This window comes from Saccharopolyspora erythraea (assembly GCF_018141105.1).
GTDB classification, from domain to species: Bacteria; Actinomycetota; Actinomycetes; order Mycobacteriales; family Pseudonocardiaceae; genus Saccharopolyspora_D; species Saccharopolyspora_D erythraea_A.
This window is the reverse complement of record NZ_CP054839.1, coordinates 7,030,129-7,086,583: the sequence shown is the minus strand read 5'-3', so window position 1 is coordinate 7,086,583 and position 56,455 is coordinate 7,030,129. Positions and strand designations below refer to the sequence as shown.

General features: G+C 71.3%; 55 protein-coding genes and 1 tRNA gene (2 of these 56 running past the window's edge). 39 read left to right on the top strand and 17 right to left on the bottom strand.

Translation table 11 applies throughout. The annotated features are described in order from the left end of the window. The 8 genes from HUO13_RS31695 to HUO13_RS31660 all read left to right on the top strand — a co-directional run. A protein-coding gene (locus tag HUO13_RS31695) for a PLP-dependent cysteine synthase family protein (protein ID WP_211898591.1) crosses the window boundary here: on the top strand, positions 1–470 show its end. 616 nt of this gene lie to the left of the window's left edge; only the last 470 of its 1,086 coding nucleotides appear in the window; its start codon lies beyond the left edge, outside the window; it ends in the stop codon at positions 468–470. After that, positions 467–1,504, top strand: coding sequence for a dipeptide epimerase (locus HUO13_RS31690; RefSeq protein WP_249124219.1), 1,038 nt, complete (start codon positions 467–469; stop codon positions 1,502–1,504). Before HUO13_RS31695 ends, HUO13_RS31690 begins: the two co-directional genes overlap by 4 nt. Continuing rightward, on the top strand, positions 1,501–2,835 hold the full coding sequence (locus HUO13_RS31685) for an MFS transporter (RefSeq protein ID WP_249124218.1): 1,335 nt from the start codon (positions 1,501–1,503) through the stop codon (positions 2,833–2,835). Before HUO13_RS31690 ends, HUO13_RS31685 begins: the two co-directional genes overlap by 4 nt. Next, a complete protein-coding gene (locus tag HUO13_RS31680; RefSeq protein ID WP_211898589.1) occupies positions 2,769–3,617 on the top strand; it encodes a class I SAM-dependent DNA methyltransferase in 849 nt (282 codons plus the stop codon). The genes HUO13_RS31685 and HUO13_RS31680 overlap by 67 nt, the downstream gene beginning before the upstream one ends. 309 nt (positions 3,618–3,926) lie before the next feature. Continuing rightward, positions 3,927–5,495 carry an ABC transporter substrate-binding protein gene (locus tag HUO13_RS31675; RefSeq protein ID WP_211898588.1) on the top strand — a complete coding sequence of 523 codons (1,569 nt, stop codon included), beginning with the start codon at positions 3,927–3,929 and terminating at the stop codon, positions 5,493–5,495. Then, entirely contained in the window at positions 5,492–6,439 is a 948-nt protein-coding gene (locus tag HUO13_RS31670; protein ID WP_211898587.1) for an ABC transporter permease, read from the top strand. The genes HUO13_RS31675 and HUO13_RS31670 overlap by 4 nt, the downstream gene beginning before the upstream one ends. 17 nt (positions 6,440–6,456) lie before the next feature. Then, complete coding sequence (locus HUO13_RS31665; RefSeq protein ID WP_249124217.1) at positions 6,457–7,335, top strand: ABC transporter permease; 879 nt, start codon at positions 6,457–6,459, stop codon at positions 7,333–7,335. A gap of 122 nt (positions 7,336–7,457) precedes the next feature. Next, entirely contained in the window at positions 7,458–9,164 is a 1,707-nt protein-coding gene (locus tag HUO13_RS31660; protein WP_211898586.1) for an ABC transporter ATP-binding protein, read from the top strand. 108 nt (positions 9,165–9,272) lie between these two features. Here the strand turns inward: HUO13_RS31660 and HUO13_RS31655 are convergent, their stop codons facing one another. The 6 genes from HUO13_RS31655 to HUO13_RS31630 form a co-directional block, all read right to left on the bottom strand. Further along, positions 9,273–9,824: a GNAT family N-acetyltransferase gene (locus HUO13_RS31655; protein WP_211898585.1), complete on the bottom strand. Its 552-nt coding sequence runs from the start codon at positions 9,822–9,824 to the stop codon at positions 9,273–9,275. 167 nt (positions 9,825–9,991) lie between these two features. Continuing rightward, positions 9,992–11,392 (bottom strand): sugar porter family MFS transporter, encoded by a 1,401-nt coding sequence (locus HUO13_RS31650; protein WP_211898584.1) that lies wholly within the window; start codon positions 11,390–11,392, stop codon positions 9,992–9,994. Positions 11,393–11,414: 22 nt separating this feature from the next. Beyond that, positions 11,415–12,263 carry a class II fructose-bisphosphate aldolase gene (locus HUO13_RS31645; protein ID WP_211898583.1) on the bottom strand — a complete coding sequence of 283 codons (849 nt, stop codon included), beginning with the start codon at positions 12,261–12,263 and terminating at the stop codon, positions 11,415–11,417. After that, positions 12,241–13,167 carry a 1-phosphofructokinase family hexose kinase gene (locus HUO13_RS31640; protein WP_211898582.1) on the bottom strand — a complete coding sequence of 309 codons (927 nt, stop codon included), beginning with the start codon at positions 13,165–13,167 and terminating at the stop codon, positions 12,241–12,243. Before HUO13_RS31640 ends, HUO13_RS31645 begins: the two co-directional genes overlap by 23 nt. Positions 13,168–13,183: 16 nt before the next feature. Continuing rightward, positions 13,184–14,074: an SIS domain-containing protein gene (locus HUO13_RS31635; RefSeq protein WP_211898581.1), complete on the bottom strand. Its 891-nt coding sequence runs from the start codon at positions 14,072–14,074 to the stop codon at positions 13,184–13,186. 159 nt (positions 14,075–14,233) lie between these two features. Continuing rightward, the gene (locus HUO13_RS31630) at positions 14,234–15,016 is read right to left on the bottom strand and encodes a DeoR/GlpR family DNA-binding transcription regulator (protein WP_211898580.1); all 783 of its coding nucleotides are present in this window, start codon (positions 15,014–15,016) and stop codon (positions 14,234–14,236) included. Positions 15,017–15,233: 217 nt separating this feature from the next. On the opposite strand from HUO13_RS31630, the gene HUO13_RS31625 reads away from it, so the two are divergent. Together HUO13_RS31625 and HUO13_RS31620 are read left to right on the top strand one after the other, a co-directional pair. After that, positions 15,234–16,613, top strand: a complete 1,380-nt coding sequence (locus HUO13_RS31625; RefSeq protein WP_211898579.1) for a Gfo/Idh/MocA family protein — start codon at positions 15,234–15,236, stop codon at positions 16,611–16,613. 174 nt (positions 16,614–16,787) lie between these two features. Beyond that, positions 16,788–17,063: a hypothetical protein gene (locus HUO13_RS31620; protein ID WP_211898578.1), complete on the top strand. Its 276-nt coding sequence runs from the start codon at positions 16,788–16,790 to the stop codon at positions 17,061–17,063. Positions 17,064–17,090: 27 nt separating this feature from the next. Here the strand turns inward: HUO13_RS31620 and HUO13_RS31615 are convergent, their stop codons facing one another. Continuing rightward, on the bottom strand, positions 17,091–17,663 hold the full coding sequence (locus HUO13_RS31615) for a helix-turn-helix domain-containing protein (protein WP_211898577.1): 573 nt from the start codon (positions 17,661–17,663) through the stop codon (positions 17,091–17,093). 80 nt (positions 17,664–17,743) lie between these two features. Here HUO13_RS31615 and HUO13_RS31610 point away from each other — a divergent pair, with 80 nt between their 5' ends. After that, positions 17,744–18,640 carry an NAD(P)/FAD-dependent oxidoreductase gene (locus HUO13_RS31610; RefSeq protein ID WP_211898576.1) on the top strand — a complete coding sequence of 299 codons (897 nt, stop codon included), beginning with the start codon at positions 17,744–17,746 and terminating at the stop codon, positions 18,638–18,640. Continuing rightward, complete coding sequence (locus HUO13_RS31605; RefSeq protein WP_211898575.1) at positions 18,637–19,476, top strand: class I SAM-dependent methyltransferase; 840 nt, start codon at positions 18,637–18,639, stop codon at positions 19,474–19,476. The genes HUO13_RS31610 and HUO13_RS31605 overlap by 4 nt, the downstream gene beginning before the upstream one ends. Positions 19,477–19,593: 117 nt before the next feature. Here HUO13_RS31605 and HUO13_RS31600 read toward each other — a convergent pair whose 3' ends face one another. Next, positions 19,594–20,331 carry a dienelactone hydrolase family protein gene (locus HUO13_RS31600; RefSeq protein WP_211898574.1) on the bottom strand — a complete coding sequence of 246 codons (738 nt, stop codon included), beginning with the start codon at positions 20,329–20,331 and terminating at the stop codon, positions 19,594–19,596. Between the two features lie 276 nt (positions 20,332–20,607). On the opposite strand from HUO13_RS31600, the gene HUO13_RS31595 reads away from it, so the two are divergent. Continuing rightward, complete coding sequence (locus HUO13_RS31595; protein WP_249124216.1) at positions 20,608–22,767, top strand: glycoside hydrolase family 15 protein; 2,160 nt, start codon at positions 20,608–20,610, stop codon at positions 22,765–22,767. Here HUO13_RS31595 and HUO13_RS31590 read toward each other — a convergent pair. The 3 genes from HUO13_RS31590 to HUO13_RS31580 all read right to left on the bottom strand — a co-directional run bounded on the left by HUO13_RS31590 (position 22,755) and on the right by HUO13_RS31580 (position 24,069). Beyond that, positions 22,755–22,979: a hypothetical protein gene (locus HUO13_RS31590; RefSeq protein WP_211898573.1), complete on the bottom strand. Its 225-nt coding sequence runs from the start codon at positions 22,977–22,979 to the stop codon at positions 22,755–22,757. The genes HUO13_RS31595 and HUO13_RS31590 overlap by 13 nt on opposite strands. A 69-nt stretch (positions 22,980–23,048) precedes the next feature. Then, complete coding sequence (locus HUO13_RS31585) at positions 23,049–23,669, bottom strand: LysE family translocator (RefSeq protein ID WP_211898572.1); 621 nt, start codon at positions 23,667–23,669, stop codon at positions 23,049–23,051. 327 nt (positions 23,670–23,996) lie between these two features. Beyond that, positions 23,997–24,069, bottom strand: a tRNA-Arg gene (locus tag HUO13_RS31580). Positions 24,070–24,310: 241 nt separating this feature from the next. Between HUO13_RS31580 and HUO13_RS31575 the strand changes: the two genes are divergently transcribed. Further along, the gene (locus tag HUO13_RS31575; RefSeq protein WP_211898571.1) at positions 24,311–25,228 is read left to right on the top strand and encodes a cation diffusion facilitator family transporter; all 918 of its coding nucleotides are present in this window, start codon (positions 24,311–24,313) and stop codon (positions 25,226–25,228) included. 151 nt (positions 25,229–25,379) lie between these two features. Here HUO13_RS31575 and HUO13_RS31570 read toward each other — a convergent pair whose 3' ends face one another. Continuing rightward, complete coding sequence (locus HUO13_RS31570; protein ID WP_211898570.1) at positions 25,380–26,180, bottom strand: DUF305 domain-containing protein; 801 nt, start codon at positions 26,178–26,180, stop codon at positions 25,380–25,382. Beyond that, the gene (locus HUO13_RS31565; RefSeq protein ID WP_211898569.1) at positions 26,177–26,947 is read right to left on the bottom strand and encodes a DUF3105 domain-containing protein; all 771 of its coding nucleotides are present in this window, start codon (positions 26,945–26,947) and stop codon (positions 26,177–26,179) included. The genes HUO13_RS31570 and HUO13_RS31565 overlap by 4 nt, the downstream gene beginning before the upstream one ends. Before the next feature lie 317 nt (positions 26,948–27,264). On the opposite strand from HUO13_RS31565, the gene argS reads away from it, so the two are divergent. The 6 genes from argS to rho all read left to right on the top strand — a co-directional run bounded on the left by argS (position 27,265) and on the right by rho (position 36,442). Then, positions 27,265–28,926 carry an arginine--tRNA ligase gene (gene argS / locus HUO13_RS31560; RefSeq protein WP_211898568.1) on the top strand — a complete coding sequence of 554 codons (1,662 nt, stop codon included), beginning with the start codon at positions 27,265–27,267 and terminating at the stop codon, positions 28,924–28,926. An 11-nt stretch (positions 28,927–28,937) separates the two neighbouring features. Beyond that, positions 28,938–30,356, top strand: a complete 1,419-nt coding sequence (gene lysA / locus HUO13_RS31555; protein WP_211898567.1) for a diaminopimelate decarboxylase — start codon at positions 28,938–28,940, stop codon at positions 30,354–30,356. Then, a complete protein-coding gene (locus HUO13_RS31550; protein WP_211898566.1) occupies positions 30,357–31,661 on the top strand; it encodes a homoserine dehydrogenase in 1,305 nt (434 codons plus the stop codon). Further along, entirely contained in the window at positions 31,658–32,737 is a 1,080-nt protein-coding gene (thrC, locus tag HUO13_RS31545; protein ID WP_211898565.1) for a threonine synthase, read from the top strand. Before HUO13_RS31550 ends, thrC begins: the two co-directional genes overlap by 4 nt. Further along, entirely contained in the window at positions 32,734–33,648 is a 915-nt protein-coding gene (thrB, locus tag HUO13_RS31540; protein ID WP_211898564.1) for a homoserine kinase, read from the top strand. Before thrC ends, thrB begins: the two co-directional genes overlap by 4 nt. An 883-nt stretch (positions 33,649–34,531) precedes the next feature. Continuing rightward, the gene (gene rho / locus HUO13_RS31535; protein ID WP_211898563.1) at positions 34,532–36,442 is read left to right on the top strand and encodes a transcription termination factor Rho; all 1,911 of its coding nucleotides are present in this window, start codon (positions 34,532–34,534) and stop codon (positions 36,440–36,442) included. Between the two features lie 145 nt (positions 36,443–36,587). On the opposite strand, the gene HUO13_RS31530 is transcribed toward rho, so the two are convergent. Beyond that, a complete protein-coding gene (locus tag HUO13_RS31530; protein WP_249124215.1) occupies positions 36,588–36,950 on the bottom strand; it encodes a hypothetical protein in 363 nt (120 codons plus the stop codon). Positions 36,951–37,237: 287 nt separating this feature from the next. Here HUO13_RS31530 and rpmE point away from each other — a divergent pair, with 287 nt between their 5' ends. The 3 genes from rpmE to prmC all read left to right on the top strand — a co-directional run bounded on the left by rpmE (position 37,238) and on the right by prmC (position 39,558). Further along, positions 37,238–37,450: a 50S ribosomal protein L31 gene (gene rpmE / locus HUO13_RS31525; protein WP_211898562.1), complete on the top strand. Its 213-nt coding sequence runs from the start codon at positions 37,238–37,240 to the stop codon at positions 37,448–37,450. 97 nt (positions 37,451–37,547) lie between these two features. After that, complete coding sequence (prfA, locus tag HUO13_RS31520) at positions 37,548–38,621, top strand: peptide chain release factor 1 (RefSeq protein ID WP_211898561.1); 1,074 nt, start codon at positions 37,548–37,550, stop codon at positions 38,619–38,621. A gap of 61 nt (positions 38,622–38,682) precedes the next feature. Further along, positions 38,683–39,558 carry a peptide chain release factor N(5)-glutamine methyltransferase gene (gene prmC / locus HUO13_RS31515; protein ID WP_211898560.1) on the top strand — a complete coding sequence of 292 codons (876 nt, stop codon included), beginning with the start codon at positions 38,683–38,685 and terminating at the stop codon, positions 39,556–39,558. 122 nt (positions 39,559–39,680) lie between these two features. On the opposite strand, the gene HUO13_RS31510 is transcribed toward prmC, so the two are convergent. Beyond that, a complete protein-coding gene (locus HUO13_RS31510) occupies positions 39,681–40,550 on the bottom strand; it encodes an alpha/beta fold hydrolase (protein WP_211898559.1) in 870 nt (289 codons plus the stop codon). A 274-nt stretch (positions 40,551–40,824) separates the two neighbouring features. On the opposite strand from HUO13_RS31510, the gene HUO13_RS31505 reads away from it, so the two are divergent. The 13 genes from HUO13_RS31505 (at position 40,825) to HUO13_RS31445 (ending at position 52,443) form a co-directional block, all read left to right on the top strand. Further along, entirely contained in the window at positions 40,825–41,475 is a 651-nt protein-coding gene (locus HUO13_RS31505; protein ID WP_211898558.1) for an L-threonylcarbamoyladenylate synthase, read from the top strand. A gap of 273 nt (positions 41,476–41,748) precedes the next feature. After that, on the top strand, positions 41,749–42,933 hold the full coding sequence (locus tag HUO13_RS31500) for a glycosyltransferase family 4 protein (RefSeq protein WP_211898557.1): 1,185 nt from the start codon (positions 41,749–41,751) through the stop codon (positions 42,931–42,933). Then, complete coding sequence (locus HUO13_RS31495) at positions 42,933–43,394, top strand: hypothetical protein (protein ID WP_211898556.1); 462 nt, start codon at positions 42,933–42,935, stop codon at positions 43,392–43,394. The genes HUO13_RS31500 and HUO13_RS31495 overlap by 1 nt, the downstream gene beginning before the upstream one ends. 245 nt (positions 43,395–43,639) lie before the next feature. Beyond that, the gene (gene atpB, locus HUO13_RS31490) at positions 43,640–44,419 is read left to right on the top strand and encodes a F0F1 ATP synthase subunit A (protein ID WP_211898555.1); all 780 of its coding nucleotides are present in this window, start codon (positions 43,640–43,642) and stop codon (positions 44,417–44,419) included. A 58-nt stretch (positions 44,420–44,477) separates the two neighbouring features. Continuing rightward, positions 44,478–44,741: an ATP F0F1 synthase subunit C gene (locus tag HUO13_RS31485; RefSeq protein ID WP_211898554.1), complete on the top strand. Its 264-nt coding sequence runs from the start codon at positions 44,478–44,480 to the stop codon at positions 44,739–44,741. Positions 44,742–44,772: 31 nt separating this feature from the next. Beyond that, positions 44,773–45,327: a F0F1 ATP synthase subunit B gene (locus tag HUO13_RS31480; RefSeq protein WP_432757786.1), complete on the top strand. Its 555-nt coding sequence runs from the start codon at positions 44,773–44,775 to the stop codon at positions 45,325–45,327. 20 nt (positions 45,328–45,347) lie between these two features. After that, positions 45,348–46,175: a F0F1 ATP synthase subunit delta gene (locus HUO13_RS31475; RefSeq protein WP_211898552.1), complete on the top strand. Its 828-nt coding sequence runs from the start codon at positions 45,348–45,350 to the stop codon at positions 46,173–46,175. A gap of 68 nt (positions 46,176–46,243) precedes the next feature. Beyond that, complete coding sequence (gene atpA, locus HUO13_RS31470; RefSeq protein ID WP_211898551.1) at positions 46,244–47,890, top strand: F0F1 ATP synthase subunit alpha; 1,647 nt, start codon at positions 46,244–46,246, stop codon at positions 47,888–47,890. Positions 47,891–47,901: 11 nt separating this feature from the next. After that, the gene (locus HUO13_RS31465; RefSeq protein WP_211898550.1) at positions 47,902–48,828 is read left to right on the top strand and encodes a F0F1 ATP synthase subunit gamma; all 927 of its coding nucleotides are present in this window, start codon (positions 47,902–47,904) and stop codon (positions 48,826–48,828) included. 1 nt (position 48,829) lies between these two features. After that, on the top strand, positions 48,830–50,263 hold the full coding sequence (atpD, locus tag HUO13_RS31460; RefSeq protein WP_211898549.1) for a F0F1 ATP synthase subunit beta: 1,434 nt from the start codon (positions 48,830–48,832) through the stop codon (positions 50,261–50,263). Positions 50,264–50,466: 203 nt separating this feature from the next. Next, complete coding sequence (locus HUO13_RS31455) at positions 50,467–50,832, top strand: F0F1 ATP synthase subunit epsilon (RefSeq protein WP_211898548.1); 366 nt, start codon at positions 50,467–50,469, stop codon at positions 50,830–50,832. A 10-nt stretch (positions 50,833–50,842) separates the two neighbouring features. Continuing rightward, positions 50,843–51,286: a DUF2550 domain-containing protein gene (locus tag HUO13_RS31450; RefSeq protein ID WP_211898547.1), complete on the top strand. Its 444-nt coding sequence runs from the start codon at positions 50,843–50,845 to the stop codon at positions 51,284–51,286. Positions 51,287–51,402: 116 nt separating this feature from the next. Beyond that, positions 51,403–52,443 (top strand): hypothetical protein, encoded by a 1,041-nt coding sequence (locus HUO13_RS31445; RefSeq protein WP_211898546.1) that lies wholly within the window; start codon positions 51,403–51,405, stop codon positions 52,441–52,443. On the opposite strand, the gene HUO13_RS31440 is transcribed toward HUO13_RS31445, so the two are convergent. After that, positions 52,440–53,363 carry a LysR family transcriptional regulator gene (locus tag HUO13_RS31440; RefSeq protein WP_211898545.1) on the bottom strand — a complete coding sequence of 308 codons (924 nt, stop codon included), beginning with the start codon at positions 53,361–53,363 and terminating at the stop codon, positions 52,440–52,442. The genes HUO13_RS31445 and HUO13_RS31440 overlap by 4 nt on opposite strands. Positions 53,364–53,434: 71 nt before the next feature. On the opposite strand from HUO13_RS31440, the gene HUO13_RS31435 reads away from it, so the two are divergent. Together HUO13_RS31435 and HUO13_RS31430 are read left to right on the top strand one after the other, a co-directional pair. Next, positions 53,435–53,926 carry a GNAT family N-acetyltransferase gene (locus HUO13_RS31435; protein WP_249124214.1) on the top strand — a complete coding sequence of 164 codons (492 nt, stop codon included), beginning with the start codon at positions 53,435–53,437 and terminating at the stop codon, positions 53,924–53,926. 28 nt (positions 53,927–53,954) lie between these two features. Next, positions 53,955–54,425 (top strand): GNAT family N-acetyltransferase, encoded by a 471-nt coding sequence (locus HUO13_RS31430; protein WP_211898543.1) that lies wholly within the window; start codon positions 53,955–53,957, stop codon positions 54,423–54,425. A 152-nt stretch (positions 54,426–54,577) separates the two neighbouring features. Here the strand turns inward: HUO13_RS31430 and HUO13_RS31425 are convergent, their stop codons facing one another. Continuing rightward, positions 54,578–55,150 (bottom strand): cob(I)yrinic acid a,c-diamide adenosyltransferase, encoded by a 573-nt coding sequence (locus HUO13_RS31425; RefSeq protein WP_211898542.1) that lies wholly within the window; start codon positions 55,148–55,150, stop codon positions 54,578–54,580. A gap of 161 nt (positions 55,151–55,311) precedes the next feature. On the opposite strand from HUO13_RS31425, the gene murA reads away from it, so the two are divergent. Continuing rightward, positions 55,312–56,455, top strand: partial view of a UDP-N-acetylglucosamine 1-carboxyvinyltransferase gene (murA, locus tag HUO13_RS31420; RefSeq protein ID WP_211898541.1) — the 5' portion only. It continues 113 nt past the right edge of the window; the window shows 1,144 of its 1,257 coding nt (coding positions 1–1,144); it begins with the start codon at positions 55,312–55,314; its stop codon lies beyond the right edge, outside the window.

The window sequence follows — 56,455 nt, the reverse complement described above, 5'->3', positions numbered from 1 at the left end:
CGATCCGCCTGGTCGGAGTGGACACCGTCGGGTCGACGATCTTCGGCCAGCCCGCGCGGCCCCGGGTGATGCGCGGGCTCGGCAGCAGCATCCACCCGCGCAACGTCGACTACGCGCAGTTCGACGAGGTGCACTGGGTCGGGCCGGCCGAGGCGGTGCAGGCGTGCCGGACGCTGGCCGAGCACTCGTTCGTCAGCGGCGGCTGGAGCACCGGTGCGGTCGCGCTGGTCTCGGCGTGGGTGGCGCGGGTCGAGGCGGGCGCGCGGGTTGTCACGGTCTTCCCGGACGGCCCGCACCGCTACCTGCACACGATCTTCGACGACGACTTCTGCCGGGCGCGCGGGCTCATCGACACTCCTGTCGCCACCCGGCCGGTGGAGATCGCGCACCCGGGGCTGGACGAGGTCGATGGCTGGGCGCGGTGCCGCGCGGTTCTCGACCCGCTGTCCCTCGTGGAGGTGCCGGCGTGAAGTTCCGCTGGACTGCTGGGAACCTGCGGCTCCGCGAGCCGTTCCGCATCTCGCGCTCGGTCATGCACGAGCGGGGCGCGGTCACCCTGGAGATCGAGCACGACGGCGTCGTCGGCTTCGGTGAGGTCGTCACGAGCGTCTTCTACGACCTCGACGTGGCACGCATCGAAGCGCTGCTCGAGTCGAACCGGGACGTCGTCGAAGGGACCTCCGACCCGGAAAGCCTGCTCGGGTCGTTGCCGGACGGTCCGCTCTCGGCGGACGCCCCCGGGGTGCTGGCCGCGATCGACGCCGCGCTGCACGACCTCGTCGCGAAGCTCCGCGGTGTCGCGGTGCACGAACTGGTCGGTGCGCCGCGCCCCGAACGCGTCCCGACAGCCCGCACCATCGGCATCACCTCGCTGGAGAAGTCCGCCGAGACCGCGGAATCGCTGGCAGCGCACGGATTCGAGCTGATCAAGGTCAAGGTCGGTGCCGACGAGCAGCCGGAGCTGGAACGGATCGCCGCGATCCGGCGGGCCGCACCGGACGCGCGCCTGCTGCTGGATCCCAACGGCGCCTGGGAACCGGAACAGGCGGTCCGGATGCTCGAAGCCGCCTGGGAGCACGGCGTCGAAGCGGTAGAGCAGCCGATCGCGGCCGGGACACCGCACCTGCTCGCCGAGGTGGCACGGCGGTCACCGGTCCCGGTAATCGCCGACGAGGACGCCGCCGGGCTCGACGACGTGCGCGCGCTGGGCGACTCGGTGCGGGGCGTCAACGTCAAGCTGGCCAAGTGCGGCGGCATCCGCGCCGCGATGCGGATCGTCGAAGCCGCACGCGACCGCGGCGTCGAGGTGATGTTCGGGTGCCTGGTCGCGAGCTCCCTCGGCATCGCGCCCGCGGTGCACCTCGCGGGCCTGGCCCGCTGGGTCGACCTCGACGGCCACCTGCTGCTCGCCCACGACCCGTGGACGGGGATCGGCGGCGAGGACGGCGTCCTTCGCGTGGTCGGCCAGGCCGGCTTATGCGTGCGGAAGGCGGGGGAGACGTGAAGACCTGGCGCCTGATCCGCAGCTTCCCGGTCGCGGTGCAGGTCCTGCTGGTCAACCAGCTCGGCGTGAACACCGGCTTCTACCTGCTCATCCCGTACCTGTCCGGTTACCTCGGGCACGACCTCGGGATGTCGGCGGCCGTCGTCGGCATCGTCCTGGGCGTGCGGAACCTCAGCCAGCAGGGCCTGTTCCTGCTCGGCGGCTCGGCCGCCGACCGCCTCGGGGCCAGAGGTGTCATCGTCGCCGGTTGCGCGCTGCGCGCGGTCGGTTTCGGACTCTTCGCGTTCGGGCCGTCGGTGCCGGTGCTGGTGCTGGCGTCGGTGCTGAGCGGCCTCGCCGGAGCGCTGTTCAACCCCGCGGTGCGCGCCTACCTCGCGCAGGAGGCAGGCGACCGGCGGGCGGAGGCGTTCTCGCTGTTCAACATCTTCGCCAACACCGGGGCGCTGCTCGGCCCGCTGCTCGGCAGCGCGCTGATCGCGGTCGGTTTCCAGCTTTCGGCGATGGTCGCGGCGCTGATCTTCGCGGGGCTGACGGTGGCGCAGGTCGTGGTGCTGCCGGTGCGCCGGGTCGAACGGGCGGCGACATCGGTGCTGGGCGACTGGCGCGTGGTGCTCACCGACCGGCGCTTCCTCGCCTTCACCGCGGCGCTGACCGGCATGTTCGCCCTGCAGAACCAGCTCTACCTGGTGCTGCCGATGGAGGCGGCGCGACTCACCGGCTCTTCCGCGCCGGTGGCGGTGATCTTCCTGGTCTCGACGGTCGCCACGCTCGCGCTCCAGGTGCGCATCACCCAGCGGTACCAGCGGCGGTGGTCCCGCGGGCGTTCGATCGCCGTGGGCATGGCGGTCATGGGCGCGGCGTTCGCCGTCACCGCGCTGGCTGCGGTGCTGGTCCCGGCCGGCAACGCCGGCGACGGTCCGGGCGCGACGGCGCTGCGGCTGCTGCCGGTCCTGGTCACGGCGTTCGGCCTGGCGGTGGGGCTGATGCTCGCTCAGCCCTTCGTCAACGAGCTGATCCCGTCGTTCGGCCGGGAAACGCTGTCGGGCACCTACTTCGGGGTGTTCTACCTGGCGTCGGGACTGATCGCCGCCGGCGGCAACGCGCTCGTCGGCTGGGCGATGGACGCGGCCGCGTGGCTGCCTTCAGCGCTGTGCGTGCTGATCGGGCTGACCTCGGCGGCAGCGGTGATCTTGTTGGAACGCAAGGGAATTCTCGACCCGGGCGCGCCGGGGCGGTGCGGGGGAAGCAGAACAGGAGCAGACGGGTGTCGCGACGAGTCCAAGACCAGGAGCAGCGAGCCGGAGTCCAGGCCGCGAGCAGCAACTTCCTGACCGACAACCCGGCGCTCTACGAGCAGCAGTTCCCCGACCCGGAGCACGTCGCGGCACGCTTCGTCGACGACGTCGTCCGCCGCTTCGGCGGTCCGGACGCAGGTTCGCTGCTGGACATCGGGTGCGGCACGGGGCGCGACGCCCGGTACTGGAGCCTGGGCGGCCGCGATGTCGCCGGGCTCGACTCGTCGGAGCGGATGGTCGAGTACGCGCGGCGGCAGTGCCCCGGCGGGGAGTTCGTGGTCGCCGACATGCGGTCCTTCGCGCTGGCGCGGCGGTTCGACGTCATCACGTGCTTGGACAGCGCGCTGCTCTACTGCCACACCAACGAGGAGCTCGAGGGTTTCCTCCGGCTCTGCCACGCGCATCTCGTCGAGGGCGGACTGCTGGTCGCCGAGATGCGCAACGGCGCGTTCTTCCTCGGCAACACCGAGCTCCTCGACGGCGTCCGCGAGCGGACCGTGGAGTGGGAGGGCGTCGGATACCGGTCGCGGACCACGCTCTGGATCGACCACGCGGCGCAACTGCTGCGGCGCAGGCGGATCTGGGACTGGCCGGGCTGTCCGGAACCGCTCGACCAGCGCTCGGCGTGGCGCCTGCTGTTCCCGCTGGAGCTGCGCTCGTACCTGGAGCGGGCCGGTTTCGAGGTGCTGGCGGTGTTCGACGAGCCGGGCCCGCGCACGGACGCGCCCTGGCACGCCGAGGCTCCGCTGTCCGAGGCGTTGGCGGGTGACCGGCTGCACTTCGTCGCGCGAGCCCGTGGCGGAGGTGGAGTGGTGTAGTCGCCGCGTAGCGCGAGCCGAACTCCGCGGTCCCGCCGCGGGACCGCGGCCCACTCGCATCGAGGCACTGACCCCGGACTGCTCGGCCTGTGCCTCGGCATTCGCCGTCGCGGGCCTGGCTTTCCGGGGGCGAATGCCGGCTGCGGGGTCCTTGACCCGAACTGTCGAAAAGAATTATCGTTTTCGTTAGTCTGTGCGAACCTGCCGTCCGCGTCCTCCGGTGACGACGTCGTCCCGCTTCCGGCGAACTCCCGCCGTCGACCCGCGTCCACGTCCTGGTTCCACCGTCCTGAATGGAGAGAAATCCCCATGCCTTCCGACCCGTACGCGGCCGACCGGCCGCGCCTGCACCGCCGCGGCTTCCTCGGCCTCACCGCGGCTGCCGCCGCGTCGGCCGCCCTCGCCGGCTGCGCGGGCGCGGGCTCGGCCCCCGGCCCGGGCGCCGCGCGCCCAGGCGGGCGCCTGCGCGCCGCGTTCCCGGGCGGCGGCGCCGACGAGGTGCTCGACCCGCACGCGACCGACCTCTACTCGGAGATCGCGCGGGCGAAGGCGCTGTTCGAAAAGCTCGCCGACTACGGCTCGGACATGTCGCCGCAGCCCAGGCTGGCCGAGCGCTGGGAGTCCAGCGCCGACCTGCTCACCTGGCGGATCACGTTGCGGCAGGCGAACTTCCACGACGGGCGCCCGGTGCGTGCCGCCGACGTCCTGTACAGCTACGAGCGCATCCTTCGCCCGGACAGCACCCGCAGGGCGAAGGCGAGCCTGTCGGTCATCGACCTGGCGGGCAGCAGGGCGGTGGACGACCGCACCGTGGAGTTCAGGTTGAAGCGCCCGTACGCGGAGTTCCCGAACGCGCTTTCCACGCTCGGCGCCTACATCGTTCCGGAGGGGGCGGAGAACTTCGACCGGCCCGTCGGTTCGGGGCCTTTCAGGTTCGCCTCGTTCGAGCCGGGCAGGTCGTTCCTGGCCACCCGCAACCCGGACTACTGGGAGGGTGCGCCGTACCTGGACGAGTTGGAGATCCTGGTCGGCAACGACGAGGCGGCCCGGGTGAACGCGCTGCTGGGCGGTCAGGTCGAGTATGCCCACGATCTGACCGCGACCACCGCGCGCAGCCATGAGAGCACCGGCCAGGTGGCGATCCACCGGCTGCCGAAGAGCAACTTCCACGCCCTGGCGATGAAGGTCGACCGCCCGCCGTTCGACCGGCTGGAGGTCCGGCAGGCGTTCTTCCACCTGATCGACCGCGAGGAGCTGGTGCGCTCGGTCCTGCAGGGTTCGGGCGAGGTCGCCAACGACCTGTTCGGCAAGGGTTACCAGTACTACGCCGACGCGCTGCCCCAGCGCCACCAGGACATCGACCGGGCGAGGGCGCTGTTCCGGCAGGCGGGCGTGGAGAACCTGACGCTGGACCTCGACACCTCCGACGTGTCGCCCGGCCTGCGCGAGGCGGCGCTGGCCATCGCCGACCAGGCGAAGAAGGCAGGCGTGACGCTCAACGTCAAGCTCGGCAACAAGGACACCTACTGGTCCGACATCTCCAAGCAGGGCGTGATCGCCAGCTACCGCTCCGGCGCGATGCCGATCGAGTCCCACATCTCGCAGCGGCTGCTGAGCACGTCGACCACCAACAACACCAAGTGGCAGCGCCCGGAGTTCGATGCCCTCTACCACCAGGCGCAGTCCACAACGGACGAGGCGCGGCGGGCGCAGCTCTACCTGGACATGCAGCGGCAGCTCCACGACGAGGGCGGCTTCGTGTGGTGGGGCGTGTCGGACTGGATCGTCGCGACGGCGACCAACGTCGGCGGGGTGGACGACCGGGCACCGGCCAACACCCTCGACTGGGCGCGGTTCGACAAGGTGTGGCTGGGGTGAGCCTCCCGCGCTACGTCCTGCGCCGCGCGCTGCTCGGCGCGGTGCAGGTGCTGGTGGTCGTGGTGGTCGTCTTCGCGTTGGTGGAGGCGTTGCCGGGCGACGCGGCCGTGACCATCGCCGGGGACAACCCCGACCCGGCGGTCATCGCGACGCTGCGCGCGCAGCTCGGCCTCGACGAACCCGCCTGGCTGCGGCTGTGGGACTGGGTCGTGGGCGCGCTGCACTTCGACTTCGGGCGGTCGCTGATTGGACCGAGCGCCGTCAGCGACGTCATCGCCTCGACGTTCGGTCCGACGCTGCTGCTGGCCGGACTGACGCTGGCGCTGGTGATTCCGCTGTCGGTGGCACTCGGCGTGCTCGCGGCCAACCGCGAGGGGCGGACCGCGGACCGCGTCATCACGACCAGCACGCTGGGCCTGTACTCGGTGCCGGAGTTCGCGATGGGAATCGTGCTGGTCACCGTGTTCGCGGTGCAGCTGCGTTGGTTCCCGCCGACGGCGGTGGGCGCCGACCTGCTCAGCCGTCCCGCGGTGCTGGTCCTGCCGGTGGTGGTGTTGCTGCTGCGGCCGATCTGCTCGCTGAGCAGGCTCGTGCGCGCGGGGATGATCGAGGCGCTGCGCTCCGGATACGTCCGGCAGGCGCGCCGGGCCGGGTTGTCGAGCGTGCGCGTCCAGCTCGCGCACGCGCTGCCCAACGCGATCGCGCCCGCCGTGCAGCAGCTCGCGCGCACGACGGACTGGCTGATCGGCGGGGTGATCGTGATCGAGGCGATCTTCGTCGTGCCGGGACTGGGAACGACGCTGGTGGAAGCGGTCTCGGCCCGCGACCTGCCGGTCATCCAGGGGCTCGCGGTGGTGCTGGCGACGACGACGGTGCTGGTGAACCTCGCCGCCGACGTCGTCGCCCGGATCCTGGCCCCGGCGGCTTCGGAGGCGGCGCGATGAGAGGAGAGCCGAAGGGGATGGATCCCGTGGCGCCGGTGGAGGCGAAGCCCGCGCAGCGGAAGGAAAAGCGCCCCGAGGCGGCGGTCGAGCGGAACGGCGGGCGTGCGGTCGGCAGGTACGTCGTCGGGGGTGTGCTGCTCGGGATTCCTTTGCTGCTCGCATTGTTCGGGCCGCTGTTCGCCTCCGGCGACGTGTCCAAGGACGTCGCCTTCACCCTCGGCGGCGGGCACCTGTTCGGGACGGACTTCGTCGGCCGCGACGTCTGGAACGAGGTGCTGCTCGGCGGCCGGTCGGTCGTGCTCGTGGCGGCGGTCGCGACCGCCGCGACGTACGCGCTGGCGGTGCCGATCGGCCTGCTGGCCGGGATGACCAGGAACCGGCTGCTCGACGAGGTCGTCATGCGGCCGCTGGACGTGGTGCTCGCGATCCCCTCGATGTTGATGCTGCTGTTGCTCGCGTCGATCGCACCCAACGTGCTGTGGGTGCTGATCGGCATCGTGGTGCTGATCAACCTCCCCGACGTCATCCGCATCGCCCGCGCCTCCGCTCTCTCGCTGTCGGCGAGGCCGTCGGTGGAGGCCATGCGGTTGCAGGGGGAGAGCTGGGCGCGCATCGCCATCGGCTACGTCGCCAGGGCCATGGCGCGGACCCTCGCCGCGGACTTCGGCACCCGGTTCACCGGCGCGATCTACCTCGTCGCGTCGGCGAGCTTCCTGGGCGTCGGGGTGTCGCCGCAGGCCAGCGACTGGGCGGCGATGGTCGACCGCAACCGGACGGGGCTGTTCATCCAGCCGTGGGCGGTCGCCCTCCCGGCGATGCTGATCATCGCGCTCTCGGTGGGCGTGAATCTCGTTTTCGACCAGTGGTGGCGCGGCCGTACGGAGGTGCGCGGGTGACGCAGGGGCCGGTATCCGGCGGTGGCGGCGGACGCGGCGGCGGTGATCGCGGCGTACGCGGTGGAAGCGGCGGAGCAAGCGCCGGACGGGGCGGACCGACTGCGGCCGCCGGGGCGCGGGCCGTGGTGGTCGAGGTCGACGACCTGACGGTGTCGCTGGGCGACGAGCGTCTCGTCGACGGCGTGTCCTTCACCCTGCGGGCGGGCGAGGTCGCGGCGCTGGTCGGCGAGTCGGGAAGCGGCAAGACGACGACCGGCCTCGCGCTCCTCGGCGAACACCCGCCCGGCGCGGCCGTCGGCGGCGTCGTGTCGGTGGCGGGCGACGACGGCGGTCCTGGCGGGGACGGCGGTGGAAACGGCGGTCCTGGCGGCGGCATCGGCGATGACGGCGGTCGCAGCGGAGACGGTGAGGTTTCCGGCCGTCGTAGCGGGGACAACGGGGTTTCCGGTGGTCGCAGCGGCGGTCCGGGACGGCGGCCGGTCGTCGGGTACATCCCGCAGCAGCCGTCGTCGGCGTTGAACCCGGTGCGCCGCATCGGTCCGGTGCTGGAGGAGATGGCGCTGCGCCACCTCGGCGCCGGGACGAGGTCCGAGCGTCGCCGCTCGGCGCGCGAGCGGGTGCTCGACGCGTTGCGGCGTGCGCAGTTGCCCACGGAACAGCAGTTCCTCCGCCGCTACCCGCACCAGCTTTCCGGGGGCCAGCAGCAACGCGTGGTGCTGGCGCAGGCTCTCGTCTGCCGGCCCCGGGTGGTCGTCGCGGACGAGCCGACCACCGGGCAGGACGCCCTCGCCCGCGCGCAGGTCGTCGAGGAACTGCGAATCCTGACCGCTCAAGGCATCGCGGTGCTGCTGCTCACCCACGACCTGGACGTCGTCCGCTCGCTGGCCGACCAGGTGCTGGTGATGCGCGACGGCCGCATCGTCGAGTCCGGGCGCACGGGCCAGGTCCTGGGGGCACCGGAACACGAGTACACGCAACGACTCGTCGAATCCCAGCTCAGCACGGAGCCCAGCGCGCACGACGACGGCGCAGGAGAGGCGAGCCGGGCCCTGGTCGAAGTCCGCGGGCTCGACGCCGGGCATCGGCGCACGACCACGTTGGAGAACGTCTCGCTGGAGATCGGGCAGGGCGAGCGCGTCGCACTCGTCGGCCGTTCCGGCAGCGGGAAGACGACGCTCGCGCGTTGCATCGCCGGCCTGCATCAGAGGCGGTCGGGGTACATCCGGCTCGACGGCGTGGACCTGCCGTCACGACTGCGCAAGCGCACGCGCGAACAACTCGCACGCATCCAGTACGTCTTCCAGGACGCGCGTGCGTCGTTCAACGAGTTCGTGCCGGTGCTCGACCAGGTGGCCCGCACGGCGGAGCTGCTTCGAGGAGTGGAGCGGGGGAACGCGCAGGCGGAAGCCCTGGAGATGCTCGCGCGCGTCGGCCTTGCGGAAAGCACTGTCCGGCGCAGGCCCGCGGCGCTGTCCGGAGGCGAGTTGCAGCGCGCGGCGCTGGTGCGGGCCCTGCTGAGCGGTCCGGCCCTGCTGATCTGCGACGAGATCACTTCGGGCCTGGACACCGCGACCCAGGCCGGGATCGTGGAGCTGCTGGCCGAACTGCAGCAGGGCGCGGGCTGCGCCCTGCTGCTGATCACGCACGACTTCGGTGTGGTCGCGAACCTGGCAGGCCGCGTGGCGGTGATCGACCAGGGGCGGATCGTCGAGCAGGGCGCGACGGCGGCGGTGCTCACCTCACCGGAGCACGCCGCGACGCGCGCCCTGGTGGCGGCAACGGCGGGTGCGGGCGAAGACGCTGCGGCCGCGGGGCGGACGCGAGGGTAGAAGCGGCGGGCGAGCCGCGGGTCGGGCGGCTTGGGTGGACGCGCCGTGCGGCCCGTGGAGCGGCGGACCCGGCGGTCGACCGTGTACCGGCGGGCTGGGACCGGAAGGTCAGCGGGGCAGCGGGATTTCGAAGTGGACGCTGGGGCTGTACCGCGGATCCTCGCGCCCGTCGTAGACCTCCTTGGCGACGCTGCGCCAGAACGGCTCGGCGCCCTCCACGGCGGGGTTGGTGTGCAGGTAGATCGCTGAGTAGCCGGCGGTGTCGGCGACGAAGTCGCAGGCCATCGCCACCAGCGCCCGCGCGAGCCCGTGCCGCCGGTGCGCCCGGTCGACGTAGACGCGGAACAGCTGGGCGGTCTCGCCCGCCGGGTAGCGGTCGGCGAGCCACCGGGGATGCGGCGGGCACTTCGGTCCGTGGGAGCGGATCGCGGTGGTGGCGGTGACCTGTCCGTCGAGGACCGCGACGAACAGCGCGTGCCGCGGGTGGCCGAGGTAAGCGCCCTCGATGTCGACCACGTCGGCGTGCCACTCGGAGTGGTAGCCGTGTCCGAACTCCAGGTAGAAGGTGTCGAGCATGACCTTGCGCGCGCCGGTCACGTCCTCGGGACGTGCGGCGCGCAGGACGTAGTCACCGAGGCGGTGTTCCAGGTGGTGCTGCATGAGGTCCTTCCGGAGTCGAGGAGGGGCGGGATGCAGGCACCAACCATACAATGACATTCATTTCCAATAGCGCGGCGGCGCGTGGGGATCACCTTCACGGGTGGGGTGGTGGGTGGGGGCCGCTCACGCTGGCCTTGCGGCTCACTTCGGGAGCGGGGTGCGCAAGTTCAGGAAGTCCGATCGGGTTGGGTGGGTTCTGGCCACCGGGCGCCGTTCTCCCAGTAGGTGCGGATGCTTTCCAGGGTGCGGCCCTTGGTCTCCGGAGCGAAGCGGAGCACGAAGGCGAACGAGATGGCGGCCAGCACCAGGAAGATGACGAAGGTGGTGGCGCCGCCGAGGCCGTCCATGAGGGGGAGGAAGAACTGGGCGACGATCAGGTTCGCGATGAGGTCGGTGGTCAGCATCAGCGAGGCCCCGAGGGTGCGCAGTCGCGCGGGGAAGCTCTCCGACGCGTAGACCCACACCAGGGAGCCGAAGCCGAAGTTGAAGCCCGCCGTGAAGACCAGGATGGCCAGGAATCCCCAGAGCGATCCGCCCGAGCCGAGTGAGCCGGTGGCGAACACCAGGATCATCACGAGGCTGGAGAGCATCATCGACGCGATGCCGCCGAGGAGGATGGGCCTGCGTCCGAAGCGGTCCACGATGAACAGGGAGCCGATCGTGGCCACCAGCGCCGCCGCCTGCACGATCGCGGGGAGGCCGATGATGGTGGCGTTGCCCTCGAAACCCATCTGCTTGAAGATCGTCGGGCTGTAGTAGGTGATCGCGTTGATGCCGGTGATCTGCACCAGGAACCCGAGGGTGAGCACGAACATCGTGGCGCTCGAGTACGGGGCGCGGAACATCTCCCTGAGCCGTCCGCCGGTCTGGGTGCTGATCTCGGCCTCGATCTCGGCGATCTCGCGGTCGGCGTCGGCACCGGGGTCGACCAGCCGCAGCGTCGCGCGGGCCTCCTCGTGGCGCCCCTTGAGCACGTACCAGCGGGCGGTGTCGGGCAGGCGCACGAGCAGGAAGACCACCAGCACCGACGGGACCGCCGACAGCGCCAGCATCAGCCGCCAGTTGCCCGACCCGGCCAGGCTCCAGTCCACCAGGTAGGCCAGCAGGATTCCGGTCACGGTCGCCACCTGGTAGCCGACGACGAGGCTGCCGCGGATCGCGGCAGGCGCCGACTCCGCCAGGAAGACGGGCGCCACGACCAGCGACAGCCCGATGCTGATGCCGAGGAAGAACCGGGACACGTCCAGCCACAGGATGTCCGAGGTCAGGCCCGACCACGCGGCGAACACCGCGTAGCCGGCGACGACGAGGAGCATCGTGGGCTTGCGTCCGATGGCGGTGGCCAGCTTGCCCGCGATCAGCGCGCCGACGATGTTGCCCGCCACCAGCACCGTGGTGACGCTGCCCTGCATGGCGGGGGACAGCCGCATCTCCTCGGTGATGAACAGCAGCGCGCCTGAGACGTTGCCGATGTCGTAGCCGTAGATGATGCCGATGGTCGCGGCCGCGATCGCGATCTTGCGGCCCATCGGGGATGTGGTGCCCAGTGCGGGAGCTGTCCCAGCCATGACACCCTCCTTCGGTTTGCGGTCAGGTGGGGTTCCTGCGTCCGTCGAGGACGTCGAGCAGGCGCGCGGTCTCCTCGGCGACCGCCGAGCGGGCGGCACCGAGGTACTTGCGGGGATCGACGAGGGCGGGCTGGTCGCCGAGGTGGCGGCGCACCTCGGCGGTGAAGGTCCTGTTGAGCTGCGTTGCGATGTTGACCTTGGTGAGTCCGGCCCGGACCGCCGCCGCCAGGCCGTCGTCGGGCACGCCGGACGACCCGTGCAGGACCAGCGGCACGTCCACCGCCGACCGCAGCCGTCCGATCAGCTCGAGGTCCAGCTCGGCGGTCCGGGTGAGCATCGCGTGCGAGCTGCCGACGGCGACGGCCAGCGCGTCGATGCCGGTGGCGGCGACGAACCGCGCGGCCTCCTCCGGGTCGGTCCGCGCCCCGGGGGCGTGCACCCCGTCCTTGCCGCCGACCTCGCCCAGCTCGGCCTCCACCCAGACGCCCGCTTCGTGACAGCGCTTCACGACGTCGGCGGTGGCCGCGACGTTGTCGGCGTAGTCCATCGTGGACGCGTCGTACATCACCGAGGAGAAGCCGAGATCGACCGCCTCGCGCACGAGCTCCGGCGACTCGGCGTGGTCGAGGTGCACCGCCACCGGCACGTCGGCCAGGCGTGCCGCGGCCAGCATCGCCGAGCCGACCGGCGCCAACGCCCCGTGGTAGCGCACCGCGTTGTGGCTGAGCTGGAGGATCACCGGCCTTCGACGGGCCTGCGCGGCATCGACGACGGCGGTGATGTGCTCGGTCTGGATCACGTTGAACGCGGGCGCGCAGCCGCCTTCGGCGTAGGCGGGCGCGACGATGTCACCCGTGGCTGCGAGGGGCATGGATCTCCTCCAGGTGGACGGCCGCGAGCTGGCGCTTGTAGCTGTCCGGGTCGAATTCCCCTGCGACCGGAGCTGCCACGGTCGCGGCGGAGAGTGCGACGGCTTCCCGCAGCCGGTGCGGCCACGGCTCGTGCAGGGCCAGTCCCGCGGCGAGTGCGGCGACGACGGAGTCCCCCGCGCCGGTGGGGTTTCCACGCATGCGTTCGCCCGGCACGGCCCGGTAGGCGGTCTTGCCGGTGACGGCCAGGAGGCCGTCGGGTCCGAGTGACGCGACCACCGCGCGGGCCCCGCGCTCGACCAGGGCCACCGCGCCCGCCAGCGGGTCGCGGAATCCGGTCAGCTCGGCCAGTTCTCCGGCGTTGGGTTTCACGATGTCCGGGCGGGCCGCCAACGCCGCTTCCAGGGCAGGCCCGGAGGTGTCCACGATGGACGGTGCATGGACCCGTTCGAGCAGGGCTGTGTAGGACTGTGGGTCGATGTTGGGCGGCAGGCTGCCGGAGAAGACCACGGCGGAGGCCCTTCTGCCGTGGTCGACGACGTCCGCGGCGAACGTCGCCCACTCGCCGGTGCTGATTTCCGGTCCCGGTTCGTTGAACAGGGTCGCCTCGCCGTCGTCGGTCGCGACGGCGGTGACGGTCCGCCGGGACTCCCCGCGGATCGGGGTGATCGCATGCCCGAGGCCGGACGCGCTCAGGTCGTCGCGGATGAGCTCGCCGTGGACACCGCCGACCGGGGCGGAAACCAGCACGTCGTGGCCCAGGCGGTGCAGGATCCGCGCGACGTTGACGCCCTTGCCGCCCGCCCGCTCCGCGACCGCGCGCACGCGGTGCGTGCCGCCGGGGAGGACGGAACCCACGTGGTAGGTCACGTCCCAGGCGGGGTTGGGCGTCACGGTCAGGATCACCTCCGCACCCCCGCCCTCAGGCGTGCTCTTCGAGCAGCACGGAGCGCGTCAGGGAACGCGGGTGATCGGGGTCGAGCCCCCGCCGCTCGGCCAGCTCGACCGCGACGCGCTGCGCGCGGACCAGGTCGGCCATCGGGTCCACCGCGTGCTCGGCGAAGATGCCGCCGGTCGCCGCGACGTCGTCGGCCAGACCGTGCGGTGCGGTGCCGAACATCCAGGTGACTCGGCCGGGTTCGGCGATGCTGATCGGGCCGTGCCGGTACTCCAGCGCCGGGTAGGACTCCGTCCAGAACCGCGCGGCCTCGCGGAACTTCAGCGCCGCCTCGTGCGCGAGGCCGACCGTCCAGCCGGTGCCGAGGAAGGTGAACTGCTCCGCCTCCAGCAGGTGCCGCGGCAGCGGTTCGGCGAGCACCGCTTCGGCGTCCGCGACGGCCTTGCCGAGGTTCTCGCCGAGGTGGGCGCGCAGCAGGGCGAGCGCCGTCGTCGCGAAGCGGGTCTGCACGACCGATCGTTCATCGGCGCTGGACAGGTCGACGACGGTGTCCGCCCGTCCGGCGACCGGGTCCGGAGTGGCGGTGATGACGGTGGTCGGAATTCTGCCGCGGAGATCGTCAAGGAGCCTGAGCACTTCGGTCGTGGTGCCCGAGCGGGTGATCGCGAGAACGTGGTCGTAGGAGCGGGAGAGCGGCATCTCCGACGGGGTGAACGCGTCGGTGCGCCCACGACCGCCGTTCTCCCGCAGCGCCGCGTAGGACTGCCCCATGAACCACGAGGTGCCGCACCCGACCACGGCCAGTCGCGCGCCGTCGGCGGGCAGGAGGTCCTGCAGCGAGCCCGCGAGTCCGGCGGCCTGGCGCCAGAGCCCGGGCTGGCTGGAGATCTCGGTCCGCGCGAACGACTGCGTCATCTGACGCTCCTTGGGAGGGAGTGGGGGGTGAAAACAGCCGTGACGGTATGTGCGTGAAAGTGATCGGTCAAGGCTCCATTCGAGCAACTGTGCGCGCAGCGTGGCGGGCACGAAAAAGGGACCTCCCTGCATTGGGAGGTCCCTGGAGGAGCCGCGGCGTCAGACCGCCTGGACGGTCGTTCCCTCGGCCTCGAACGCCCGCAACACGTCCTTCGGGGCGTCGTCGTTGGTGATCAGCGCGTCGACGGAACCGCTCGCGCAGATCTGCGCGAAGGCGCGCCTGCCAAGCTTGGAGCTGTCGGCGACCACCACCACCCGCGCGGCGCGCGAGGCCATCAGCCGGTTGATGCTGGCCTCGCCCTCGTGGTGGGCGTAGGCACCCATCGCCGGGTCGATCGCGTCGACACCCAGGAACAGCAGGTCGATCGTGATCTCCTCCAGGATGCGGGTAGCCAGCGGCCCGGTCAGCTCGAAGGACTGCTGGCGCGCGACACCGCCGGTGACCACGATCTTGATGTGCGGGCGGACCACCAGCTCGTTGGCGATGTTGAGCGCGTTGGTCACCACGGTCAGCCCCGGGTCGCCCTGTTCGCCCAGGTCCGCGCGGGTGGCCAGGCAGCGCGCCACCTCGGTCGTCGTCGTGCCGCCGTTGAGGCCGATCACCATGCCCGGCTGCACCATCCGCGCCGCGGCGTTGCTGATGCGCTGCTTCTCCGGTGCGTGGCGCGCGGCCTTGTGCCGCAGCGGGAGGTCGTAGGCGACGCTGGTGGCCACCGCCCCGCCGCGGGTCCTGGCCAGCAGCTGCTGCTCGGCGAGGTGGTCGAGGTCGCGGCGGATGGTGGCGGCCGAGACGTCCAGCTCCGCGGCCATGTCCTCGACGTCGATGCGCTCGCGCTGGCCGACGATGTCGAGCAGCTTGCTGAGACGTTCGTGCCGGTTCACGCGGTTCCTTTCGGGCAAGCGGCGTAGGCGAGCAGCCGGGTTCGCAAAGTACTACAGCGTGTCATCCGCGCTTGCGGTCGCCGTTGGGGCCATGGCGGCCGGATTGCACCGAACGGCCCAGCCGCAACCGGTCGCGCGAGCGGTACCGTGCACGAACCGCGAAGTGCAATCCTGTTCGAAATTCACTGTTTATGAACAAGAATGACCAGGAGGGTTCATGGCAGGCGACGAATCGCGCAGCAACCCCTTCTCGCGGCGGACCCTGCTGCGGACCAGCGCGGCGGCCGGTGCCGGCCTGGGAGTGGCCGGGTTGAGCACCGGATACGGCGCCGCTCAGCCCGTCCGCCCCGCCAAGGGCGAGTCCATGATGGGCGTTGCGTTCGAGGCGCACGAGACCGTCCGCGTCGGGATCATCGGCGTCGGCAACCGGGGCTCGTCGATGCTGCCGCTGTTCCTCGCGGTGCCCGGCGTCGCGATCACCGCGGTCTGCGACGTCGACGCCGACGCGGTGAACCGGGCCGCCAAGGCCGTCACCGACGCGGGACGTCCGGAACCGGCGAAGTACTCCGCGGGCGAGGACGACTTCGAGAACCTGCTCAGGCGCGACGACGTCGACTTCGCCTACGTCGCGACCCCCTGGGAATGGCACACCCCGATGGCGCTGAGCGCGATGCGAAACGGCAAGCACGTCGGCGTCGAGTGCCCGGCAGGCACCACCGTCGACGAGCTGTGGGAGCTGGTCGACACCTCGGAGAAGACCCGCAGGCACTGCATCCAGCTCGAGAACTGCAGCTACGGCCAGAGCGAGATGCGCGTGCTGCGCATGGTGCACGAAGGGCTCTTCGGCCAGGTCCTCTTCGGCGCCGGCGCCTACCTGCACGACCTGCGCGAGCTGCTGTTCTCCAAGACCTACTACGCGGGCCAGTGGCGGCGCGCCTGGCACACCGGGCTCGACGGCGACCTGTACCCGACGCACGGGCTGGGCCCGGTGGCGGCGTACATGGACATCAACCGCGGCGACCGCCTGGTGCGCATCACCTCGATGAGCACGCCCGCGGCAGGGCTCGCCCAGTACCGCGAGCAGCACATGCCGCCCGGCGACCCGACGTGGAACGAGCGCTACGCCAAGGGCGACGCCACGATCAGCCTGATCCAGACCGAGGCGGGCCGCGTCGTGCAGCTCGTGCACGACGTGTCCAACCCGCGCCCCTACAGCAGGCTCAACCAGCTCCAGGGCACCAACGGCGTGTTCGAGGACTACCCCGCGCGGATCTATCTGGAGCCCAAGCACTCCAACGACGAATGGGGCGATTTCGCCGAGTTCGCCGACTACGACCACTGGCTCTGGAAGGAGGTCGGCCCGGGGCCCGGCGGTCACGGCGGGATGGACTACATCATGCTCTACCGGCTCGCCCAGACCATGCGGCTGGGCCTGCCGCCGGACATCGACGTCTACGACTCGGCGACCTGGAGCGCGCCCTTCGCGCTCAGCGTGGAGTCGGTGCGCCGCAACAGCGCACCGGTCGACTTCCCCGACTTCACCCGGGGCAGGTGGCAGACGCCGCACCCGGGCGTCGACTCGCCCAAGCCGGCCTGACGGCGGACCTCTCCGCCCGCGCCGGCGGAGAGGTCCGGCTTTCACCCCGATGCGTGGAGCTTTCCGCCCCGCACGGGGAAAGCCGCGGTTCGCGGCGGCGGGGACCGGCCACCCTCTGTTGACTGGTCGACGTCCGCCGACCGGCGGGCGTTGGTCCGACGGAAGGGTATCGAGGTGTCTCGTTTCGCTCGTGCGGCATCGGCAGCGGCGGTTTTCCTGGCAGCGCTGGCGTTCCAGGTGGCGGGCGCGTCGCCTGCCGGCGCCGACGCGCAGGACTGCGCGGAGTACGTGACCGGTGTCGCGAAGAACCTGACGCCGGAGCAGACCGCGGAGGTCGAGAAGGGCTGCAAGCAGGGCGAGCTCGACTTCCGCTCCTGTGTGGCCACGCTCGAGGCGGTCGTTCCCGAGCACGCCGCCCCCGCCTGCTACCGGGCTGTGGTGTTCCAGTAGGTGTGACGGAACGGCCCCGGTGGAGCTCTACCCTGACCGGTTCTTCGGCTTCGCGCGGACGTGCATGCGTTCGCCCTGCGGGCCGAACAGGCTCAGGATCTCCACCGGGGCTTCACCGGTGCTGCCGAACCAGTGCGGCAGGCGGGTGTCGAACTCCGCGACCTCCCCGACCTTGAGCACGACGTCGTGCTCGGCGAGCACGAGCCGCAGCTTCCCGCTGAGCACGTAGAGCCATTCGTAGCCCTCGTGCGTGCGAGGGTCGGGTTCGCTGCGGCCTGCTCCCATGATCATCTTGAACGCCTGCAGGCCGCCGGGCTGCTGGGTCAGCGGGACCACCGTCATGTCCCCGCGCTTGATCGGCTTCAGCCGCACCCGGGGGTCGCCGACCGGCGGTGCGCCGACCAGCTCGTCCAGCGGCACCTGGTGGGCCTGCGCGATCGGCAGCAGCAGCTCCAGGCTCGGTCTGCGCTGCCCGGACTCCAGCCGCGACAGCGTGCTGACCGCGATCCCGGTGGTCTTCGACAGCGCCGCCAGGGTGCACCCGCGTTGCTGGCGGATGTGGCGGAGCCTCGGTCCAACGGCGGCGAGCACTTCTTCCATCCCTCCATTTGCGGAAATGGCAACAAGGTTTGTCAAGCCGCCCGCGCCGGGCGCATGGTCGGTGCCAGGAGGTGCCAACCATGGAGGATGTGGTGGTCATCGGGGGTGGCGCGGGCGGTCTGAACGCCGCGCTCACCCTGTGCAGGGTTCGCCGCCGGGTGCTGGTGGTCGACTCGGGCGAGCCGCGCAACGCACCGGCGGGGCAGGTGCACGGGTTCGTCTCCCGCGACGGCACGCCGCCCGCGGAACTGCTCGCGGCCGGGCGAGCGGAGGTCGAACGCCACGGCGGCCGGTTCGCCGACGGCGTGGTGCGCACGATTCGCCGGCAGGGCGGCGTGTTCGCGGTCGAACTGGCCGACCGCGTCGTCTCGGCGCGGCGCGTCGTCGTCGCGACCGGACTTCGCGACGAGCTGCCCGGAGTGCCCGGTCTGCGCGAGCGCTGGGGGCGGGACGTGCTGCACTGCCCGTTCTGCCACGGCTACGAGGTCCGCGACCAGCCGCTCGGGGTCCTGGGCGGGCTGCGGGGGTCGGTGCACCAGGCGCTGTTGCTGCGGCAGTTGTCCGACGACGTCGTGCTCTTCGCCGAGGAGGTCGACGACCGCGACCGCGCCAGGCTGACCGCGCGCGGCGTCCGGATCGTCCGGGCGGCGATCGCCGGTCTGGTCGTCGAGGACGACGGGCTCCGGGGCGTCCGGCTGGCCGACGGGACCGTGGTCGCGCGGTCCGCGCTGTTCGTCCCGGCCCCACCGGTCCCCAACGACGCGCTGCTCACCGGCATCGGGTGCGAGCGCGACGGCAACGGCTTGGTGCCCGTCGACGGGAACGGGCTGACAAGCGTGCCCGGCGTGTGGGCGGTCGGGAACGTGGTGGATCCCCGGGCGCAGGTCGTGGTCGCGGCCGGCGCCGGGGCGAAGGCGGCGATCGCGCTGAACGCCGACCTGATGGAGGAAGAGCTGATGGAGGAGAGGGCGGCATGAACGACATCGACTGGGCCGCGATGGCCGACATGATGGTCGACGAGGGCGAGGTGCACAGCCCCTACGTGCGGCAGGCGTTCGCGGAGCTGGAGCACCTGACCCCGCGGCGCGTGCTCGACATCGGCAGCGGGCCCGGGGTGGCCGCCTGCCGGCTGGCCGGTCTGTTCCCGCAGGCCGAGGTGACCGCGGTGGACGGCACGCCCGAACTGCTGGCCCGAGCAGAGGCCCGGGCCGAGCAACTGGGCGTCCGGTTGCGCACCCGGGTGGCCGAGTTCCCGGAGGGCTTGGACGACCTTCCCGCCGCGGACCTGGTTTGGTCGGCGCAGGCCGTGCACCACGTCGGTGACCAGCAGGGAGCGCTCGACCGCATCGCCCGGCTGGTGGCTCCCGGCGGTGTGCTCGCCATCGTCGAGGGCGGACTGCCGCCCCGCTACCTGCCCCGCGACTTCGGCTTCGGGAAGCCGGGACTCCAGGCCCGCCTGGACGCGGCGTTGGAGGACCGGTACAGCACCATGCGCGCCGAGCTGCCCGGATCGGTGCCGGTGGTCGAGGACTGGCCCCGCATGCTGCGCGACGCCGGGCTCACCGACGCCCGCAGCAGGACGTTCCTGGTCGACCACCCGGCGCCGCTGGCCGACGCGCCCCGGCGGCTGGTGCGGCGGCTGCTCGAGCGCCAGCGCCACGCGCTCGCCGAGGTCCTGGACCCCGACGACCTGAAGGCGCTGGACCGGCTGCTCGACCCGGCCGATCCGGAGGGCGTCGACAAGCGCGCCGATCTGTTCCTGCTCACGGCCAAGACGGTGCACTACGCGCGTCGAGCCCTGCCTTTGAGCTGACCTTGCGTCGCGGTGCTGGTGGCGGACGCCCCTTCAGGGATCAAAAGAACGGCGTCCGAGCCCGGTCCCGCGCTCGATCCGCCGCGCCGGCGCCGCCACGGCGTCGGCGCGGCCGCGTCAGCGGTTCACGCCTCTGCGCACCGGCTCGGGGGGTTTGACGTGGGTGCCGGTCGGCCCCTCGGGGCGCGGGACCCCGAGGTAGCGGCGGAACCACCCGGCGGCGAGGTCGGTGACCTTCTCGAGCGCGCCCGGCTCCTCGAACAGGTGGCCCGCGTGCTGCACGATCTCGATCTGCACGTCGGTGAGCGGCAGCGAGGTCAGCAGCTTGGCCGCGTGCCGGTTGAGCTCCAGCACCTCGCGGTCGTCGCCGCCGACGATCAGCAGCGTCGGGGCCTGTACCGAGGAGAGGGCCTCGCCGCTGAGGTCGGGCCGCCCGCCCCGCGACACGACCGCCGCGACCCGACCCGGCCGTCTGCTCGCACCCTTGAGCGCGGCCGCGGCACCGGTGCTGGCGCCGAACAGCCCGACGGGCATGCCCCTGGTCGCCTGCCACTGCTCCAGCCAGTCGACGGCGGTGACCACGCGGTCGGTCAGCAGGTCGATGTCGAAGCGCAGGGCCTGCGTGCGGTCGTCGGTGTCGGCCTCCTCCGCGGTGAGCAGATCGAGCAGCATGGTCGCGTAGCCGGTGTTCTGCAGCGCCTCGGCGACCGCGCGGTTGCGCGGGCTGTGGCGGGAGCTGCCGGAGCCGTGCGCGAAGAGCACGACCGCCTCGGCCGCGGGCGGCACCACGAGGTCGCCGTTGAGCGTGCCGGTGGGCACCCGCATCTCCACCGGTTCCGCCGTCAGATGAGCCATGAGAAACCCCCTCCGCTCGCTCAGGCCACGCCTACCCCTGCCCGGCCCCGGGGCAAACCAATCGTGATCAGGCGGCACTTCCGAGCGTTGTTCACATTTAGCGGCCTGGCCTGGCCCCGGCTTGCAAAAACTTTTCAATCATGCAAAGCCTTGTATCCGCCATGGGGTCCTGGTTCACTGCTCCGCGATTCGGGACAACGCAATCCCAGTCGCTGGGAGATCGCAACTTCTTGCATCGTGGATTGCGGTCCACTGTGGATTCGATCGGAGGTCGTCTTGTCCAGACGATGGCGAACACCGCTGCTTGGGATCTGCGTGGTGGCGGCGGTCGCGGGCACCGCGCTGCCCACGTCGGCCGCGCGGGCGGGTGACGCACCAGGCGCGCCCGGCACCGACCCCGGCTACGCCGGCGCCGACAAGCTCGGCTTCGGGACCTCGCGCAGCGCGCAGAGCCCGGTGTGGTTCACCCTCGGCCGCGGCGGTGCGGCGGATCTCTACTACCCGAACCTGTCGACGCCCGCGTCCCGTCAGCTCCAGGTCGTGGTGATCGACGGGGCCGGGTTCGTCCAGCGCCTGTCGGACGTCCCCACGCGCACCGAGCCGGCCGACCCGAAGACCCCGTCGTACCGCCAGGTCTCGACCGGGCAGGGCTGGGAGGCCACCGCCACCTACGTCACCGACCCGGCGCGCCCGTCGGTCGTGGTGGATCTCCAGGTGCGGTCGCTGGACGGCAAGCCCTTGCAGACCTACGTCCTGCACGAGCCGACCCTGAACAAGGACGGCTCCGACGACCGCGGCCGGACCGAGGGCGCGACGCTGGTCGCGTCCGACCGCTCGGCGGCCAGCGCGCTGCGCGCGGCCCCGGCCTTCACCGAGACCTCCTCCGGCTACCTCGGCGCCAGCGACGGCTGGACCGACCTGTCGCGCCACAAGCGGCTCACCGCGCACCACCCCGAAGCCGGCCCGGGGCACGTCGGCCAGGTCGGGCGGCTGCCGGTCGACGGCGTGGGCACCTCCCACGCGGTGCTCACCCTCGGCTACGGCAAGCACGCCCGCGAGGCCGTCGCGACGGCGGAGGAGACGGAGCAGACCGGGTTCGAGGCCGCCGCCCGCGCCTACGGCGAGGGCTGGCACCGCTATGCCGACTCGCTCACGCCCCCGGATGCGCTGACCGACGAGCACCAGAAGGCCGTGTACTGGAGCTCCACGGCGATGCTCGCCGCCAGCGAGGACAAGCAGAACCCCGGCGCGTTCATCGCGTCGCCGAGCATGCCGTGGGCGTTCCGCGACGACCCGGAGATGGCCCCGGAGTCCGGGCCCTACCACCTGGTTTGGCCGCGCGACCTCTACCAGCACGCGACCGCGCTGCTGTCGGCGGGCGACCGGGCGGCGGCCGAGCGGGCGCTGGACTACCTGTGGTCGGTGCAGCAGCCCGACGGGCACCTGCCGCAGAACACCGAGACCACCGGAGAGCCGTTCTGGACCAAGGTCCAGCTCGACCAGACGGCGTTCCCGGTCGTGCTCGCCTGGCAGCTCGGGCGCACCGACGAGGCGACGATGGACGGCGTCCGCAAGGCGGCGAAGTTCCTCGTCGAGTTCGAGCACGAGGGGCACCCGGCCCCGTACACCGAACAGGAGCGGTGGGAGAACCACAGCGGCTACTCGCCGGGCACGATCGCCTCGACGATCGCGGGTCTGGTGTGCGCCGCGGACCTGCTGGAGCGCACCGGCGACCACGAGAGCGCCCAGCGGTACCTGGCCGTCGCCGACGAATGGGCGGCCAAGGTCGACGGGTGGACCGCGACCAGCAACGGCCCGCACTCGCCGCAGCCCTACTACCTGCGGCTGACCAAGGACGGAAACCCGAACCAGGGCACGACCTACAACCCGGGCGACAACTACCCGGAGGACGTCGACCAGCGCACCCAGGTCGACCCGAGCTTCCTGGAACTGGTCCGGCTGGGCGTCAAGCGGCCCGACGACCCGGTGGTGGTGAACTCGCTGCGCGTCATCGACGAGGTGCTGGGGGAGCAGACGCCCGCGGGGCAGCACTGGCACCGGTTCACCAACGACGGCTACGGGGAGCGCGAGGACGGCGCGGACTGGAACATCGGCCACGGCCGCACCTACGGCAGGCTCTGGCCGCTGTTCGCCGGTGAACGCGGCGAGTACGAGCTGATGGCGGGTCAGCCCGGCATGGCGGCCGAACGCCTGCGGTCGATGGCGGCGACGGCGAACGAGGGGCTGCTGCTGCCGGAGCAGGTCTGGGACAACCGGGCACCCGCCGCCGACGGCGACCCGAGGCCCGGCACTCCCAACCGTTCAGCCACCCCGCTGGCGTGGACCCACGCCCAGTACGTCCGGCTCGTCACGTCGATGGCAGCGGGCGCGCCCGTGGAAACCCCCTCGGTCGTCGCGGACCGCTACACCCGCTGACCGATGCTTCCTCCCGGGGCCCCGCCCCGGGAGGAAGCGACCTCCTCGAACTCCGGAGCCGGTGCCTCGGGCACCAGCCGCGCCCGATAGGCGGCCAGCGCGTTGGTGAGCCGATCACGTGCGACCTTCGCCTGGGCGTCGTCGGCCCCGATGCCCAGGTGCGCGCACACCCAGCCGCCGACGTTCGTCCGAAGCTCTCCCTCGTCCTCCACGGACCCATCGTCCCCCGAGCCGTGCGGCACGGAACAAGAGACCCCATTCAAAGCTGCCGCTCGGGCTCGTCAGTGCTGGGACGTGGCGACCTTGACGCCGAACCCGATCAGCACGACTCCGGTGACGCGGTCCATGGCCCGGCGCACGGCGGGCCGCTCGAAGAACGCGCGGGCCCTGGCCAGCAGCATCACGTACCCGCCGAGCCAGCCGAAGGTCAGCGCCGCGTGCATGAGCACCAGCAGCGCCATCCCGCTGCGCGGGGAGAGCCCGGACGGCGCGAGCGTCGGCAGCAGACCGGTGTAGAAGACGGCGATCTTCGGGTTGAACAGGTTGCTGACCAGGCCGGTCCGCCACGGGTTGCCCGCAGGGGGCGCACCGGCCGGAGCCGGGGCCCCCGAGCGGTCGCGCCGGCTGTGGAGCAGCGCCTGGACACCGAGGAAGACCAGGTAGACGGCCCCGGCCAGCTTGACCACCGTGTAGGCCGTCGCGGAGGCGGCCAGCACCGCGGCCAGCCCGGCCACGGTGAGCACGCCCCACACGAGCAACCCGAGGGTGATGCCCCCGGCGGTCCGCAGGCCGTCCTGCCAGCTTGACGCGACGGCTCGCTTCGTCACCACTGCCATGTCCGGGCCGGGCACGATCGTCAGCACGGCGAGCACGCCGACCGCCGCGAGGAGCTGCAGGAGCATGGGCTCAGTCTCGCATTCCCCAGGTCACCACCCGCACCGGCAAGGGGCCGGTGCATCGTCAGCTCGGCTACCTCGTCGTCGGCCAGTTGCTCATCGAGGTGATCCGCCGCTGACCGCCCTCGGCAAGCAATTTCCGACGTCGTTTTGCCAATGCCGCGCAGTAGCGACTACTACGGTCAAAAATCCTCTAAGCCGCTACTCACGAATGCGCCAGCTCGGGTACGACTGGCGCCCACTGAACGACGTCCCGAATCGGACGGATCTCTTGATGCGTTCCCCGAATGCGCCCACGAACGATCGTGGGGCAGGGGAGTGAAACTTAGTGGGCGCCCTCGGCAGGACTCGAACCTGCGACACCTGCCTCCGGAGGGCAGTGCTCTATCCGCTGAGCTACGAGGGCTTGTCGTTGTTGACGTCCGAAAGCTTAGCGCATCGCCTGATCGTGGACGCGCAGGGGGCAGGTCGGGTGTTCGCTGATCGCTCACCTGGCGTTTTTCGGGTGCTGCCGCGTGGGGAACCCCTGTGTCACGGCGGCGGGGTACGTGCTCCGGTGTGATGATCGAGTGAGGTGAGCCTCCCTTCTGTTGCACTCATGCACATGTGACTATATATCTGTGGCGGGACGTTAAGGAGGGCTTGAGATGGGCCATGGCCACGGGCACGGCGGTGCCGCCGACGCGGTGAGCGCGTCCGGGCGCTACGTGCGGCGCCTCGGGGCGTCGTTCGCGGTTCTGCTGGGCTTCTTCGTGCTCGAAGCCGTGGTCGGCTTCATGACCTCGTCGCTGGCGCTGCTGTCCGACGCCGGGCACATGCTCACCGACGTCCTCGGGGTCGGGATGGCCCTGGCGGCCATCACCGCGGCCCGCCTCCCCGCGCGCGGCGGGCGGACGTTCGGGCTGTACCGGGTGGAGGTGCTCGCGGCTCTGGCCAACGCCGTGCTGCTGTTCGGCGTGGCCGCCTACATCCTCTACGAGGCCATCGGGCGCTTCCGGGAGCCGCCGGAGGTCGCGGGTGTGCCGATGATGCTGACGGCCGCGGCGGGCCTGCTCGCCAACCTCGTGGTCTTCGCCCTGCTGCGAAAGGGCGCGAACGAGAGCCTCAACGTCCGAGGCGCCTACCTGGAAGTCCTGGCCGACACGCTCGGCTCGATCGGCGTGCTGGTCGGCGGTGCGCTGACCACCGCCTTCGGCTGGTACCTGGCCGACCCCATCGTCGCCGTCGGCGTGGGCCTGTTCGTCCTGCCTCGCACCTGGAAGCTGGCCCGGCAGGCGCTGCGCATCCTCGTCCAGCAGGCACCGGAAGGCGTCGACGTGCAGAAGATGCGCACCGAGCTCGCCGAGCTCCCGTCGGTCACCGAGGTCCACGACCTGCACGTCTGGACCCTCACCTCCGGCATGGAGGTCGCCTCGGCCCACCTGACGACGGACAACGGCGCCGACCACGGCGGCGTGCTCATCGCAGCCCAACGGCTCCTGGCGGAGCGGTACTCCATCGACCACGCCACCCTCCAGGTCGAACCCGTCGAGTGCGCGAAGCGCTGCCGAGCCCTCACCTGGTGAGCGACCGCCACGAGCGGAGTCCCCGGCTCACCTCCCACACGGGCGGTGCCCGGTTCTCGTCCCGGAGACCTGACGGGGACCTGGGGCGGCGAGCGCCCCAGAAACCCCGATGGAAGGCGACCCGCAAGGCCCCAGAGCCCCCACCCCGCCGTCAGCCAGGGGGCAGAGGTGCGGCGCCGCGTGCGCTCAGCATGTCCCGCATGAGCATGCTCTCGTTGCCCTGCGAGCCCAGCATGTTCTGCGCCAGCCCCCGGACGGTGGGGACGGCTGCGCGCTGGGCGCCGTATTCGGCCATGGCCGCGCCGCCTTCGTGGTGGCGCAGCATGAGGCGGAGGAACTCGACGTCGAACTCCGGGCCGCGCAGGGCCTGCAGCCGTGCCAGCTCCGCACTGGTCGCCATGCCGGGCATGAGGCCGCCCGACGTCGAAGGCGCGCCGTGCCCACTGCCCCCATGCCCGCTGCCGCCGTGTCCGCCTCCGTGGCCGCCGTTCTCCTCCATCCACTGCATCGGTGCGCCGGTGGACTGGGCGGGCTGACCCCACAGGCTGAGCCAGCCCTGCATGCGGCCGATCTGGTCGCGCTGGTTCGTCTCGATGTCGAAGGCGAGCTGGCGCACCGCCGTGTCGGAGGCGCGCTCCCTGGCCAGGGTGGCCATGGTGACGGCCTGCTGGTGGTGGACCGACATGTCCTGGGCGAAGCCGACGTCGACCGCCGACGGGTTGTTCTCCACCCGCTGGTCCGAAGGGGCCTTGAGCAGCATGCCGCCCGCCGCGCCCAGCAGGAGCAGAGCCACCGTGCCCGCCACCGCGATGAAGACGCGCGCCGCCAGCGGCGAGCCCGCTCGCCGCGCGCCACCACCCCCGAGCCGGCTCTCCGCCCCTGCGTCGGGACGCTCGTCGGAGCCGCCCGCTGACGCGGGCCGGTCCTCCGGGCCGGTCGCTCCTCCGGTCACTGACCGGCCCCCATCTCACCGGGCGCCTGCTGCGAGCCGGTGCCGTCCATGGGGACCGAGCCCGGCGGCGCCGGGGTGGGGTCGAACGGCGGCGGGTTGAGGGTGTCGAACGCGCCGGGGTAGGCCTGGCAGGAGCCGCCGATCTCGGGGTAGACGCCGAAGCCGTTCTGCCGCAGGGCGGTGATGAACTGGTCGATCCGCTGGTCGTCGGCCTTGTCGACCTTGAGCCGGTGGCCCCACGACTGCACCGAGATGGGGCTGTCGATGCCGGGGTAGGGCGACATCATCGTGTACGGCTTGCCCTCGACCCGCTTGCTGAGCTCCTCGACGCCTGCCGCGTCGACCTTCGCCGGGTCGTAGGCGATCCAGACCGCTCCGTGCTCCAGCGAGTGGACCATGTTCTCGGTGCGCACCGGCTGCGGGTACACCACGCCGGTGCAGTCGGCCCAGATGCCGTCGTGGGGGCCGCCGAACGGCGGGGTCTGGTCGTAGGCCACCCGCTGCGCCTGGGTGACGTGCTGCTGGGCGGGGTAGTTGGCGAGCTGCACCCCGGGGATCGCCTTGGATGGATCGGGGTTCTGCTGTGAGGGCGTGAACACCGCCAGGGCCTGCTTGTCCACGGCTCGCATGCCGACGTAGCCGAACACCACTCCGGCGATGATGAGCACCACTGTCACGCCGGCGATGAGCACCCATGGGATCGAGCGCTGCTGCACCACCGACCCGCGTGCGCTGCGAACCGCCTTGTTCTTCTTCCCGTTCGCCATAGCTTCTTCCGGAACCTCGTCTCGCGGAGCAGTGCCAGGCCGTGCAGGCCCGCCTCGGCCGCCCGCCAGTTTAGAGATTTTGTCGCGTTCGGACCCCCTTTCGTCCTATTCGCGACACAAGCTCACGTTCCCCCGGGCCGCAGGCCGACCGCACTCCGGGCCGTGCCACGGCCGGATGCCCGAGCGCAACCGAGCGGTAACCGGGATGTGACGCTCAGCACTCGCGCGGTCCTCCGGCCCACCGCAGGCCCGAACCCCGTCCCCGCACCTCCAACCCGTTGGCTGAACAGCGACGACGCTTCCTTAGACTTCCTGGGGTGACTCCCGCCGCGCTCGCTGAACTGGTCCGCAACACCGCCGTCGATGTGCTCTCCAGCCGTGACCTGGACACATCCGTGATCCCGGCCGCGGTGACGGTCGAGCGACCCCGCAACCCGGAGCACGGCGACTACGCGACCAACATCGCGATGCAGGTGGCCAAGAAGGCCGGCGTGGCCCCCCGCGACCTGGCCGGCTGGCTGGCCGGGGCGCTGACCGGCCAGGACGGCATCGAGTCCGTCGAGGTCGCAGGCCCCGGCTTCCTGAACCTGCGGCTGGCCGCCGACGCGCAGGCCCAGATCGTGCGCGAGGTGCTCGGCGCCACCGACGCCTACGGCCGCGGTGCGAAGTTCCAGGGCCTGAAGGTCAACCTGGAGTTCGTATCGGCCAACCCGACCGGCCCGATCCACCTGGGCGGCACCCGCTGGGCCGCCGTCGGCGACGCGCTGGGCCGCACGCTCTCGGCGCAGGGCGCCGAGGTGACCCGCGAGTACTACTTCAACGACGCAGGCGCGCAGATCGACCGGTTCGTCCGCTCGCTGATCGCCGCCGCGCGCGGCGAGGACGCACCCGAGGACGGCTACGGCGGCGCCTACATCGGTGAGATCGCCTCCCAGGTCCTCGAGGCCGAGCCTGGTGCGCTGGAGCTGCCGGAGGCCGAGCGGCACGAGACGTTTCGCCGGGTCGGCGTCGACCTGATGTTCGACGAGATCAAGCGGAGCCTGCACGACTTCGGCGTCGACTTCGACGTCTACTTCCACGAGGACTCGCTGCACGCCTCCGGCGCGGTCGAGAAGTCCGTGGAGCAGCTCAAGCAGTCCGGCCACCTCTACTTCGCCGACGGCGCCTGGTGGCTGAAGTCGACCGAGTTCGGCGACGACAAGGACCGGGTGCTGATCAAGAGCGACGGCACCACCGCCTACATCGCCGGTGACGTGGCCTACCTGCGCGACAAGCGCAACCGCGGCTTCGACCTGTGCATCTACATGCTGGGTGCCGACCACCACGGCTACATCCCCCGCCTGAAGGCCGCCGCCGCGGCCTTCGACGACGACCCCGACGCCGTCGAGGTCCTCATCGGCCAGATGGTCAACCTGGTCAAGGACGGCAAACCGGTGCGGATGAGCAAGCGCGCGGGCACCGTCGTCAGGCTGGAGGACCTCGTCGACGCCGTCGGCGTCGACGCCGCGCGCTACTCGCTGATCCGGTCGTCGGTGGACTCCGCAGTGGACATCGACCTCGACCTGATCACCAAGCGTTCCAACGAGAACCCCGTCTTCTACGTGCAGTACGCGCATGCGCGGCTATCGTCGCTGCAGCGCAACGCCGCCTCCCTGGGCATCGACCGGGGACCGGTGGCCGACGCCGACCTCTCGCTTCTCACCCACGAACGCGAGGGCGACCTGATCCGCACCCTGGGCGAGTACCCGCGAGTGGTGCGGTCGGCGGCCGAACTGCGGGAGCCGCACCGGATCGCCCGGTACCTGGAGGACCTGGCCAGCGCGTACCACAAGTTCTACGACGCCTGCCGAGTCCTGCAGCCGGGTGACGACCAGGCCACCCCGCTGACGATCGCCCGGCTCCAGTTGTGCGAGGCGGCCCGGCAGGTGCTCGCCAACGGCCTCGGCCTGCTCGGGGTCAGCGCACCGGAACAGATGTAAGGAGCCGTACCATGCGCGCCCATCCGGCCGGGCCACGGCACGCGGATGTCGTGCCCCCCGGCAACACCGCGGGCCCGGTGCCCGCCACCACCGACGACCTCGACCGGCTGCACCCGCACGTGTGGCCGCGCAACGCCGCCCGCGCGGCCGACGGCAGCACCGGCTTCGCCGGTGTCGACGTCCGCGACCTCGCCGAGGAGTACGGGACACCGCTGTTCGTGCTCGACGAGGACGACTTCCGCTCCCGCTGCGCGGACTACGCGGGAGCCTTCGGGGACCCGGCGTCGGTCCACTACGCGTCAAAGGCCTTCCTGTGCACCGAGGTCGCCAGGTGGGTGGCCGAGGAGGGCCTGAGCCTGGACGTGTGCAGCGGCGGCGAGCTGAACGTCGCGCTGCGCGCGGAGTTCCCGCCGGAGCGGATCACGTTGCACGGCAACAACAAGTCGGTCGCGGAGCTGACCGCGGCGGTCGAGGCCGGGGTCGGTGCGGTGGTCCTCGACTCCTACCACGAGATCGCGCGGCTGGAGCACATCGCCCGCGAGCGCGGGGTCCGCCAGGACGTGATGATCCGGGTGACCGTGGGCGTCGAGGCGCACACCCACGAGTTCATCGCGACCGCGCACGAGGACCAGAAGTTCGGTTTCTCGCTGACCTCCGGGCAGGCGGCCGAGGCCGTCGGCCGGGTGCTCAAGGCCGAGTCGCTGCGACTGGTCGGCCTGCACAGCCACATCGGTTCGCAGATCTTCGACGACGACGGCTTCGAGCTGGCCGCGCACCGGGTGATCCGGCTGCTGGCGAAGCTGCAGGAGGAGCACGGCGCCGAAGCGCTCTCCACTGTGTCCACTGTGGATCTCGGTGGCGGTCTCGGCATCGCCTACACCGCCGAGGACGACCCGCTGCCCCCGGCCGAGCTCGCCGCCCGGCTGACCGAGATCGTGCGCAAGGAGTGCGAGAACGCAGGGCTGGAGGCGCCCAGGATCGCCGTCGAGCCCGGTCGCGCGATCGCCGGTCCGGGCACCGTGACGGTCTACGAGGTCGGAACGATCAAGGACGTGGCGCTCGACGGCGGCCTCCAGCGCCGCTACGTCAGCGTCGACGGCGGCATGAGCGACAACATCCGCACCTCGCTCTACGACGCCGTCTACGACTGCCGGCTGGTGTCCCGCCGGGCCGAGGCGCGGGCCGTGCTGTCCCGCATCGTGGGCAAACACTGTGAGTCCGGTGACGTAGTGGTGCGAGACTGCTGGCTCCCGGAGGACATTGCTCCGGGCGACCTGGTCGCGGTGGCCGCGACCGGCGCGTACTGCTACGTGATGGCCAGCAACTACAACCGCCTGCCCAAGCCCGCCGTCGTCGCGGTCCGGGACGGCCAGGCGCGGTTGCTGCTGCGCAGGGAGACCGAGGACGACCTGCTCCGGCTGGAGGTGTGAGTGATCGAGGACCGTGAACCGATCAGAGTCGCGCTGTTGGGGTGCGGCACGGTCGGTACCGAGGTGCTGCGTCTGCTTCAGGACCAGCCGGAGGAGTTCGCGGCGCGAACCGGGGCGCCGGTGCAGGTCACCGGGGTGGCGGTGCGCCGCCCGCACAAGCACCCCGGGGTGCCCGAGCACCTGATCACCACCGACGCCACGGCGCTGGTGGAGGGCGACGTCGACGTCGTGGTCGAGCTGATCGGCGGGATCGAGCCCGCCCGGTCGCTGCTGCTGACCGCGCTGAGGTCGGGCAAGTCGGTGGTCACGGCGAACAAGGCGCTGCTGGCCGAGTACGGCTCCGAGCTGTACGCGGCGGCCGACGCCTCCGGCGCCGACATCTACTTCGAGGCCGCGGTGGCGGGTGCGATCCCGCTGCTGCGCCCGCTGCGGGAGTCGCTGGCCGGCGACCGGATCAACCGCGTGATGGGCATCGTCAACGGCACCACCAACTACATCCTGTCGGCGATGGACTCCACCGGCGCCGGCTACTCCGAGACGCTGGACGAGGCGGGCAGGCTCGGCTACGCCGAGGCCGACCCGACCGCCGACGTCGACGGCTTCGACGCCGCGGCCAAGGCCGCCATCCTGGCCTCGCTGGCGTTCCACACCCGGGTCACCGCCACCGACGTGCACCGCGAGGGCATCTCCGCGGTCAGCCCCGGTGACATCGCGGCGGCCAGGTCGCTGGACCGCACCGTGAAGCTGCTGGCGATCTGCGAGCGGGTCGTCGACGAGGACGGCACCGAGTCGGTGTCGGCACGAGTGCACCCGGCGATGATCCCGCGCAGCCACCCGCTGGCGGGCGTCGGCGGCGCCTTCAACGCGGTGTTCGTGGAGGCCGAGGCCGCCGGGCAGCTCATGTTCTACGGGCAGGGCGCCGGCGGCGCCCCGACCGCGAGCGCCGTGCTCGGCGACCTGGTGGCCGTGGCCCGCAACCTGGTCGTGGCGGGCAAGGGGCCGCGCGAGTCGGCGCACGCCCAGCTGCCGGTTCGCCCGATGGGCGGCACCCCGACCCGCTACCACATCAGCCTCGACGTGGCCGACAAACCGGGTGTGCTCTCGCAGGTGGCGGCCACCTTCAACGAGCACGATGTGAGCATTTCCGTGGTCCGCCAGCAGGGCAGGGGGGACGAGGCCAGCCTCGTGGTCGTCACCCACACCGCGGCGGACGCGGCCTTGAAGTCCACAGTGGACAAGATCGCGCAGCTAGAGGTGGTGCGCGAGGTGGTCAGCGTGATGCGCGTGGAAGGTGAACCGTCGTGACTTCGAACATCCAGGGCGCGCGTGCCGGGTGGCCCGGTCTCATCGAGGCCTACCGGGACCGCGTCCCGGTCCCCGACGGTGCGCGCGTGGTGACCCTCCAGGAGGGCAACACCCCGCTGGTGCCCGCCCACCACCTCTCGGAGCTGACCGGCTGCGAGGTCCACCTCAAGGTCGAGGGCGCCAACCCGACCGGTTCGTTCAAGGACCGGGGGATGACGGTGGCCATCACGCACGCCCTCGCCGAGGGCAGCAAGGCCGTCATCTGCGCCTCCACCGGCAACACCTCGGCGTCGGCGGCCGCCTACGCCTCGCGCGCCGGGCTCACCTCGGCGGTGCTGGTGCCGCAGGGCAAGATCGCGATGGGCAAGCTCGCCCAGGCGGTCGTGCACGGCGCGAAGATCCTCCAGGTGCAGGGCAACTTCGACGACTGCCTCGAGCTGGCCCGCAAGACCGCCGCCGAGCACCCGGTGACCCTGGTCAACTCGGTCAACCCGGTCCGGCTGGAGGGTCAGAAGACCGCCGCCTTCGAGATCTGCGACGTGCTGGGCACCGCCCCCGACGTGCACTGCCTGCCGGTCGGCAACGCCGGCAACATCACCGCCTACTGGAAGGGCTACGACGAGTACGCCCGCGACGGGGTCATCTCCGCCACGCCCGCCATGTTCGGCTTCCAGGCCGCCGGTGCGGCGCCGCTGGTGCACGGCCAGCCGGTGTCCAGCCCCGAGACGATCGCGACCGCGATCCGGGTCGGCAGCCCCGCCTCCTGGCACGGCGCGGTGGCCGCGAAGGATGCCTCGGGCGGCCTGTTCGCGGCCGTGACCGACGAGCAGATCCTGGCCGCCTACCGGCTGCTGGCCTCCCGCGAGGGCGTCTTCGTCGAGCCCGCGTCGGCCTCCAGCGTCGCCGGGCTGCTGGCCACCGTCGAGGACGGCCGGATGCCCCCGGGCTCGCGCGTGGTGTGCACGGTGACCGGGCACGGTCTAAAGGACCCGGACACGGCGCTGTCGGGCATGGTCGAGGTCGAGCCGCTGCCGGTGGACCCCGGCGCCGTCGCGACGGCGCTGGAGCTGGCGTGACGGCCCCGGCCGCCACGTCGGTCGAGGTCACGGTCCCGGCGTCGACGGCGAACCTCGGTTCGGGTTTCGACGCCCTCGGGATGGCGCTGTCCCTGTACGACGTGGTGCGGGTCGACGTGGTCGACGGCCCGCCGGGGAGCGTCCGGGTCGAGGTCGAGGGGCAGGGCGCCGGGGTCGTCCCGGCGGACGGGAACCACCTCGTCGCCCGGATGGTGCACCGCACCCTGCGCCTGCTCGAGGTGCCCGCCCCGGCGCTGCGGCTGCGCTGCCGCAACGCCATCCCGCACTCCCGCGGTCTCGGCTCGTCGGCGGCGGCGATCGTCGCCGGCGTCGCCGCGGGACACGCGCTGGCCGGGATCAGCGCCCGGGACCCCGAAAACGCGCCCGCTGCCCTCCAGCTGGCGGCCGAGCGCGAGGGCCACGCCGACAACGCCGCGGCCAGCCTCTTCGGCGGGTTCGTCGTCGCGTGGTGCGAGGAGGGCCGGTTCCGCGCGACCCGGCTCGAACCGCACCCCGATGTCGTGCCGGTGGCACTGGTGCCCGCCACGGAGTCCGCGACGCGCACCACCCGCGGCCTGCTGCCGGAGCGGGTGCCGCACGCCGACGCTGCGTTCGCGGCGGGACGCGCCGCGCTCGCCGTGCACGCGCTGACCAGCGACCCGTCGCTGCTGCTGGCGGCCACCGAGGACCGCCTGCACCAGGACTACCGCGAGCCGGCGTGGCCCGAGACCGTCGCGCTCGTGCGCCGGCTGCGCGCCGCGGGGGTCCCGGCGGCCGTCTCGGGAGCCGGGCCGACCGTGCTGGCGTTGCCCGGAGCCGGTGAACTTCCCGCCGGTCTCGACATCGCAGGCTTCGAGGTGCTGCGTCTGCCGGTCGACCGCGAAGGCGTTCGCGTCACCGCCAAACCTTGAGCGAAATGCCCTGATGGGCGGCCCTGCGCGCGGCGCGGGCCGCGGAGGTGGTACAAAGGTGGTGTCGGTGGGTGCATGGCGCCGACCGGCGGAGTGATCGACATCGGGCGTGCCACACGCCCGGGGGGTTGTTGCACCTGGATGTCAGGGCGTCTACCCTCAAGGTCAATCAGTCACCGCGCGCAGGGCGCCGGTGCCGTATCCGGGACGTCGACCCCGGAACGCATCTCCCGCTGTGAATTGACTCCACCCGACCCGGGGTGAAGATCAGGATTGGCGGGTACCCGGACGCGGTGACCGAGGCAGGAGTTGTCAACTCAATGGGGTTCGCTTCGGACGAATCGATCTGCGAATCGTTGCCGATGTCGGGGTTGGGGCTCTAGGTTTCACACCGTGGCCCTCTGCGGCAACCGAGTCGGCGGATCGATCCCCCGTAGCTCCTCCACCGGGAACCAGGTGCGTCCGCGACGTGCGGACGGGGCCTGCCGAAATGCCCGGTGAAGGGCTTCAGCGAGTCGGTTCCTCCTGGTACGAGGCGGCAGCAGGGCGTGCATCGGCGAGTGTGGATCGGAGTGGACGCGTCGCACGTGGACCGTTGTTCGGGCAGCTCAGCACGAGTCGGCGGAGCCACCGGCGAGTCCCGTGAGCTGATATCACCGAAGCTGGAATCGTCAACGCTGGTATCGGACTGGCGATCTCGCGAGCCGGGTGCCTCCCACCGCCCGGTGCTGCTGGTTCCGCACGAGCCACGGCTCGACAGCCGGTCGCCTTCGTGGATTTCCGATCGGCTGCCGGTAGCACAAAACGGCCGTCCGCGACTGGAGAGCGGGCGGGCAATCCGCTGGGTCGCGTAGGAGGCGCGGTCCGGTCAGGAAGGACATTCGTGAGCAACACCGAACTGTTGAGCAGCGAAGCGGCCAACGGCGTCGCTCAAGCTGGCCGGCAGGAATCCGAGCAGTCGGGCACCGGTTCCGAGACCAACGGGACCCCGCGCCGACGCGGCGGACTTTCCGGCATGGTTCTCGCTGAGCTGCGCCAACTCGCGGGGGAACTGGGCATCGACACGGCCGGCCTGCGCAAGGGCGACCTGATCGCGGCCATCAAGGAGCGGCAGGGCGGCGCGGCCCCGCAGCGGTCGCGCGGCACCAAGAAGCCCAGCCAGGCCGCCGAGGACAGCGCCCAGGCCAAGGCCCACCAGCCCGCACTGGACGAGAGCGACGCCGACAGCAAGCAGCGCGACACCGAGCAGGCGGCCGAGCCGGCCACCAACGGTGCCGCGCCGTCCCGGGGACGTGGGCGCCGTCAGCAGGCCGCCGACGCCTCGGGCGACGACGAGAGCCGGCGTTCCAACAACCGCCGCAGGCGCTCCTCCGGGCGGGCCGGCGGTGCGCAGGAGGACGAGCGCGGTGGCCAGGGCGGCCAGGAGCGCTCCGAGCGCGGTGAGCGCCAGGACCGGGGCGAGCGTCAGGACCGCGGCGACCGTCAGGACCGCGGTGACCGTCAGGACCGCAACAACGCCAGGCAGCAGCAGGACAACCGGCAGGACGACGGCGACGACGACGGCGGCCGCAGGCGCGGGCGCCGGTTCCGCGACCGCCGCCGCAACCGCGGGCGCGCGGAGGGCGGCGGCAGCGAGCCGGAGGTCCGCGAGGACGACGTGTTGCTCCCGGTCGCGGGCATCCTCGACGTGCTGGAGAACTACGCCTTCGTGCGAACCTCCGGCTACCTGGCGGGGCCGAACGACGTCTACGTCTCGCTGTCGCTGGTCCGCAAGTACGGGCTGCGGCGCGGCGACGCCATCAAGGGCGTCATCCGCCAGCCCCGCGAGGGCGAGCAGCAGCGGCAGAAGTTCAACCCGCTGGTGCGCGTCGACGCCATCAACGGCCTGGAGCCCGACGCGGCCAAGGGCCGGTCGGAGTTCCACAAGCTGACCCCGCTCTACCCGAACGAGCGGCTGCGCCTGGAGACCGAGCCGCACAACCTGACCGGCCGGATCATCGACCTGGTGATGCCCGTCGGCAAGGGGCAGCGGGCGCTGATCGTCTCGCCGCCGAAGGCGGGCAAGACGATGGTGCTGCAGGCGATCGCCAACGCGATCACCACCAACAACCCCGAGTGCCACCTGATGGTCGTCCTCGCCGACGAGCGTCCGGAAGAGGTCACCGACATGCAGCGGTCGGTGAAGGGCGAGGTCATCGCCTCCACCTTCGACCGTCCGCCGTCGGACCACACGACCGTGGCCGAGCTGTCCATCGAGCGGGCCAAGCGCCTGGTGGAGATGGGCCACGACGTGGTCGTGCTGCTCGACTCCATCACCCGGCTGGGCCGCGCCTACAACCTGGCGGCCCCGGCCTCGGGCCGGATCCTCTCCGGTGGTGTCGACTCGACCGCGCTGTACCCGCCGAAGCGGTTCCTGGGCGCGGCGCGCAACATCGAGAACGGCGGCTCGCTGACGATCTTCGCCACGGCGCTGGTGGAGACCGGCTCGACCATGGACACCGTGATCTTCGAGGAGTTCAAGGGCACCGGCAACGCCGAGCTCAAGCTGGACCGCAAGCTGGCCGACAAGCGGCTGTTCCCTGCGGTCGACGTGGACGCCTCCAGCACCCGCAAGGACGAGATCCTGCTCTCGCCCGACGAGCTGGCGGTCACCCACAAGCTGCGCCGGGTGCTGGCCGCGCTCGACGCCCAGCAGGCCCTGGAACTGCTCCAGGACCGGCTGCGCAAGTCGCGGACCAACATCGAGTTCCTGATGCAGGTCGCCAAGACCACGCCGGGCAAGGACGAGGACTGACGTCCGCGTCGTCCGCGCATCGCCGAGGGCCCGCACCGACCAGGTGCGGGCCCTTTCGGTTCATGACGCGGAGCACACTTCCCCGGGAGGAGGTCGCCGGATCGAGTCGCGTCGCGGGCTCCCGCGGGCGACGCCGCGGCGTCGGTCAGGGGCAGGCGACCGGCCGGGCGGCGCTGCGGACGAGCACCACGACCAGCACGATCGCGGCGGGCGGTCCGACGACCAGCGCGGCGACCAGGGGCACCCGCACGGCGTCGGCGGCCAGGCCGCCGAGCAGCACGGCCAGCGGGTAGCCGAACCGGAGCCAGCGGCGCTGCCATGCCGCGCTCCAGCCGACCTGACCGCTGCTCAGCAGGGTCAGCGCGCCGGCGAACCCGCACAGCACGGGCACCGAGGCCGTCACGTCCTGGAACAGGCCGGGGGACGGGGTGACCAGCACCTCGAACAGGGCGGCGATGCCGACCGCGCTGCCGAGAAACAGCAGCGGCAGGAGGACCCACGTCTTCACCGTGAGTTTGCCTAGGGCGGAGCAGAGCATCACGCGTAGAGAATGCGTCGGCGGCGCCGGGTGCGCACCACCTGTCCCTGGTTCACTCGACGGGCGGTCACTCCTACGCGCCGGGCGGTGTGTCCGGTGGGCCGAACGGCATCCGGGTGCGCCGGGAATATCCGGGGAGGGCCCCTGCGTTGCAGGTCAGCAGCCTTCGTCTGGCAGAATGCAAGGTTGGTTCCGGCACCGGTTCACCGCGCGGCGCGGCCGCGTGGACCCGGCGGCCACGATGAGAGGACAAGGCGTTGAAGTCTGGTATTCACCCCGAGTACGTGACCACCCAGGTCAACTGCGGTTGTGGTAACTCCTTCACCACGCGCAGCACCCGCAAGAGCGGTCAGATCACCGTCGAGATCTGCTCCAACTGCCACCCGTTCTACACGGGCAAGCAGAAGATCCTCGACACCGGTGGCCGCGTCGCCCGCTTCGAGGCCCGCTACGGCCGCCGCAAGAAGTAGCCGAGCCGACGGCGCCCGTCACCGCGTTGCGCGGGGCGGGCGCCGTGTCGTGTTCGCAGTGCCGTCCGGTCGTTCGCACCAGTGAAGAGGGTCGCCAGTGGAGACGTCCAAGCTCGATGGTCTGCTCGCCGAGTACGCGGAGTTGGAGCGGCGGCTGGCCGATCCCGAGGTGCACGCCGACCAGGCCGGTGCCCGCAAGCTGGGGCGCCGCTACGCCGAGCTGACCCCGATCGTGCGCTGCTCCAAGGAGCTCGACCAGGCCCGCTCGGATCTGACCACCGCCCGTGAGCTGGCCGACGAGGACCCCGCCTTCGCCGAGGAGGCCGAGTCGCTGGCCGAGTCGGTGCCCGCGCTGGAGGCCAAGCTCACAGAGCTGCTGCTGCCGCGCGACCCGCACGACGCTTCCGACGTGCTGCTCGAGGTCAAGTCCGGCGAGGGCGGCGAGGAGTCCGCGCTGTTCGCCGGTGACCTGCTGCGGATGTACCTGCGCTTCGCCGAGCGCCAGGGCTGGCGCACCGAGGTCCTGGACGCCACCGAGTCCGACCTCGGTGGCTACAAGGACGCGACGGTTGCGGTCAAGGCCAAGGCCGGCGACACCGGTCCCGACGGCGTCTGGTCGAAGCTGAAGTTCGAGGGCGGCGTGCACCGCGTCCAGCGGGTACCGGTCACCGAGTCGCAGGGCCGCGTGCACACCTCTGCGGCCGGTGTCCTGGTGTATCCGGAGCCGGAGGAGGTCGAGGTCGAGGTCGACGAGAAGGACCTGCGCGTCGACGTCTACCGCTCGTCCGGGCCCGGCGGGCAGAGCGTGAACACCACCGACTCCGCGGTGCGCATCACCCACCTGCCCACCGGCATCGTGGTGTCCTGCCAGAACGAGAAGTCGCAGCTGCAGAACAAGATCCGCGCCATCCAGGTGCTGCGCGCCCGCCTGCAGGCGCTGGCCGAGGAGGAGGCCGAGCGCGAGGCGTCCGAGACGCGCCGCAGCCAGGTGCGCACGGTGGACCGCTCCGAGCGCATCCGCACCTACAACTTCCCCGAGAACCGGATCTCCGACCACCGGGTGAACTACAAGTCCTACAACCTCGACCAGGTCCTGGACGGCGACCTGGACGGCGTGCTCGGCGCGCTCGTGGCGGCCGACCGCCAGGAGCGGCTGGCCACCGCCGAGTGATCGGGCTCGCAGTGCGCTCGCTTCAGCGGATTCCGGCCGCGTGCGCCTTAAGCTTGCTGACGTGACCCGACAGCCCCTGCGACTGGCCATCCTCGAAGCGGAGCGCGTGCTCGCCGCCGCTGGTGTGGCGAGCCCGCGAACCGACGCCGAACTGCTGGCCGCGCACCTGCTCGGCGTCGAGCGGACGAAGCTGATGATGGTGCCGCTGGTGGACCCGCCGGTGGTGCGGGCGCTGGAGGAGCTGGTGCGCCAGCGCGCAAAGCGCGTCCCGCTCCAGCACCTGACGGGTACGGCGCACCTGGGCGGCGTCACGCTCAACGTGGGTCCCGGGGTGTTCGTCCCGCGCCCCGAGACCGAGCTGCTGCTCGCCTGGGGGCTCGCCCTGCTGGAGGGTGTGGAGTCCCCGACGGTGGTCGACCTGTGCAGCGGCTCCGGCGCGCTCGCGCTCGCGGTGGCCAACGCGCGTCCGGATGCCGCGGTCTACGCGGTCGAGGTCGAGCCTGCCGCGCTCTCCTGGGTGCGGCGCAACGCCGACCAGCAGGTCGCGGCAGGTGACACGCCGATCCGGCTCTACGCCGGGGACGTGACCGACCCGACGCTGCTGATGGACCTCGACGGCACGGTCGACCTGGTCCTGTGCAACCCGCCGTACGTACCGGAGGGCACCCCGGTGCCGCCGGAGGTCCGCGACCACGACCCGCACGAGGCCGTCTTCGGCGGCCGCGACGGCTTGGACGTCGTCCGCCACGTCGTCGGCTGCGCGGCCCGCCTGCTGCGGGCGGGCGGCGGGGTCGCCATCGAGCACGACGACACTCACGGCGGTTCGGTGCCCGCGCTGCTGTCGGCGCGGCGCGTGCTCACCGACGTCGAGGACCACACCGACCTCGCGGGCCGGCCCCGGTTCGCCACCGCGCGGCGGGCGCAGCCGCAGTCCTAGTGCCTGCTTGGATAGGCGGCTGCGCCGCTTCGATGATCAAAGGCAGGCGCTTGGCGAGGTCCGCCGCGTCGGGTCGCCCCGGCGCGGCGGTCCACCGTCATCTGTCCACTTAGGATGCGCGATCACGGGTGGGCGTTGACGAACTCCCGCAGCAGTGCGTTGAACTCGTTGGGCTTCTCGCGGCTCGGCCAGTGGCCGGCGTCGGCGATCCAGCGGAACATCGCGCCCGGGATGGCCCTGGCGGCCTCCTGCGACGCGGACATCGGCACGATCCCGTCCTTCTCGCCGTGGATGACCATGGTGGGGCAGCGGATGCGGTCCAGGTGCGGCAGGTGGTTGATCCGCATCGAGCGCCGGTCGATCGCACCGTGCTGCCAGTCGGAGAACACCGTGCCCCGGTTGCGCACCTCCGCGCGCACCTCGTCGAGGATCGACTCCAAGTCCGCCGCCGGCTGGCTCCCCGTGAACGTGCCGCGGGTCATGACCCGCCTGGTCAGCGCGCTGCTCATGCCCATCGCTCTGGCCCACAGCATCCCCGGGAAGCGCAGCTTGACCAGCAGGTAGGTGAACAGGTGCCGGTCCAGCCGCGCCTGCATGCCCGTCGGGGCGGCCAGCACCAGCCCGCGTACCCGCTGCGGGTGGCGCAGCGCGAAGCCGGTCGCGATGCTGCCGCCCATCGACATGCCCACCACCGTCGCGTCGGGGACCCGCCACGCGTCGAGCAGCCAGCGCAGCGCCTCCTCGCAGGTGCGCTGGTCGGCACGCCCGTGCCACGGGCGGCTGCCGCCCTGGCCGGGCAGGTCCGGGACGAACACGGTGTGGTCGACGGCGAGCACGGGCACGGTGCGCCGCCAGCTCAGCATGCCGTTGTCCACGCCCCCGCCGTGCAGCAGGACGATCGCGGGGCCGGAGCCGCCCGCCCGGTGGAATCGGATCTTCCCCGCGGGGAACTCGATGTGATCGGTCTCGACACCCTGGGGCAGGGCGGTCATGATTCGCTCCTCGGCTGGCTTGGTCTCGTGCGGGCGGCGGCGGTGCCGGTGCCGCGGACCGGCGTGCCCGGAGTGTCAGACGTTCCGGACGGCGTCGGCGTTGTCGCCCCGGAAGCGGCGGGTGCCGGGACCACCGTTGCGGGCAGGTCCTGGCCCGGTCGGCACGGCACACCTTTGCGATCTTGTCCGGCGCTCTCGTCGTTACCGGCGTTCGCGATCGATTCTGCCCCGCACCACTCGCGGGCGCCGCGGATGCGCGTGCCAGGATCGTGGGGTGAGCACCGTCTATGACTGCAGTCGCCCGGACAGCCGGGAATCCGGGCTTGCCGCTGCCGCGAACGCGGTTCGCGCGGGCGGCCTGGTCGTGTTGCCCACCGACACCGTCTACGGGATCGGCGCGGACGCCTTCGACTCCAACGCCGTGGCCTCGCTGCTGGCGGCGAAGGGCCGCGGGCCCGACATGCCGGTCCCGGTGCTGGTCGGCTCGTGGTCCACTGTGGATGGGCTGGTGATGTCCGTGCCGCAGCAGGCCCGCGCGCTGATCGAGGCGTTCTGGCCGGGCGGGCTGTCGATCGTGCTGCCGCAGGCGCCGTCGCTGTCCTGGGACCTCGGCAACACCCGCGGCACCGTCAACCTGCGGATGCCGCTGCACCCCGTCGCGCTCGACCTGCTTCGCGAGGTCGGACCGATGGCGGTGTCCAGCGCCAACCGGACCGGCCACCCGCCGGCGTCGACCGCGACCGAGGCGCGCGAGCAGCTCGGAGACTCCGTCTCGGTCTACCTGGACGGCGGTCCTTCCGGCGAGCCGGTCGCCTCGACGATCGTCGACCTCACGCAGGCGCAGCCGAGTGTGCTTCGCGAGGGTGCGGTGGGTCTGGAGGACCTGGCCGACGTGCTGGGCGTCGACGTCGAGTCGCTGCGCTGACGCGGCGGCCCGGCCGCCCGGGGGAGCGCGGTTCAACCTGAACGGGTGACACCCGAAGGGGTGCGGTGTGGGTGCCGCGCCGGTCCGCGGGGGAGGCGGAAACGATCTTCGCTGCTGCGGACCGGTGGGAACGCTTCCGCGGTTGGCCGATAGCGTTAGTGCCAGTATGCGCAACGTGAGCAGTGATGAGGAGCGTCAGGCTTGAACAGGTCGTTCTGGGGGCAGAACGTCGAACTTCCACGGGCCACTGATCCGCGAGGGTGATCCGCCGGTATGGACAACGCACCCGCATGGGCACCCGCCGGCCTCCCGGCCCGTGAGTACCTGCTCGTCCTGCTCACCGCCGCGGCGGTGACGTTCCTGCTGACCGGCCTGGTCCGGCTGCTGGCGATGAGGGTCGGCGCGGTCGCCTACCCGCGGAAGCGCGACGTGCACGTCAAGCCGATCCCGCGGATGGGCGGCGTGGCGATGTACGGCGGCGTGCTCGCGGCGATGTTCCTGGCCGACAACCTGCCCGCGCTGTCGAGGGGCTTCGACTACTCCAAGGACGCGGTCGCGGTGATCGTCGCGGGCGGGCTGATCGTGCTGGTCGGCGCGCTCGACGACCGCTTCGAGCTGGACTCGCTGACCAAACTGGCCGGGCAGGTCACGGCCGCGGGCATCCTCGTGCTGTCGGGCGTCCAGTGGTACATGATCGGCGTGCCGTGGGGCGGCGGCGAGGACCAGCTCGGCCAGATCGTGGTGCTGGGCAGCAACCAGGGCCAGCTGCTCACCGTGCTGCTCATCGTGGCGATGGTCAACGCGATGAACTTCGTCGACGGGCTCGACGGCCTGGCCTCCGGCATCGGGCTCATCGCCGCCAGCGCCACCAGCGTCTTCTGCCTGGGGCTGCTGGCCAAGCACGGCGGCGACGTCACCGCCTACCCGCCCGCGCTGATCGCGGCCACCATCGCCGGCGCCTGCCTGGGCTTCCTGCCCTACAACTTCCAGCCCGCCAAGATCTTCATGGGCGACTCGGGCTCGATGCTCATCGGCCTGATGCTGGCTACCGCCAGCACCACCGCCTCGGGCAAGCTCGACATCAACACCGCCGAGCTCAAGGACACCATCGCGCTGCTGTCGCCGCTGCTGGTGGTCGCGGCGGTGCTGTTCGTGCCGCTGCTGGACCTCAGCCTGGCCGTCGTCCGGCGCACCAGGGCGGGCAAGAGCCCGTTCCACGCCGACAAGATGCACCTGCACCACCGCCTGCTCGAGATCGGGCACTCGCAGCGGCGCGCGGTGCTGCTCATCTACCTGTGGGCGAGCGTCATCGCCTTCGGCGCGGTGTCGTTGACGCTGTTCAACGCGGTGGTCGTGGCATGGGTCGTCGGCCTGGGGGTTCTGGTGGCGGCTATCATCTCGGTGGTCCCGCGCATGCGGGCCCGAGCCGCCGAGCGAGAGAGCCAGCGAGAGAGCTGATGGACCCAGCACAGCAGACCGACACCGCCGAGAAGGCGTCCACCGACCCGCACGGGGACTCGGTGCGCAGGCTCGCCGCGGCCATGCTGCGCACCGCCCTGGTGCCCGGCGCGGTCACCGCGGTCCTCGGCGCGATCGTGGCGACCGTGCTGTTCGGAGTCTCCGGCCTGGTCAGCGCGCTGATCGGTGGCGTGGTGGCCTTCGGCTCGTCGGTGCTCACCATCTGGCTCATGCGCACCACCGGTGGCATGAACCCGATGTTCGTGATGGTGGCGGCGCTGGGCGGCTACATCGGCAAGATGATCGTGTTGCTGGTGGTGATGACGTTGCTCGGGTGGGTCGACGGGATCCACCGCGAGGCGCTGGCGTTCACGATGCTGGCCACGATCATGGTGTGGGCCGGCGCCGAGGTCGTCGCGTTCAAGAGGACCAAGATTCCCACGATCGTGCCCAGCGACTGAGGTCGTGGCGAGGCTTCCGCTCCGCTGGGAGGGCGGTGCGCGGGAGCCGAAGTTACCGCTTGGTATTGTCCGGTGGGCGACCGTCTTTCCTCGTGAAAGCGGCCGATCGGGTGCCAAGGGGCGCCCGTTCGCGCACGGGGTGGGGTCCCCGACGTACCGGAACACCTATCAGGTACGTTAAGTGCAAATCGTGACGATTCCCCCGGCGGTGTGAACGTCGACCGGGAGAACCGGAAGGAGCCCAGTTGGGCGCGCTGGTGCTGGCCGAGGGCGGAACGTTCGTACCGCCAGGGGCCGATAGTTTCGTTCTGCCGCCGATCTTCGGCGGAGTCACCAAACCGATGGTGCTGGTCGTGCTGTCGGCAGTGATCGTCGGCGCGTACTTCGTGATCGCGACCCGCAACCTCAAGCTGGTGCCGGGCAAGGGCCAGTTCGTGGCCGAGTCGATCTACGACTTCAGCCGCAACAGCATCGCCAGGCAGCAGATCGGCGCGAAGGACTTCCGTCCGTTCGTCCCGCTGATCTTCGCGTTGTTCACCTTCATCCTGGTCAACAACATCTACGGGATCATCCCGCTGATCCAGTTCCCCACGATGTCGCGCATCGGCTTCCCGATCGCCCTGTTCCTCGTGGCGTACCTGGTGATCCACACCGTCGGCTTCAAGCGGCACGGCTTCCTCGGCTACCTCAAGCACGTCATGTTCCCGCCCGGGGTGCCCAAGCCGATCTACATCCTGCTCTCGCCGATCGAGTTCTTCCAGAAGTTCATCGCCCAGCCGGTCGCGCTGGCGATTCGAGTGTTCGCCGCGATGTTCGCCGGGCACCTCATCCTGCTGGTGTTCACCATCGGCGGTCAGTTCCTGCTCATGGAGGCGAGCGCGGCGCTGAAGCCGGTGTCCGTCGTCGCCTTCGCCTTCGCCATTGCCTTGACGTTTGTCGAGGCCTTGATCCAGGTGCTCCAGGCTTACATCTTCGCGCTGCTCGTCGCCAACTTCATCGGCGCGGCGATGGCGCAGGAGCACTGAGTCCGACCAAGACCTCCGATCCGCGCCCTCAAGCGGACCGAGTTGAAAGGTAGTGAAAGTGAGCAACATCGTTCTCGCCCAGGCCGCCGAAGCCGCCGTGAACATCAACCCGGGTCTGGCCGCGATCGGCTACGGCCTCGGCGCCATCGGCCCGGGCATCGGTGTCGGCCTGATCTGGGCCGCCGTCATCAACGGCACCGCCCGCCAGCCGGAGGCCCAGGGCCAGCTGCAGGGCATCGCCTGGATCTCCTTCGTCCTGGTCGAGGTGCTGGCGCTGATCGGTCTGGTCGTCTACTTCATCGCTTCGGCCGGCGGTGCCTGATTAACGGCTCTACGCGTTGGGAGACGTTGTGGTGAAGACGCAGATGCTGCTGGCCGCGGAGGGTGGTGGGCACAACCCCATCATCCCGGAGCCGGTGGAGATCGTGGTCGGCCTTGTCGCCTTCCTGCTCCTGCTGTTCGTGCTCTGGAAGTACGCGGTCCCGCGCTTCGAGAAGGTCTACGAGGAGCGCAGCAAGCGGATCGAGGGCGGCATCGAGAAGGCCGAGGCCGCGCAGGCCGAGGCCCAGCGGACGCTGGAGCAGTACAAGTCCCAGCTCGCCGAGGCCAGGGCGGAGGCGGCCCGGATCCGCGACGACGCGCGCGCCGAGGGGCAGCAGATCGTCGAGGAGATGCGGGCCCAGGCGCAGGCGGAGTCCGAGCGGATCGTGTCCGCAGGCCAGTCCGCGCTGGCCGCGCAGCGGGCCCAGATCGTCGCCGAGCTGCGGGCCGACCTCGGCCGGCAGGCGGTCGACCTGGCCAGCCGCGTGGTCGGGGAGTCCCTGGAGGACGAGGCCCGTCGTCGCGGGACCGTCGACCGGTTCCTCGACGAGCTGGAGGCCACTGCGGCTCCGGCGTCCAAGGCCTGATGAGTGAAAGGCGCTGAGAGTTGAGCACCCTCGTGAACGCCGCGAGCCGCGACGCACTGGCAGCCACCGAGCTGCAGCTGCTGCAGGCCACCGACGGGGCCGCGGCCGCGGAGATCACCGGGCTCGCCGACGAGCTGTTCGGCGTGGCCGAGCTGCTGCGCCGGGAGGCCACTCTGCGGCGGGCGCTCGCCGACGCCTCGACGGACCCGCGGACCAGGGAGGACCTGGCCCGCGGGCTTCTGGCGGACAGGCTCGGCGGCCGCGCGCTGCCGGTCGTGGTTGAGGCGGTCCGGTCGCGCTGGTCGAGCGCGAAGGACCTGATCAGCGGCCTGGAACGGTTGGCCCGCACCGCCCTGCTGGTGCAGGCTGAACGTGCCGGGCGGCTCGATGCGGTGGAGGACGAGCTGTTCCGCCTCGGTCGCATCATCGGTGGCCAGGTCGACCTGGAGCGCTTGCTGTCGGACCCGACCACGAGCGCCGAGGGCAAGGAGGCCGTCGTCGACCAGCTCATCGCGGGCAAGGTCGAGGAGGTCACCCAGAGCCTGGTCCGCCAGCTCGTCACGCACCCCCAGGGCCGCGTGAGCGACGGGCTGGAGGAGCTCGCGGAGCTGTCGGCCAAGCGCCGGGAGCGTTCCGTCGCGCACGTCCGGTCCGCGACCCCGCTCAGCGAGGAGCAGCAGCAGCGGCTGGCCAGCACGCTGCAGCGGATCTACTCCCGCCCGATCGCGATCCACCTCGAGGTGGACCCCGATCTCGGTGGCGGGCTGATGGTCCGCGTCGGTGACGAGATCATCGACGGCAGCGTCGTGGGACGCCTGCAGTCCCTGCGCCGCGACCTCGCCGACTAGGGCCGTCCCAGACGGCACGCCCGAACCCGAACTCCCTTCCAAGAACGAACCGAGAGCAGGAACGAGACATGGCGGAGCTGACGATCTCGTCGGACGAGATCCGCAGTGCGATCGAGAAGTACGTCTCCAGCTACTCCCCGGAGGTCAGCCGCGAGGAGGTCGGAGTCGTCACCGATACCGGTGACGGCATCGCCCATGTCGAGGGCCTGCCTTCGGTCATGACCGAGGAGCTGCTGGAGTTCCCCGGCGGCATCTACGGCGTCGCGATGAACCTGGAGGCCCAGGAAGTCGGCGCGGTCATCCTTGGTGAGTCGGACAAGATCGAGGAGGGCCAGGAGGTCCGCCGGACCGGCAAGGTGCTGTCGGTCCCGGTGGGCGACTCCTTCCTCGGCCGCGTGGTGAACCCGCTGGGTGAGCCCATCGACGGCCTGGGTGAGGTCGCCGCCGAGGAGCAGCGCGCGCTGGAGCTGCAGGCCGCGACGGTCGTGCAGCGCCAGGGCGTCTCCGAGCCGATGCAGACCGGCATCAAGGCCATCGACTCCATGACGCCGATCGGCCGCGGTCAGCGGCAGCTGATCATCGGCGACCGCAAGACCGGCAAGACCACGGTCGCGGTCGACACGATCATCAACCAGAAGGGCAACTGGGAGAGCGGCGACCCGCAGAAGCAGGTCCGCTGCATCTACGTCGCGATCGGCCAGAAGGGCTCCACGATCGCCGGCGTGAAGCGCTCCCTGGAAGAGGCCGGTGCGCTGGACTACACCACCATCGTCGCCGCCCCCGCGTCGGACTCGCCCGGTCTGAAGTGGCTGGCCCCCTACGCCGGTTCGGCCATCGGCCAGCACTGGATGTACCAGGGCAAGCACGTCCTGATCGTCTTCGACGACCTCACCAAGCAGGCCGAGGCCTACCGCGCGATCTCGCTGCTGCTGCGGCGCCCGCCGGGCCGCGAGGCCTACCCGGGTGACGTCTTCTACCTGCACTCCCGTCTGCTCGAGCGCTGCGCGAAGCTCTCCGACGAGATGGGCGCCGGCTCGATGACCGGTCTGCCGATCATCGAGACCAAGGCCAACGACGTGTCGGCCTACATCCCGACCAACGTCATCTCCATCACCGACGGCCAGTGCTTCCTGCAGTCGGACCTGTTCAACTCGGGTCAGCGCCCGGCCATCGACGTCGGTATCTCGGTCTCCCGAGTCGGTGGTTCCGCGCAGATCAAGGCGATGAAGTCGGTCACCGGTTCGCTCAAGATCGACCTGGCGCAGTTCCGCGAGCTGGAGGCGTTCTCCGCCTTCGCTTCCGACCTCGACGCCACGTCGAAGGCCCAGCTCGACCGCGGCGCCCGGCTGATGGAGGTCCTCAAGCAGGGCCAGGGCGAGCCGCTGCCGGTCGAGGAGGAGGTCGTGTCCCTGTTCCTGGGCACCAAGGGCCACCTCGACTCGGTGCCGGTGGAGGACGTGCGGCGCTTCGAGGCGGACTTCCTGGCGCACCTGCGGCGCAGCCACGACACCGTCCTCAAGGACATCGTGGAGTCCAAGAAGCTCTCCGACGACGGCGCCAAGACCATCGCCGACGCGGCGGAGGAGTTCAAGAAGCAGTTCACCACCACCTCGGGTGAGTCGGCCGCGCCGAGCGAGCCCGACGCCGAAGCCCTCGCCGCCGACGAGGTCGGGCAGGAGACCGTGAAGGTCAACCGCCCGGCCCCGAAGAAGTGACCGGATAGCTCATGGCTCAACTTCGGGAACTCCGGAACCGGATTCGGTCGGTCAAGTCGACCCGGAAGATCACCAAGGCGCAGGAGCTCATCGCTACCTCGCGCATCATGAAGGCGCAGGCCAGGGTGGAGGCGTCTCGTCCGTACGCCGACGAGATCACCAACGTCCTGACCGCGCTGGCCGACGCCAGCACGCTGGACCACCCGCTGCTCAACGAGCGCGACAACCCCAAGCGGGCGGGCGTGCTGGTGGTCACCAGTGACCGCGGCTTCTGCGGTGGCTACAACTCCAACGTGCTGCGCGCGGCCGAAGAGCTCCAGACGCTGCTCCGCGAGCAGGGCAAGACCCCGGTGCTCTACGTGGTCGGGCGCAAGGGCGAGGCGTACTACCGCTTCCGCCAGCGGGAGATCGCCAAGAGCTGGACCGGGTTCACCGACCGGCCCGACTACAGCGACGCTGCCGACATCGGCGAGACCCTGGTCAAGGCCTTCCTGGCGGGCGCCGACGACTACCTGGACGATGGCGGCCCGGACGGTACGCTGGGTGTGGATGAGCTGCACCTGGTGCACACGGAGTTCGTCTCCATGATCAACCAGAAGCCGTCGGTCAAGCGGGTCGCCCCGCTGGAGGTGGAGTACTCGGAGGAGCCGCAGAAGACCCTGCGCCCGGTCTACGACTTCGAGCCGGACGCGGACACCCTCTTCAAGGCTCTGCTGCCGAAGTACATCAACACCCGCCTGTTCGCCGGACTGCTGGACGCGGCGGCGTCGGAGCACGCGGCCCGCCGTACGGCCATGAAGTCGGCGACCGACAACGCGGACGAGATCATCCGCACGCTCAGCCGTGAGGCCAACCAGGCCCGCCAGGCCCAGATCACCCAGGAAATCAGCGAGATCGTCGGCGGTGTCGAGGCGCTCTCGTCAGCAGGAAGTGAGTGACATGACCGCAACTGCCACTAGCACTGCTACTGGCACCGGCCGCGTCGTCCGGGTCCTCGGCCCGGTCGTGGACGTCGAGTTCCCGCGGGACCAGGTGCCTGACCTCTACAACGCCCTCACCGTGGAGATCACCGCCGAGGGCATGGCCAAGACGCTGACGCTCGAGGTCGCCCAGCACCTGGGTGACGCCGTGGTCCGGACGATCTCCATGCAGCCCACCCAGGGCCTGGTGCGCGGCGTCGCGGTCACCGACTCCGGCGCGGGCATCTCGGTGCCGGTCGGTGACGTCGTCAAGGGCCACGTGTTCAACGCCCTCGGCCACTGCCTCGACGAGCCCGGCTACGGCTCGGACGCCGAGCGCTGGACCATCCACCGCAAGGCGCCGTCGTTCGACCAGCTCGAGGGCAAGACCGAGATGCTGGAGACCGGCATCAAGGTGATCGACCTGCTCACCCCGTACGTGCAGGGTGGCAAGATCGGTCTGTTCGGTGGTGCCGGTGTCGGCAAGACGGTGCTCATCCAGGAGATGATCCGCCGGGTCGCCAAGAACTTCGGTGGTACCTCGGTGTTCGCCGGTGTCGGTGAGCGCACCCGTGAGGGCAACGACCTCTGGGTCGAGATGGCGGAGTCCGGCGTTCTCGCCGACACCGCGCTGGTCTTCGGCCAGATGGACGAGCCGCCGGGAACCCGTATGCGGGTCGCGCTGTCGGCGCTGACGATGGCCGAGTACTTCCGCGACGTCCAGCAGCAGGACGTGCTGCTGTTCATCGACAACATCTTCCGGTTCACCCAGGCCGGCCAGGAGGTCTCGACCCTGCTGGGCCGGATGCCCTCCGCGGTGGGCTACCAGCCGACGCTGGCCGACGAGATGGGTGAGCTGCAGGAGCGGATCACCTCGACCCGGGGTCGTTCGATCACCTCGATGCAGGCGATCTACGTGCCCGCCGACGACTACACCGACCCGGCGCCGGCCACGACCTTCGCCCACCTGGACGCGACGACGGAGCTTTCCCGTCCGATCTCCCAGAAGGGCATCTACCCGGCGGTCGACCCGCTGGCTTCCAGCTCCACCATCCTCGACCCGTCGATCGTCGGCGAGGAGCACTACCGGGTGGCGCAGGAGGTCAAGCGGATCCTGCAGAAGTACAAGGAACTGCAGGACATCATCGCCATCCTCGGTATGGACGAACTGTCCGAAGAGGACAAGGTGACGGTGCAGCGGGCGCGTCGCATCGAGCGCTACCTGTCGCAGAACTTCTTCGTGGCCAAGCAGTTCACCGGCCAGGACGGCTCGTTCGTCCCGCTGAAGGAGACCATCGAGGCCTTCGACAAGCTCTGCAAGGGCGACTTCGACCACTTCCCGGAGCAGGCGTTCATGTCCATCGGTGGCCTGGACGACCTGGAGCAGGCGTACAAGAAGCTCACCGAGAAGTGAGCGGTTGGTGGTGCCCGCGGCCGGCAGGCCGCGGGCACCACCGCATCGCCGGGTCGGGGTCCGAGGCGGGCCCCGGCCCTTTTTCGGCACGGCGGGCGCACGCCCCGGTGCCGCGGCGCGGGTCCGGTGGGGGCCCGGCCAGTCACTACCGCCCGGCAGGCATTGGCTAGACTGCGGGCACACACCCGACAAAGGAGACGCGCGTGGCCAACATGTCCGTCCAATTGGTCGCCGTCGAGCGCCGCCTGTGGTCTGGTGAGGCGACCGCCGTGGTGGCACAGACCACCGAGGGCGAGATCGGCATCCTTGCCGGGCACGAGCCGGTGCTGGGCCAGCTCGTCGAGGGTGGCGTCGTCAAGATCACGACCCCCGAGAAGGAGACCGTCACCGCGGCCGTGCACGGCGGCTTCCTGTCGGTCACCGCCGACGGTGTGAGCGTGCTCGCCGAGTCCGCGGAGCTGGCGGACGAGATCGACGTCGCGCAGGCGCGCGAGGACGTCAAGCGTGGTGATGAGCAGGCCAGGGCGCGGGCGCTGAGCAGACTGCGGGCGGCCGGACACTCGTCCTGACGGGCCGCGCATGGGGTCCCCGGTCGTGTGGTTGGCAGTCGTGGTCGGGCTGTTGCTCGCCGCGGCTCTGTGCGTCACGGCGCTGGCTTGGCGCCGTCTGAAGCAGCTGCGCGCCGGGGGCATCGATGTCGCCCTGCGCACCCGCGAGGACGACCGGGGCAGGGGCTGGCACCTCGGTGTCGGCCACTACCGCGGTGAGGAGTTCGTCTGGTACCGGGTGCTGAGCCTGAGGTCGGGGCCGAACCTGGTTCTGAACCGCAGCGTGGTGGAGATCGCGTGCCGCCGGGATCCGTCGGTGGCCGAGGTCTACGCGATGCCGGCGGGCGCGACCGTGCTGGACCTGACCGGCCCGGGGAGGCACCTGGAGGTCGCCATGGGGGCGGATGCGCTGACGGGCTTCCTGTCCTGGCTGGAGTCGGCTCCGCCGGGGCGTTCGGTGCCCTGGGCGTCGTGAGAGGTTTCTGGGGAGATTCGCAGGGTCCCGATCGGGGCCCTGTTTTTGTTTTCGGGGTCCTGCCGAGTCCGGTTTTTCACGTGCGTCGGCATTGGCCCCGTCGTTACCGTCGCGGCATGGGAGACGATCTCGCGCGAGAGCTGGTGTCGGGTGTTCGCGGCCGCCGGTTGTGCTGGGAGCTGCTCCAGGGCCAGCTTTCGCGCACGTCGGCGTGGACAGCGTTGCGGATGGGGTGGTCGCGGCCGGGCGACGAGGACCTGCTTTCCGAGCTGACGGCGTTCGTGGGCGACTTCGACGCCCATGGCATCGCCGACCGGCTGTTGGGCGTGCTCGAAGAGTCGGTCGCCTCGGCCAGGTACTGGCAGGAGCCGGACGAGATCGACCAGGGGCTCGCGTTGCCGGGGATGGACGGCGCCCTGCTTCCGGTGGCGCGGCAGGTGACCGCGGCGGCCCCGGACTGGTGGTCGGACGACGTCGCCATCGACGACCAGTGGATCGTGGACCTGCGCGGGTCGGAGCCAGGTGCGGCGCTGGACGGCGGTGTCGCCGGGAAGCTCGCGCAGTGGCGGGAGCACGCGGTCCAGTGGGAGCGGCGGTGGGAGGGCTACACCAGTGACCTGAGGGTGAACCTCAGCGGTTACTGGTGGTCGACTCCCAACCAGGCGGTGGTGGAGCTGCCCTCGACGACGCGGAAGCAGCCCGGCGGTGGTCCCGTCGGACTGAGCCTGGTCGAGGACGGGATGGGGTGGACCTCGCTGCACTGCGCTCCGGTCGCGGTGCGCGGCGAGGCCCGGGTGTTCGAGGTCACCTGCCCGCGGGACTGGGCCGAGCTGGTTTCGCGCTACCCGATGGACGTGACCGCGTCCAGGCGCCACGACTGGTGGCGGACGACGGGGGTCGACGGCCGGTGGCTGCTGCCGGACTACGCCGCTGCCGGTCGCGACTTCGACGCCGTGCACCTGACCACGTGGGGATACCTGACCACCGCGGGAGAGGCGGTGGAGGCCGGGGACGCGGGCACGGTCCTCGCGGGCTGGAACCCGGACGAGACCTACTGGCTGACAGACCGCCTCCAGGTGTCCGGCCCCACCGAGCACTGGACCCGGGACGAGGCCCACGAGTCACCGTGGGTACGAGCGGCCGGAGTGACGGGCTAGCGGTCACCCTCGAAGCGCTCGGCCAGCTCCGCGCACAGGTTCTCCAGCAGCCGCAGGCAGACCTCGGTCAGGGGAGCGTGCCCCGCGCTGGCCGGGACGACGGCGTGGATGCGGCGGAACAGGCCCGGCTCGGACAGCGGCCGGTGCACGGTCCCGGGCGTCTCGCTGATCGCGAGCCTGGGGATGAAGGCCACCGCCACCCCGGCGGACACGACAGCCTGGGCGACGGCGTAGGACTCCGACTCGAACGGGACGTTCGGCAGGAAGCCCTGCGCGCGCGTGGCCTCTTCGAGCTGCCGCCGGTTGGGCAGCGTGCGTGGTGCGGCCGCCCACGGCTCGTCGGCGAAGTCCGCCAGCCGCAGCACCGGCCGGTCGGCGAGCCGGTGGTCGGCGGGCAGGACGGCGCGGACCGGATCGTCGACCAGCGCGACCAGGCGCACGCCCGGCGGTGCCTCCAGCGCGGTCCCGTACTCGCCGACCAGCGCCAGGTCCAGCTCGTGCTTGCCGACCAGCGCCAGGCCCTCCACCGGGCCCAGGTCGACGACCGACAGCTCGGCGCCGGGGTGCCGGTGCCTGAGCGCGGCGAGGACGTCGGGCAGCAGCGCGAGGCCGGCCGTGGGGAAGGCGCCGAGCCGGAGGCGGTCGCGGTGCTGGTCGAGGTAGTCAGCGGTCTCGGCGTCGGCCCGGCGCACGGCGTCGGCGATGCGCTCGGCGTGCTCGGCCAGCCGGGCTCCCAGCGGTGTCAGGCGGGCACCGTGCGGGAGGCGTTCGACCAGCTGCGCGCCTACCTCGGCTTCGAGGCGGGCGAGCTGCTGCGAGACGGCGGGCGGTGTCCGGCCCGTCTGCTCCGCGGCGCGCGTCACGCTGCCCTGCTCGCGGATCGCCAGCAGGACGAGGAGGCGGGACGGATCGACGGCCATGAAGCATCACTTTAGGAGCCCGAAGCTTCGGTAAATGGATGTGAACGGCCGTCCGGGTGAGACTGGTCGGTGTGATTGACGCTTCCGACCAGCAGACCCAGCCGTTCACGATCGACGCCGAGCCGATCGACAGCCCCGACTCCCAGCAGGTGCTCGCCCGCTACGTGGCCGAGCTCGGCGAGCGCTTCCCCGCGGGCTTCGACACCGGCCGGGCCGCACCTCCCGCACCCGGCGATTTCACTCCGCCGACCGGGGTGTTCCTGGTGGTCAGGCTCGACGGGCGTGCCGTGGGCTGCGGGGCTCTGCGCACCGAGGCCGGCGAGGTGGGTGAGATCCGGCGCATGTGGATCTCGGGTGAGCTGCGCGGCAGGGGTGCGGGGCGGGCGCTGCTGGCGGAGCTCGAGCGCCGTGCGCGCGCGCTCGGGTGCCGCCGGGTCAGGCTCGACACCGCCGCCGAGCTGCACGAGGCCAGGAAGCTCTACGAGTCGTCGGGCTACGTCGAGATCCCCGCCTACAACGACAACTCCTACGCCCGGCACTGGTTCGAAAAGACGTTGGAATGACGTGGTCAGCGGCGCCTAGGCTGGCCGGGTGCGGATCGAGCTCGCCGGCTACCGGCACCCCGACGCCAAGCGCCTGATCGAGGACCTGCAGCGGGTCTACCTCGACCGGTACGGCGAGGAGGACCGCACGCCGGTGGACCCCGCCGAGTTCGAGCCGCCGCGCGGGGTGTTCCTGCTCGGGTACCTCGAGGGGCGCGCGGTGGCCTCGGGAGGCTTCCGGGTGCTCGACAGCGGTCAGCCCGGGTTCCGCGATGGCGACGTGGAGCTGAAGCGGATGTACACCGCGCCCGAGGTGCGGGGACGCGGGCTGTCCCGCCTGATGCTGGCGGAGCTGGAGGCCAGGGCCGCGGCGGCGGGCCACCGGCGGATCGTGCTGGAGACCGGTAACCGCCAGCCGGAGGCGATCGCGCTCTACGAGTCGGCGGGGTACCAGGAGGTCGAGAAGTTCGGCGTCTACCGGCACGAGCCGGACAGCGTGTACCTGGGCAAGACGATCTGACGGTCCTGGCAGCACAAGCAGCCGCTGCCCGGCGGCCGGAGGCGCTCAGCCTCCACACGCCTCCGAACCGCCGACACGCCGAACTGCCCCTCCAGGCGGCTGAGGTTTCGCCAGGCGACCCACTGCGCGAGCCACATCTGCAACACGTCGTCCTAGGCGTTGCCGCCCGGCTTCCACAGCACGTCGCCCTCCGGGTTGGCCACCCGCGCGAGGATGAACAGCAGGTCCGAGAGGCGGTTGAGGTACTTGGCGGGCAGCACGCTCGTCCGGTCGGGATCGGCCTCGACCAGGGCCCACGAAGCCCGCTCCGCGCGCCTGGCCACGCAGCGGGCCTGGTGCAGCAGGGCGGCGCCGGGCGTGCCGCCGGGCAGGATGAACGAGTCGAGCTTGCCCAGCCGCTCGTTGTAGCTGTCACACCAGCCTTCGAGCCGCTCTACGTAGCTCTCGGTGATGCGCAGCGGCGGGTACGCCGGTGCCTCGACGACCGGCGTGGAGAGGTCGGCGCCGACGTCGAACAGGTCGTTCTGCACCGCCCGCAGCACCTCGGCGACGTCGGGGGAGAAGGCCGCGGTGGCCAGCGCCACGCCCAGCACCGAGTTCGTCTCGTCCACGTCGGCGTAGGCGATCAGGCGCGGGTCGGTCTTGCTGACCAGGGAGTTGTCCGACAACCGCGTCCGTCCGCCGTCACCGGCCCGGGTGTAGATCTTCGTGAGGTGGACTGCCATACCCACAGACTATGCGGCAACGGGTGGGCGGCGGGGCCCTGCGAGAGCCGACGGCCCTTCCGCGCGGGCGGCGAGCGCCGCGCGAGAGCGGTTTCCGCGGGCCGGCCCCACGGGCGCCCCGCTCCGTGGCGCGGCGGAGCGTGGCCGTAACCTGGCTGCTCGTGAGTGAGCACTTCCGTGTGCACGGCGGAGCGCGCCTCGTCGGCGAGGTCGACGTGGTCGGGGCCAAGAACAGCGTGCTGAAGCTGATGGCGGCGGCCCTGCTGGCCGAGGGCACCACGACGATCACCAACTGCCCCGAGATCCTCGACGTCCCGCTGATGGGCGACGTGCTGCGCAGCCTCGGCTGCGAGGTCGTGATCGACGGCGGTACGGCGACCATCACGACCCCCGCCGAGATCAGCCACGAGGCGATCTCGCCCTCGATGGGCAAGCTCCGCGCGTCGGTGTGCGTGCTCGGCCCGCTGGTGGCCCGCTGCCGCCGCGCGGTGGTGACGCTGCCCGGCGGCGACGCGATCGGCTCCCGCCCGCTGGACATGCACCAGAACGGCCTGCGCCAGCTCGGCGCGACCAGCCACATCGAGCACGGCGCGGTGGTCGCCGAGGCCGAGAACCTGCACGGCGCGCAGATCTGGCTGGACTTCCCCAGCGTGGGCGCGACCGAGAACATCCTGATGGCCTCGGTGCTGGCCGAGGGCACCACGGTGATCGACAACGCCGCCCGCGAGCCGGAGATCGTCGACCTCTGCGTGATGTTGCAGCAGATGGGCGCCAAGATCGAGGGCGCGGGCACCTCCACGCTGACCGTGCACGGGGTCAGCTCGCTCAAGGCCGTGGAGCACCGCGTGATCGGCGACCGCATCGTGGGCGCCACCTGGGCGTTCGCCGCCGCGGCCACGCGCGGTGACATCCGGGTCACCGGCGTCGACCCGCGGCACGTGAACCTGGTGCTGGAGAAGCTGCGCAGCGCGGGCGCCGAGGTGACCACCGACGAGCAGGGCTTCCGCGTGGTGATGGGCGAGCGCCCGGGGGCCGTCGACTACGTCACGCTGCCCTTCCCGGGCTTCCCGACCGACCTGCAGCCGATGGCGCTGGCGCTGTCGGCGGTGGCCGACGGCACCTCGATGATCACCGAGAACCTGTTCGAGTCGCGGTTCCGGTTCATCGAGGAGCTGGTCCGGATGGGTGCCGACGCGCGCACCGACGGCCACCACGCGGTCGTGCGTGGCCTGGACCGGCTGTCGAGCGCGCCGGTGTGGGCCTCCGACATCCGCGCCGGGGTGGGGCTGGTGCTGGCCGGGCTGT

What these genes read in the sequence shown, in the direction of transcription:
- HUO13_RS31565 (WP_211898569.1), bottom strand. Translation starts at nt 26,947, where the DNA reads ATGGCGAACGGGAAGAAGAACAAGGCGGTTCGCAGCGCACGCGGGTCG.
- atpA (WP_211898551.1), top strand. Translation starts at nt 46,244, where the DNA reads ATGGCGGAGCTGACGATCTCGTCGGACGAGATCCGCAGTGCGATCGAG.
- atpD (WP_211898549.1), top strand. Translation starts at nt 48,830, where the DNA reads ATGACCGCAACTGCCACTAGCACTGCTACTGGCACCGGCCGCGTCGTC.
- HUO13_RS31625 (WP_211898579.1), top strand. Translation starts at nt 15,234, where the DNA reads ATGGCAGGCGACGAATCGCGCAGCAACCCCTTCTCGCGGCGGACCCTG.
- HUO13_RS31500 (WP_211898557.1), top strand. Translation starts at nt 41,749, where the DNA reads ATGGACAACGCACCCGCATGGGCACCCGCCGGCCTCCCGGCCCGTGAG.
- HUO13_RS31600 (WP_211898574.1), bottom strand. Translation starts at nt 20,331, where the DNA reads ATGGCTCATCTGACGGCGGAACCGGTGGAGATGCGGGTGCCCACCGGC.
- HUO13_RS31605 (WP_211898575.1), top strand. Translation starts at nt 18,637, where the DNA reads ATGAACGACATCGACTGGGCCGCGATGGCCGACATGATGGTCGACGAG.
- HUO13_RS31425 (WP_211898542.1), bottom strand. Translation starts at nt 55,150, where the DNA reads ATGGCAGTCCACCTCACGAAGATCTACACCCGGGCCGGTGACGGCGGA.
- HUO13_RS31575 (WP_211898571.1), top strand. Translation starts at nt 24,311, where the DNA reads ATGGGCCATGGCCACGGGCACGGCGGTGCCGCCGACGCGGTGAGCGCG.
- HUO13_RS31465 (WP_211898550.1), top strand. Translation starts at nt 47,902, where the DNA reads ATGGCTCAACTTCGGGAACTCCGGAACCGGATTCGGTCGGTCAAGTCG.
- HUO13_RS31675 (WP_211898588.1), top strand. Translation starts at nt 3,927, where the DNA reads ATGCCTTCCGACCCGTACGCGGCCGACCGGCCGCGCCTGCACCGCCGC.
- HUO13_RS31440 (WP_211898545.1), bottom strand. Translation starts at nt 53,363, where the DNA reads ATGGCCGTCGATCCGTCCCGCCTCCTCGTCCTGCTGGCGATCCGCGAG.
- HUO13_RS31635 (WP_211898581.1), bottom strand. Translation starts at nt 14,074, where the DNA reads ATGACGCAGTCGTTCGCGCGGACCGAGATCTCCAGCCAGCCCGGGCTC.
- HUO13_RS31495 (WP_211898556.1), top strand. Translation starts at nt 42,933, where the DNA reads ATGGACCCAGCACAGCAGACCGACACCGCCGAGAAGGCGTCCACCGAC.
- HUO13_RS31650 (WP_211898584.1), bottom strand. Translation starts at nt 11,392, where the DNA reads ATGGCTGGGACAGCTCCCGCACTGGGCACCACATCCCCGATGGGCCGC.
- HUO13_RS31645 (WP_211898583.1), bottom strand. Translation starts at nt 12,263, where the DNA reads ATGCCCCTCGCAGCCACGGGTGACATCGTCGCGCCCGCCTACGCCGAA.
- HUO13_RS31585 (WP_211898572.1), bottom strand. Translation starts at nt 23,669, where the DNA reads ATGCTCCTGCAGCTCCTCGCGGCGGTCGGCGTGCTCGCCGTGCTGACG.
- HUO13_RS31610 (WP_211898576.1), top strand. Translation starts at nt 17,744, where the DNA reads ATGGAGGATGTGGTGGTCATCGGGGGTGGCGCGGGCGGTCTGAACGCC.
- HUO13_RS31665 (WP_249124217.1), top strand. Translation starts at nt 6,457, where the DNA reads ATGGATCCCGTGGCGCCGGTGGAGGCGAAGCCCGCGCAGCGGAAGGAA.
- HUO13_RS31655 (WP_211898585.1), bottom strand. Translation starts at nt 9,824, where the DNA reads ATGCAGCACCACCTGGAACACCGCCTCGGTGACTACGTCCTGCGCGCC.
- HUO13_RS31445 (WP_211898546.1), top strand. Translation starts at nt 51,403, where the DNA reads ATGGGAGACGATCTCGCGCGAGAGCTGGTGTCGGGTGTTCGCGGCCGC.
- HUO13_RS31615 (WP_211898577.1), bottom strand. Translation starts at nt 17,663, where the DNA reads ATGGAAGAAGTGCTCGCCGCCGTTGGACCGAGGCTCCGCCACATCCGC.
- HUO13_RS31510 (WP_211898559.1), bottom strand. Translation starts at nt 40,550, where the DNA reads ATGACCGCCCTGCCCCAGGGTGTCGAGACCGATCACATCGAGTTCCCC.
- HUO13_RS31450 (WP_211898547.1), top strand. Translation starts at nt 50,843, where the DNA reads ATGGGGTCCCCGGTCGTGTGGTTGGCAGTCGTGGTCGGGCTGTTGCTC.
- lysA (WP_211898567.1), top strand. Translation starts at nt 28,938, where the DNA reads ATGCGCGCCCATCCGGCCGGGCCACGGCACGCGGATGTCGTGCCCCCC.